This is a genomic window from Methylobacillus draconifructus (genome assembly GCF_045984355.1).
Lineage (GTDB): Bacteria > Pseudomonadota > Gammaproteobacteria > Burkholderiales > Methylophilaceae > Methylobacillus > Methylobacillus flagellatus_A.
The window spans coordinates 114402-170899 of sequence record NZ_JBJQII010000006.1 but is presented as its reverse complement, the minus strand read 5'-3'; the positions used below and the strand labels follow the sequence as shown (position 1 = coordinate 170899).

The window sequence follows — 56498 nt, the reverse complement described above, 5'->3', positions numbered from 1 at the left end:
TGACGGTGAAGCGTCCCGTGGTGATGGCATGGTCGATCTCCTGCAGGTTTTCCCCGAGCAGCACGATATCCCCGGAGGCCCTCGCCATTTGCGTGCCATTGCCCATGGCGAACGACACTTGCGCCCCTGTCAGCACCGGGGCGTCGTTGATGCCGTCGCCGACCATGGCAACCACCTCTCCTCGCTGCTGCATCTCGCGCAAGGCGGCAAGCTTGCCCTCAGGGGTCAGGCCCGCCCGCCAGTCGTCAATACCGGCTACCGAGGCGAAATGCTGCACGCTGGAGGCCGTATCGCCGCTCAATATCGATACGGCAATGTTGCGCCTCTTGAGATTGCCTACCAGCGCCGTGACTTCCGGGCGCATCGTATCCGCCAATACAAATGCCGCCATCGCCTGCCGCGAATTGCTGAGCCATACGATGCTGGCTCCTGGCTCCAAGCCGGACAATTCAGGGTATGCAACCTGAGGATTGAGCGCCATATTGCCGATAAAGTAGCGTTCGCCGTCCACTTCGCCGCTGATGCCCTTGCTTGGCTGGTTATTGACGCCAACCACGCCGGAACGCTCGCCCGCGGGCACCATGTCGGTGAAGCTGCGTGCCAGCGGATGCTCCGAGGCCTGTTCCAGGCTTGCGGCAATGCGCAGCGCCGTTTCAGCCTCGTACCCGTGATAGGGAACGGTCGCAATAATGTGCGGACGGCCGATGGTCAGCGTACCGGTCTTGTCGAATACCACGTGCGTGACCCTGGCGAGGGACTCCAAGGCATGGCCGCGCGTCAGCAACACGCCCCGGCCGACCAGGTGCGAGCCAGCCGCCGCAAATGCCGCTGGCGCTGCCAGCGATAATGCGCACGGGCAGCTCACCACCAGCACCGCGAGCACGATTTCAAAGCAGTGCTCCGGCGCGATCCACCACCAGGCCAGGCCGATCACCACGACGGCGACCAGCAGGATAGTGGTGAAATACATGGCGACATGATCGGCCACCCTCGCCAAGCGCGGCTTCTCCGCCTGGGCGCGATCCAGCAGGCGCGCGATCCCCGCAATCACGGTCTGCTCGCCAAGGCCGGTCACCCTGACTTGCAGCGGACTTTCGTAATTGACGCTGCCAGCGTAGACGTACTTCCCCGGCAGTTTGGCCACCGGGCGGCTTTCGCCGGTGAGCAGTGCCTCGTCAACCTGGCTTTCCCCTTCCGTCACGACGCCGTCGCCTGCAATGGCCTCGCCGGGTTTCACCAACAAGGTATCGCCTACTTGCAGCTCGTGTAACGGCACCATTTGCGGCTGCTGGTTGTCATCCAGCCTGGTAGCCATCGGGGGAATCAGCCGGTGCAGGTTCTCCGCCGCCTCTACGGACTTCTCGCGTGCGTGACGTTCCAGGTAGCGGGTGGCGAGCAGGAAGAAAATCAGCATGGTCAGGGTGTCGTAATAGACGATGCCTTGCCCCTGGAAGGTCACCCAGACGCTGCCGATGAAACCGGTGATCAGGCCCAGGCTGATAGGCATGTCCATGCCCACTCTGCGGTTGACGATGCTGCGCCAGGCGGCTTGGTAGAACGGCCAGGCCGAATAGATCATCGCCGGGACGGTGATCACCAGGCTGAACCAGCGCAGCAGTTGCTCGGTGGCAGGCTCCAGCCCCTGTTCAGGGCCGGCATAGAATGCCACGGCCACCATCATCACTTGCGCTGCGGAAAGCCCGGCGATTGCCAGCCGGCGGAAATCCTGCCGCCGCCGCTGCTCGCGCACGGCTTCCTGTTGTTGCGCGCTGAAGGGATGGGCGTGATAGCCCAGCTTTCGGATTTCTGCCAGGATCTGGCTCAAGCGGATTTTGCTGTCATCCCAGCGCACTCGCGCACGATGGGAGGAATAATTGATCGAGGCGGACGCGACGCCGTCCAACTGCTGCAGGTGGCGCTCATTGAGCCAGATGCAGGCTGCACACGTGATCCCCTCGAGAATCAGCGAGGCTTCCAGCAAGTTTCCCGATTCATCGTGCACAAAGCTTTTCTGCACTTCGGGATGGTCGTACAGCTCAAGTTGGCGCAGTTCGTCCGGCACCAGCTCCTCGGCTGTCTGGGGCAGCTCGGTACGGTGCCGGTAATAGTCTTCCAGCCCGTTCTCGACGATCGACTCGGCCACCGCCTGGCAGCCATGGCAGCACATGCGGCGGCGCTGCCCGAGGATGGCGGCGTGAAACTCGCTGCTGGCCGGTACCGGCAGGCCGCAATGGTAGCAAGACGCTCCCAGCGCCTGCGGACTATTCATCGCCGATGAATAGCGACTCCTGCTTGCGGTAGCGCTTGTCGCCCTGCTTGACCAATACTTCGGCAATCCATCGCCCCGAGTCGGGCAAGACGACATCGGCGCCATATTCCCCTTCGGCCTGTTCTTCCAGGACGTAAATCTTGTCGTCGCGGCTATTCGCCATGCGCCAGAAATTGAGCGTCACCTCGGCCTGGGTGACGGCATTGCCGTTCTCGTCGAGAATACGCGCCGCAATGCGCTTCGAAGTGCTTGGGTTCAAATCATCGACTCCTTGCAGCTTGAGCTGCCAACCCAGGGCTTGCTGTTGTTGCAGCTGCTCGAGGTGCGGCTGGTAGCTCTTGTTGCGGTCATGCGGCATCACGCCTGGAAAAGCGGTGTGCACCCGCTGGTTGTCAGGATTGGGCAAGAAAAAGGATGTCAGGCCTTGCGGCAGTCCCCGCCCTGCTATAGAAAGCAGGATCGCATTGGAAATCACCAGGAAAATGAAAAAGCCGATGATGATCTTCGGGGCCCAATGCATGGATTGCTGCTTCTGCTTCATGCTGCCAAACACGCCGAGCAGGCCCGCATTAGCAAGGAATACCGCAAAGTGGATCGCCAGCACATCGCCGCCCGCCCAATGCTGGGTGCTGTAGACAATATAAAGCAGGAACGGGATGGCGCCACTCAATACGGCTGCCCAGAAATTGGCTACCCGGGCGGCACGCAACAGGAAATAAAGCCCGATGGCGAAAATGAGGCCGCCGAACAAGGTTTCGGCGATGGATAAAACGGGAATCAGCTTAAGCATGTATCAATGACTGTTGAAATTGGTCTTCACCACCACAGGCTCGGCGTCTGCGATGGTGGGGATGATCACAAACGAGAATTCTTTGGTATTACGCGCGATATCGCTGGCGAGGTCAACCTTGGCATTCAGGCTCAGGCTTTTGCCGGCACGCACGCGGATTTCCGGAATGTTGCCGAGGTCCAGCGCGCCAGCGGGAATACCTTGTACTTTCAGCTCGTAGCGCTGCTCGTGCTCGGTCTTATTGGCGATGTTGATCTGGTAGCGGTTGCGCACGCTGCCGTCGGACAGCATGACGAACAACGGCTGCCTGACCTGCTGCACGTTGGCCTCGGTATCGTTACGGGTGCCGATGTTGTAGAACAACACCATCGTCGCCACCACCAGTGCCGAGGCGTATCCCAGGACCTTGGGGCGCTTCCACTCCAGGCGCGGCTTGTGCGGCGCCGGGCTGGCAATATTCTGCTCGGAGTCGTAGCGGATCAGGCCGCGCGGAGAGCCGATGGAATCCATGATGTTGTTGCATGCGTCGATGCACAGGCCGCAGGAAATACACTGGTATTGCAAGCCGTCGCGGATATCGATCCCGGTCGGGCAGACCTGGACGCAGAAGCCGCAATCGATACAATCGCCGTGGCCGGCCGCCTGGCGTTCCTCGCGGGTGCGCAACCCCTTGGCCGGTGCCTTGCGGCCGGCAGTACCTTCCCCGCGCTTCACATCGTAGGCGACAGCCAGTGTATCCGGCTCATACATGACGCCCTGGAACCTGGCATACGGGCAGGCAAGGGTGCAGATGTGCTCGCGCGACAAGCCGGCTGCGACATAGGTCGTGATGGTCAGCACCACTACGGTGATGTACCCGGCCTCCGCGGCCGTGCCGGCGAATAGCCGTGGCACGAAATCCGGCGCATAGGCGAAATAGCAGGCAAACGTCACCCCGGTCCAGAACGACACCAGCACCATCAGGCCATGCGAACTGCCCATCTTGATGATCTTTTCGGCGTTCCAGGGCTGCTTGAGCAATCTCAGGCGTGCGGGCCGCTCCCCCTGGATCATGCGTTCGATCATGATGAAAAGGTCGGTCCACAGGGTCTGGAAGCAGAAATAGCCGCACCATGCCCGGCCGATCAGGCCCGTGGTGAAGAACAGCAACGCGGCTGCGATGAACAGCAGCATTGCCAGCCAGAAGATATCCTGGGGGTAGACAACCAGGTTGAAGATAAAGAAGCGGCGCGATTCCAGGTCGAACAATACAGCCTGGCTCGCAGCGGTATTGCGCTCCCATGGCATCCACGGCAACAGGAAATAGACGGAGTAGGCGATCACCATCACCGCAGTCTTGAAGCTGCGGAACTTGCCTTTTACCGAACGCGTGACAATCGGGATTTGCCGGTTTAGAAGCGGGGATTTTTTAGTAGTGCTGGCCGAACTGGTTGCTTCCATAACGCTGGTGATACACCACCCCTCTAAAAATGCAACTGCTCTAGAAATAAAGGCCCACGCAACCGTGAGCCTTTATTCAACATTGATGCGGTTTAGCGACCGCCGCCCAGTGTGTCATGTACATAGACAGTCAGGAGCTTGATTTGTTCTGGCTTCAACCGCTCTTCCCAAGCAGGCATCACGCCGCTGTTCATCCCGCCGGCGATGATACGCTTCACTTCGGCAACCTTGGCCTCCTGCCCAGTCTTGCCGCCGACATCCGCCCAAAGCCATATCTTATCGGTCAGGTCGGCAGAACCCATTGCAGTATTGCCCTTGGCATCCGGGCCATGGCATGTAAAGCATATCCCGGCACCGCTGAACAATGTCTTGCCTTGCGTAGCCAGAGCCGCATCATGCGGTTCGCCGGACAAGCTTAGTACATAGTGTGCAAGCTGGGTGATTTGATCGTCTTCCAGGCTGTCCTTGAATGGAGGCATCACGCCATTGCGGCCGCCTTCGATCGTCGCGTGGATCTGCTCGTAGGTACCGCCGAACTGCCAATGGTCATCGGTCAAGTTAGGGGCCATGCCGATCTTGCCTTGACCGCCTGCCTGGTGGCACGCTGCGCAGTTGTCGGAAAACAGGGTCTTGCCCGCCGAGTTCACGAACTGCATTAGCTCGGCATCCTTGGAGACGTCCTCGAATGACATCGCAGCCACCTTGTCGAACCATTGCTTCTGGTCGGCCTGGTGCTCGTTCATTTCACGCATGTACTTGGCACGCATGTTCCAATGAGAGGTCTTTTCCACTTCCTTGCCGTCTGCAGTCGTCGCAGTGTAGGTAATGGTGTGCAGCCCAGGGACGCCCTTGGTGAACTTGTCGCCGATCGGCCAAGCCGGATACAGCAGCCAGTAGACCACGGTGAAGATGAATGTGATGTAAAAACCCCAGATCCACCAGGTAGGCAACGGGTTGGTATATTCCTCAATACCGTCCCAGCTATGGCCCGTGGTCTTTGGTGTTGTCGTCGTAGCCTTATCCTGACTCATAATGCTTTCCTAACTAGATTTCGTCATCTTGCAGCGGAATATTCTTGTGGCTTTCCAGCCTTTCGCCGCGCTTTTTGCTTCCGAAGACATAGAACAAGATGCCGCAGAACACGAGGAAGAAAATCAACAAAGACAAAGGCTTAGTATTTTCAAAGCGAGTGAACCAGAGCAGCCATTCCATCGTCTTTACTCCTTAGCGGAATTTGACGAAATAATCGTCATCATATTTCTTGAAATCAACCATGGTGCCCAGCACCTGCAAATAGGCCACCAGCGCGTCCATTTCGGTGATATTGCTCGGGTCAGTATCGTAGTTGCCCGACTGCGCCTGGGCGGCTAGGTTCTTGTCCGCATCAGGAATGTGCAGTTGCTTGGCAATATCCTCGCCGAACTCTTTCACATTGCGCTCGAACTCCGCCTGGCTGTTGGAATACGGCACTCCGACACGACGCAGGGCCAGCAAGCGGTCCTTGATGTCGTCGTACTTGAGCTCGGTGGTTGCCAGCCATGGGTAGTTGGGCATCACGGATTCCGGCACCAGGGAGCGCGGCGCGATCAAGTGCTGGGTATGCCAATTGTTGGAGTACTTGCCGCCCACGCGCGCCAAGTCAGGACCGGTACGCTTGGAGCCCCACTGGAACGGATGGTCGTACTTGGACTCGGCAGCCAGGGAATAGTGGCCGTAGCGCAATGCTTCGTCGCGGAACGGACGGATCATCTGCGAGTGGCAGAGATAGCAGCCTTCACGGGTGTAAATGTCGCGGCCGCGCTGCTCGAGCGGGGTGTATGGACGCACGCCTTCGACCTTTTCCACTGTTTCCTTGATGAAAAACAGTGGAATGATCTCAACCATGCCGCCGGCACTGATTGCCAGCATGGTGAACACCAGCAGTATGCCTAGGTTGCGCTCAATTTTGTCATGCTTCATGAATAACTCCAGTAACTCGTCTTTACAATCAAGCGCCGATTAGGCTGCCGCCACATTGAGGCCGGCATGGGCCTCGGTGCTGCCTTGACGGATGGTCTTGTACATGTTGTAGCACATGAGAATCATGCCCGCGAGGAAGAACGCCCCGCCCGCGGCACGCATGACGTAGAACGGATGCGCAGCGGCCACAGACTCGACGAAGGAATACTGCAGGTTGCCGAAGTCATCGAAAGCGCGCCACATCAGGCCCTGCATGATGCCCGAGATCCACATGGCGGTGATGTAGAGCAGAACCCCGATCGTCGCGAGCCAGAAGTGGACGTTGATCAGGCGCAGGCTGTACATCTGGGTGTTCCAGATGCGCGGCACCAGGTGGTACATACTGCCGAAGGTGATCATGGCAACCCAGCCCAGCGCGCCGGAGTGGACGTGGCCTACAGTCCAGTCGGTATAGTGGGACAGCGCATTCACATCCTTCAGGGACATCATCGGGCCCTCGAAGGTGGACATGCCGTAGAAGGACAATGCGACGATCAGGAATCGGATCACCGGGTCGGTGCGCAGCTTGTCCCAGGCGCCAGACAAGGTCATGATGCCGTTGATCATGCCGCCCCAGGATGGCAGCAACAGCATGATGGAGAAGGTGGCAGCCAGCGTGCCGGTCCAGTCGGGTAATGCAGTCCAGTGCAAGTGGTGCGCACCCGCCCACATGTAGAGGAAGATAATCGCCCAGAAGTGCAGGATGGACAGGCGGTAGGAGTATACAGGACGGCCGGCTTGCTTCGGAACGAAGTAGTACATCATGCCGAGGAAGGCCGCGGTCAGGAAGAAGCCCACCGCATTATGGCCGTACCACCATTGGGTCATTGCATCCTGGGTGCCGGAGAACAGGCTGTAGGACTCCAGGGAGAACAGCTTCACGGGCACTTGCAGGTTATTGAAGATATGCAGCAGGGCCGTTGCGAGGATAAAGGCAAGGTAGAACCAGTTGGCGACGTAGATGTGCGGCTGCTTGCGCTTGAGCAAGGTGCCGACATAGATGCCCAGGTAAGCCACCCATACGAAGAGGATCAGCAAGTCGACCGGCCAGGTCATCTCGGCATATTCGCGTGCCTGCGTATAGCCGAACATGTACCCGAGCGCAGAAAGCGCCACTGCTGCCTGCCAGCCCCAGAAGGTGAAATTGGCCAGCCCCTCGCCCCCGAACAGGCGAGCCTGACAGGTACGCTGTACAACATAGTATGAGGTTGCAAACAGGGCGCTGCCGCCGAAACCGAAGATCACGCCACTGGTATGCACAGGGCGCAAACGGCCGAATGTGATGTACGGGCTGTCGAAATTCAGGAACGGAAAGGCCAGTTCAGAGGCGATATACACGCCGACGAACATACCAATCGCGCCCCAGATCAAGGTCATGATGGCGAATTTGCGAATAATATCGTAGTTATATTGTTCGCTAGCACCAACACCAGCAGACGCAATGCTTGCCGTTGCCATGGTCGCACTCCTCATCTAAAAGTCTAATTTATAAAAATCGCAAAATTATATTCTTTATCCAAGCCCTTGGACAAGAAAAACCCTAAAAAAATTGGGTAATATCATGCGCCAGTTGTTCCGGCGTCTCGTCATGCCGCAAATAGGCACGCACTTTTCCTTCCCGGTCAACCACATACACGCCGGTACTGTGGTCGACGGTATAAGCATCCCCGTCTTCCGCCGGTCGCTTGGCGTATACCACCTTGTAATTTTTCGCGACCCGCTTCAACTGCTCCGGCGTTCCGTTCAAACCGATAAAACGCGCATCGAAGAATGGAACATATTGCGCCAGCACTTCCCGCGTATCCCGCTCCGGGTCTACGCTGACAAACAATACTTGCACGTCCTGCGCCTTGTCGCCCATGAGCTTCATGGCGTTCGCCAGGGACAGCATGGTGGTCGGGCACACATCCGGGCAATGCGTATAGCCGAAAAACAACACTACGACCTTGCCCTTGAAGTCTTCCAGGCGCCGCACCTGGCCTTGATGGTCAGTCAGGGTAAAAGCACCGTCCAACTCCCTGTCGCTGATATCAACGCCGTATAGTTCCAGCTCCTGCTTCCCCGGCCCGCATGCAACCAAGGAGAAAACTAGGAAAATCCACAACCATCTCAACATACATCCACCCGTGGCCGACAATCCAAACTAGGATTATCGGCCACTAGGCGGTTTATGCCAAACCGCAGCCCGTGGCTGCCAGGCAATTAGAAGCGCTTGCCGAAACCAAAACCGATGACCCATGGATTGATGTCCAGGCTATCGATCTTGGGGCCGTTCTTGAGCTTGACGTCGGTATCGATCCACAGGTATTTGACGTCAGCGTTGAGCAACCAGCCATCCTTGAGATTGATATCGAAGCCGGCTTGCAGCGCAGGGCCCCAGCTGTTGCGCTCGACGCGAATATCCTGACCACCCAGCTGACTGGTATGCAATCCATTATCCATGAAGCGCGTATAGTTGATACCGGCACCTACATAAGGGTCGAATGTCTGGTCGGGGCGGAAGTGCCATTGCGCTGTCAATGTTGGCGGCAACAAATTCACCGAACCCAGGTTTTCATTCGCCACACCGCTAGCGCCTTTGATGCTGACATCATGGCGGGTGCCCAAGGCAAGGATCAGCTCCAACGCAATGTTCTTGGTCACATAGTAGGAAATATCCAACTCGGGAATCACCTGATCGTTGACCTCCAGCTTGGAACCAGCGCCAGCGGCACCGCCAGTGATCCCATTCAAATATTTCCCCAAATCGCTACTTTCATTCGGGCTCACATTCACCGCGCGCGCGCGGATCACCCAATCGCCCGCTTCGGCCATCGCAGCGGCAGGAACCATCAACGCACAAGCCAGCAACACACTTTGCTTCAGTTTCATCATATCTCTCACCTTATTATTGACTACAAAACAGGACACCATGAAACCCATTCTACCCCTATTAACCATAATTTAAAAGTGGTTAATATCCGATCAAATTACTCAACTTATTTAGGCTCCAAATTATTTACTTCATCTCGCGCATAGCCGTCGCCAGGTACCGCCTTCTCGCCAACAATTTTGAGAAAACCAGCTATTCAAATACAAGGCCTTGCGCGTACAATGGAAGTTTTGACAGCACTTGGTAACGGAGAAGCAAAGATGTCGATGGCCGACCGCGATGGTCTGATTTGGTATGACGGAAAAATGGTACCTTGGCGTGATGCCACTACGCATGTACTGACCCATACATTGCATTACGGCATGGGCGTATTTGAAGGCGTGCGCGCCTACAAGACGGACAAGGGCACTGCGATTTTCCGCTTGCAGGAGCACACTGACCGCCTGTTCCGCTCCGCCCATATCCTGGGCATGAAAATGCCATTTGACAAGGCGACCCTGCTGGAAGCGCAAAAAGCCGCCATCCGCGAAAACAACCTCGAGTCGGGCTACATGCGCCCGATGGCGTTCTATGGCGCCGAGGCCATGGGCATCTCCGCCAAGACGCTTTCCACCCACGTGATCGTGGCGGCATGGAAATGGGGCGCCTACATGGGCGACGAGGCGATCAAGCACGGCATCCGCGTCAAGACTTCCTCGTTTGCTCGCCATCACGTCAATATCCACATGTGCAAGGCAAAAGCCAACGGCAACTACATGAACTCGATCCTGGCCCACCAGGAAGCCGCCCAGGACGGCTATGACGAAGCCTTATTGCTGGATGTCGACGGTTTCGTCGCCGAAGGCTCGGGCGAGAACATCTTCATCATCCGCAACAACAAGATCTACACGCCCGACCTCACCAGCGCACTGGAAGGCATTACTCGCGACACCGTAGTCCAGCTTGCCACGGAATTCGGTTACCAGATCATCGAAAAGCGCATCACCCGTGATGAAGTCTATTCGGCAGACGAGGCCTTCTTCACCGGCACCGCAGCCGAAGTCACCCCGATCCGCGAACTGGACAATCGCGCCATCGGCGCCGGTACACGCGGCCCGATCACCGAGAAGCTGCAATCCAAGTATTTCGACGTGGTGCACGGCCGTTCCCCTGAGCATATCGGCTGGCTGACACTGGTATAACACAGCGCAAGAGGACACGACATGGCAACCGACAGCAAGGAAATCGAAGTCACTGCGAAAGACCTTCCCCTGCATTGCCCCACCGACGAGGTAGCGCTGTGGTGCTCGCATCCTCGCGTTTTTCTTGATATCGCTGCCACGGGCCATGTCGCCTGCCCTTACTGCGGAACCAAGTACAGATTGAAAGCCGGCGAAACCGTCGCACACCATTAAACAATAAAGCCGGACTTGTCCGGCTTTATTGTTTAATGCCTTAAATTGATACAGCGGTGCTCACACTGAGCTGAGTGATTGCCCGCCTATCGCCTCTACTTCAATATCGCCGCCATGCAATAAACGGATCAGCTGTTTTGCATTACCTGCAGGACTGTTAGTCCACGCCCTGACAATACCTGGCGTCCCTGAGACGGCCAGCAACCCTGCCTCCTCCAGTCGATGACGCACTTGTCTCGCCACCGCCTCCCCCGTATCGATGAGCACGACACCTGGCCCGGCAATTTCGGCGATGAGGGGTTTAACAAAAGGATAATGCGTGCATCCCAATACAATCGTGTCGGCTCCCACATCTATTAATGGGGCGACATACTCCGCCACCAGCGCACGGGTGGCTTTACCATCCAAGTCTCCCCGCTCTATGCATTCGACCAGGCCCAAGCACGCCTGTGTCACCACCTTGATATTCTTCCCGTAATGCGCAAGCAAGGCGGCAAATTGCGCGCTCTTCAATGTTCCGGTAGTAGCCAGCACCCCCACAACCCCACTACGCGTTGCAGCCGCGGCAGGCTTGACTGCCGGCTCCATCCCGATGATGGGGATATCGAGCTCACTCCTGAGAGTCTGGATCGCAGCCGCTGTGGCCGTATTGCACGCGACGACGATCGCCTTGGCTCCATGTCCAATCAAAAACCGGGAAATCTCCCTGGATCGTTCAATGATGAAAGCCTGCGACTTGGGACCATATGGCGCGTTCAGGGAGTCCGCGAAATACAGCAGGCGCTCGCCAGGAAGCTGCTCACGGATATGCCGCAGCACGGACAGCCCGCCCACGCCGGAATCGAATACGCCAATGGCCGGAACGACACAAGGGCTTTCAGGCGGATAAATTGATGAATAGGCCACGATAGACAGAAGAAATAAGAACCTAGGCAGTTTACCCAAGCGCTGGCTTGCGAGCCAGCATGCGCATTGCTTTACAATGCGCCTTATGCACGCGACAAGGATAAGCAACCATGGGCAACCGCCTGAGCAAGATATATACACGTACTGGTGACGATGGCACCACCGGCCTCGGCGACGGCAGCCGGATAGAGAAGGACAGCTTGCGTGTAGAGGCCATGGGCTGCGTGGATGAGCTCAATGCGGCGCTGGGGGTATTGCTGGCCGAACCGCTGCCACTCCAAGTAAGCCAAGCCCTGACGCAGATTCAGCATGACCTGTTCGACCTGGGAGGCGAGATTTCCATTCCCGGCTACCGGCTTTTGCAAGCGAGCCGCGTGGAGGCGCTGGAACACACCTTGGACTCGCTCAACGTTCAACTTGCCCCGCTCAAGGAGTTTATCCTCCCCGGTGGCACGCGTGCTGCAGCGTTATGCCACCTCGCCCGCACCATATGTCGCCGTGCGGAACGGGTACTGCTTTCCCTGCACCGCCAGCAAGCCACCAGCGATGCCGCCTTGCCCTACCTGAACCGCCTGTCGGACCTATTGTTCGTCATGGCGCGCTACCTTAACCATGCGGCGGGCGAAGCGGATGTATTGTGGCAGCACCGGCGCACATAGCATGCATATTAATGATTCATATAAAAATAGATTAAAAAAGTATTTTTAACTATTAATAACTATTGCTAAAGTGCGGGCTATCAATTCATTGAGTTTTTAAAGAACCCCTACATCATGTCGATATTAGCCGTGGAATTTACATTAGGTCTTATCCGTGAGCAGGGGACCGCTTGCCTGGTTCACCAGGCGGCACAACGTAGTCATATCCCAGCGTCTCGTTGTCCTGTTTAAACACCCCTAACACCTACTGTATCACCAGCGGTTGAATATCAACACTTGTTAACAAACAAGGTTCGCTTGCCAGTCAACTGGAAGCAACAAACATCAGGGAGATTTATCTTGATCAAGAAAACTGGGCTTATCCAGCTATTGATTGCCAGCGGCATTGCACTCACGGCCGGACTCACTTATGCAGCCGAAGAAGCTGCGAACGCGCCTCTGTCAGCAGAGGAGCTAGACCAACAAGAACGCATCAAGGCGCGCAAAGCGGAAATTGCAGCCGAGGCGGCACTCGCGAAAAAAGCGGAAAAAGGCTACTGGGTTGCTCCGCGCGCCTATGGCACCCAGCGCGAAAGCGAGCCCCCTAGATTCACCAAGCCGATCAACCAGACCTGGCTCAAGGAATATACCGACATCGACTGGCTGGACGTCGGTGCCGACTACCGGTTCCGTTATGAAAACCGGGAAAATGATTTCCGACGTAACAGGAATGTCACTGATGAGCCATTCCTGCTTCGCTCTCGCATCTACCTTGCAGTGCGCAACAAATTTGATCCTTTGAGATTCACGCTCGAACTGGAAGACGATCGCCGCAACCATAGTCAATTCGCCCGCGACAACCGGGATGTCGACCTGGCCGAGCCGATCCAGCTATATGGCGAGCTGTTCTTCAAGGACGGACTGGGCAAGGATGACCTCGGGAACGACCGCCCCATCAGCATCAAGGCCGGCCGCATGGCGTTCGAGCAGCTTGACCGCCGCCTGATCGCCCGTAACGAATGGCGCAACACGACCAATACATTCCAGGGCGTGCGTGCCACTTTCGGCCAGCACAAGAACGACTGGGAGCTGGACCTGTTTGCGTTGCAGCCTATCGTGCGCTTCACCGAGCAGCTCAACCAGCGCGACAAGGCGCAATGGTTCTATGGCGCCGTTTTCGACTGGCGCAAATGGTCCGATATCGTGACGCTGTCCCCATCCTACTTTTACCTTAAGCAGGATGGCGATGAAGTCAAATACAATGCCTCCGGCGCCAGGGTCACTAATATCAACGACTTCAAGGACCGCGAAATCCACACTGCCGGGCTGCGCGGTTATGGCGTAGTCGGCAAGACCGGCTTTGACTACGACGTCAGCTACTACCGCCAGTGGGGCGAGGAAGACGTGACGCCGACCACCAAGCGCGACCACCGCGCCTACTCCTACATCGCTGAAGTCGGCTACACCGCAGACCATGCCTGGAAGCCGCGCTTCAGCGCCAATTATGGCGTAGCGAGCGGCAACAAGGCCTCCACCACCGGCACCCAGGAACGCTTCGACCGCCTGTTCGGCTTTGCGCGCCCATGGTCGAGCAATGATTACATCCAGATGGAAAACATCAATGCCACCAAGATCCGCGCCGAGTTCACCCCATATACCGGCGTCAATATCGACACCGGCTACAGCTGGTACAAGCTGGATAGCGCAACCGACCGCTGGGGTGCGGGCAACAACCTGGTCAACACCGGCACCAACCAAGACAGGGATCTTGGCGAGGAATGGGATATTCGCGTCAGATTCCCGATTGTGAAGCAGGTCACGGGCAATGTGGGTTATGCCTACTTCAAGGGCGGCGACTTCGTGAAGAACAATACGGGAGACCGCAAGGACACCTCCAACTTCTTCTATGTCGAGTTGACGGTCAGCGCTTTCTAGTTCGCCTTTTCCTGTATACCTCCATTTTCAACCGGGATCGCCATGGGCTGTCCCGGTTTTTTTACGCCTATCAATATTCAAAAAAACGATAAAATTATAAAAACAAATTATTTTTAACTATTTAATAACCTTGCTACAGTTCACCCATTCATTGAACACTGCCAAGGGCAAACGTATGTCACAAGAACCAAAATTGAAAACCAGCAACGAGGTGATTCAGGAAATCCTGCGTTCCATCGATTTGCTGCGTTTTGGCTCCATCGAGATCACCGTCCACGATGGCCGCGTCACCCAGATCGAGCGCCGGGAAAAAGTACGCTTCAACAACGACACGCCAAAAAACAAGCCAGCCTTGCAAAGCGCTGTTAACCACTAAGTAATTATAAAAAAGGATTTTGCATGAACCGTTTTATTCCCCGTCTTTCCGGCTTGATCGCCATCGCGGCATTGGGCAGCTCGCTCTCTGCATTGGCGGCCGATGTCACACTGCTGAACGTCTCCTATGACCCGACGCGCGAGCTCTACCAAGAGTACAACAATGTCTTTGCAAAATACTGGCAAGCCAAGACAGGCGACAAGGTCACCATCAAGACTTCCCATGGCGGCTCCGGCAAGCAGGCCCGCGCCGTCATCGACGGCCTGCAGGCCGACGTGGTGACGCTAGCGCTTGCCTACGATGTCGATGCGTTGCAGGAAAAGGCCAAGCTGATCCCCAAGGACTGGATCAAGCGTCTGCCGGACAACAGCTCCCCTTACACTTCCACCATCGTGTTCCTGGTGCGCAAGGGCAACCCCAAGAACATCAAGGATTGGGACGACCTCGCCAAGCCCGGCGTCAAGGTGATTACCCCCAACCCCAAGACTTCCGGCGGCGCACGCTGGAATTACCTGGCAGCCTGGGCTTACGGCCAGAAGAAATTCAATAACGATGAATCCAAGACCCGCGAATTCATCGGCAAGATTCTCAAGAACGTCCCGGTGCTCGATTCAGGCGCCCGCGGCTCGACAACGACCTTCGTGGAACGCGGGATCGGCGATGTCCTGCTGGCATGGGAAAACGAAGCCTTCCTGGCGCAAAAGGAATTGGGTCCAGATAAGTTCGAAATCGTCGCCCCATCCCTCTCGATCCTGGCCGAGCCGTCCGTCTCGGTAGTGGACAAGGTTGTCGATAAGCGCGGCACCCGCAAGGTAGCAGAAGCCTATCTTGAGCATCTGTACAGCGAGGAAGGCCAGGAAATTGCGGCGAAGAACTACTACCGGCCCCGCCTCGAGAGCGTCGCCAAGAAGTATGAAAAGTTCTTCCCCAAGCTGAGCCTGGTCACCATCGACTCGGCATTCGGCGGCTGGCAAAAGGCGCAGAAAACGCACTTTGCCGACGGCGGCACCTTCGACCAGATCTACCAGCAATAAATTGACGATTCATTGATTAACAGGCAGCGCCGAGCACAATTTGGCGCTGCCAGCAGCTAAAGGAGACTCTCATCATGAGTACTGCGTTAATTGTAGGCGGCGACCAGATTGAAGGCATCAAGCAAGAGCTGTCCAACTTCGGTGTCACACATATCAACCACTGGTCGGGCCGCAAGGTCGGCGACGGCAAGAAAGTCATTCCGCACGATACCGACTTGATCGTGTTGGTCACCGACTGGATCAGCCATACATTCACCCATAAGATCAAGCAAAGCGCGGCCAAGCGCGGCGTGCGAATTGTTTACACGCCGAATGGTCCAACAGCATTGCGCACCCGCTTGAAGCAACTGAACCCCGACTACGTCGCGGAGGGAGAGTGTAGCGAAGACACGCAAGCCAGTGCTCAATGGCAAGCCGTCTCTCACTGAATTAACCTGTACTCAAGCAGTTGATGTAGCAAAAGGAGTTTTATCATGGCAATTCATGCAATTAACGTCCGCAACCAGTTCCGTGGCCGGATCAAGGAAATCGTGCTGGGCCCAGTGGTATCCGAGGTCGATGTGGAAACCCCAGTGGGTATCGTCACCTCCGTCATCACCACACGTTCGGTCAACGAGCTGAACCTGCAGGTCGGCACGGAAGTGCTGGCGCTGATCAAGGCAACCGAGGTTTCCCTCGCCAAGGTATAAGCTGCCACAACATTGTCAATCAACAAAAAGGCCAGGAATATTCCTGGCCTTTTTACTTGCCGCAAGCTGGCTAGCAGATACGTTTAGCGTTTTGCGGAGGCCAACTTGAGCAGCACGCCCTGCAGGACATCCACTTCGGCATAGGTATTGTAGAAAGCCAGCGACGGCCTGACCGTGGTTTCCACGCCGAAGCGCCGCAGTATCGGTTGCGCGCAATGGTGGCCAGAGCGCACCGCAATCCCTTCCTGGTTCAACGCGGCTCCCACTTCTTCGCTCTTGTAGCCGTGTAGGTTGAACGACAGCACGCTGGCCTTGTTCTGGGCGGTGCCGATCAAGCGCAAACCCGGCACCTTCTCCAGCGCGGCGGTCGCATAGACCAGCAGCTCATGCTCGTAACGCGCAATGTTCTCTATGCCCAGTCGCTCCACGTACTCGAGCGCAGCCCCCATGCCTACCGCATCGGCGATATTGCCGGTACCGGCCTCGAACTTGGCGGGAGCGCCGTGATATACCGTCTTCTCGAAGGTGACGTCCTGGATCATGTTGCCGCCGCCTTGCCAGGCGGGCATCTCGTCCAGCACTTCAGCCTTGCCGTACAACGCGCCGATGCCCGTCGGACCAAAGATCTTGTGGCCGGAGAACACCAGGAAATCGCAATCCAGGGATTGCACGTCCGTGCGCATGTGCGAGACCGATTGCGCGCCGTCCAACAGCACCTTGGCGCCAACCGCATGCGCCATGGCGATCATCTCCCTTGCCGGCGTCACGGTGCCGAGGGCATTGGAAACCTGGGTGAAGGAAACCAGCTTGGTGCGCGAGGTCAGCAATTTCTGATATTCATCGAGCAGCACCTGTCCGCTATCGTCCACCGGCACCACTTTGAGCTTGGCCCCGGTTTCCTGGCACAATTGCTGCCAGGGCACGATATTGGCGTGGTGCTCCAGGTTGGTGACCACCACTTCGTCGCCCTCGCCCAAGTACTTCCTGCCCCAGGTCTTGGCCACCAGGTTGATCGCCTCGGTCGTGCCGCGCACAAACACGATATTTTCCACCGCAGGCGCATTGATGAAACGACGTACCGTTTCACGCGCGCCTTCATAGGCATCCGTCGCGCGGGCCGCCAGTTCATGGGCTGCGCGATGGATGTTGGAATTCTCGTGCTGGTAGAAATAGGACAGGCGGTCGATCACCGCTTGCGGCTTCTGTGTCGTCGCAGCATTATCCAGCCAGATCAACGGCCTGCCGTTCACCAGCTCGCGCAGGATAGGGAAATCCTTGCGCACCAGGTTGACGTCGAACGGCGGGTGGGCCGAAGCTGCCACCTCCGGTATGCCGGGGCGCTCCGCGACAAAATAGTAAGGCGACGCCTTGCTGGCGGCCGACTTTCCCGAACCGTGCGGGCTATTGGCGGGCGAAGCCAGCAGTCCTTGCAGGTCCACTGGGTACGGAATATCCACGCCGCCAAGCAGGCTGCTGATATCCAAGCCCGGGAAGACAGGCGCAGGCCCGACGGCCTCAACCCGCTCCTGGCTGAATTCCGGCGGCAGCTGGGACGGCGATACGCCGAGGCTGGGGGTCGCGATCTGCGCAAGCTCGATGCCGGGGACGACATTGGCCGCAGCGGGCGCGCCCGTCGGCAATGCAGACACCGCGGAAGGTGCCGGCGGCACTGGCGCCCCTATTCCCGGGCTTCCGGCGGCATACGGCGCAGCGGAATCCGTGAGCGATGCCGTGGAAGGAAGCTCTGGCGCACCATGCGGAAAACCCTCCGCATAGATTTCATTGGCAATGCGGGTCAGCTCGTCAATATCCAGGTGCCCGCTTGCCTGCGCCTCCCGCCCCACCGCAATGGCCGCGGCCATGCGCGGATGCTCGCCCGGCAATGCTGCCAGGATAGCTTCGGGTTCAAACGATGACAGGTCGTTAATGTTACTTGTAGTCATAGTAGTTGCCTACGTCGACATTCTCGAGCACGGCAATCGCATCTTCGGTCAGTACCGCCAGCGAGCAATAAAGGGAAACCAGGTAGGAAGCAATCGCCTTGTGATTGATGCCCATGAAGCGGACGGACAGCCCCATGCTTTGCTGGCCTGGCAGGTTGGGCTGGTACAGGCCCACTACGCCTTGGCGGCTTTCACCGGTACGCAGCAGCAGGATGTTGGTCTTGCCCTTGGTCACGCGCAGCTTGTCGCACGGGATGATGGGAATGCCGCGCCAGGTGATGAACTGGGAGCCGAACAGGCTGACAGTCGGCGGCGGCACGCCGCGGCGCGTGCACTCGCGGCCGAAGGCTGCAATCGCCTGCGGATGCGCGAGGAAGAACGCAGGCTCCTTCCACACGCGGGAAATCAGCTCGTCGAAATCGTCCGGCGTAGGGGAGCCGCTGCGGGACTTGACCTTCTGACCGGCTGCGATGTTGTGCAGCAAGCCGTATTCCTTGTTATTGATCAGCTCGCTTTCCTGACGCTCCTTGACCGTCTCGATGGTCAGGCGCAACTGCTCGCGGATCTGGTTGTGCGGGCTGCTGTAGAGATCGGAAATGCGGGTATGCACGTCCACCACGGTATTCACGGCATTCAGCACATACTCGCGGCCCCATTCTTCGTAATCCACGAAAGTGGCGGGCAGTTCGCGCTCGTCCTTGTTGGAGCAATCCACCTCGACATGGTGGTTGTCCTTGACCTTGTTGACGCGGTAGATGCCCGCCTCCACCGGCACCCATTGCAACAGGTGCACCAGCCAGCGCGGCGTGATGGCGCCCAGCATGGGCACGGTCTTGGTGGCATTCGCCAGCGTACGGGCAGCGACGTCTCCCAGGGCGGTATGCGCTTGATGAATGTCTGACATGAAAATCTCTCCTTTAAAATTACCGATCGATGCGGCGGACCAGATGCCGCCCTATTGCTTTACTGATGAGTCACAGTGCCGTTGCGCTGGCCTGCAGGCGCGCCTTCCCTCATCTGCGCCTGGGTGATATTGCTATTCGGTGGGACGCTGTACGTGAGCCAGACATTGCCCCCGATCACCGAGCCGCGACCGATGGTAATGCGGCCCAGGATCGTGGCCCCGGCGTAGATCACGACATCGTCCTCGACAATCGGGTGACGCGCATTCCCCTTCACCAGGCTGCCATCGGCATCCACAGGGAAGCGCTTGGCGCCCAGCGTGACTGCCTGGTAGAGCCGCACATGGCGGCCAATGATGCTGGTCTCCCCGATGACGACCCCTGTGCCGTGGTCAATGAAGAAGCCCTCGCTGATCTGGGCGCCGGGATGAATATCGATGCCCGTGGCGGAATGGGCAATTTCAGTGATCATGCGGGCAATCAACGGCACGCCCAGCTGGTGCAGCACATGGGCAATACGGTAATGGATGATGGCGTTGATTCCCGGGTAGCACACCAGCACTTCGTCCACGCTGCGCGCCGCCGGGTCGCCCTCATAAGCTGCGCGGATGTCGCTGTCGAGCAAATGCCGGACGGCTGGCAACTGGGCAGCGAATTCACGCACCAAGGCGGTCGCGCGCGCTTTCACATCCTCGGCCTGTCCGGCCTCTGCAACGAAGCTCAGTTCAAGCCTCACCTGGGCGACAAGTTCCCGCAATGCCACATCCAGCGTATGGCCCACGAAATAGTCGATGCCCTCTTCCCGCAGGTCCGGCAAACCGAGACGGTTGGGAAACAGGGCGGCGCCCAGCCCTTCCACCACCTCGGCAAGCACCTTGCGCGCAGGGAGCTTGGGAGGACGGTTCAGCCGGTTGCGGTGCTCCAGCGCAGTCAGCCTGACTTCGCGCAGTTGGGTGACGATCTGGCTGATCCCCAGTTCATCCCCGAACTCAGCATTTTTTTCATGTTGACTCATCAATTGCCGCCCAAAATTGACCTTGTAAAAACAAAAAAGCCAGCACCTCTCAAGAAGAAGTGCTGGCTTCCGGTTGTCCGGTCAGCTCACGCTAACGATATATTGTGACGATGCATCCAAAGTACATCCTCATCATAAATGGTCGCTGTCCATTGGTCATGTTGCAACAAACACTGCAATAATGGAAGATTACCACATATTCGAATTAATTCTATACATATAAGTAAAAAATATATGTGAAAGTTTGAGTACAAAATAACGAATCAATTTAATTATATTCCACTATATTCTTTTACATTATTTCCAAAGCCTCCTATAGTGCACTCCATCATCTCTCAATCCCTCTAGAGGTCTCAATGCTACAAAAAATATTGGCTATCAGCCTATTGGCCGCGGCGGGCCTGGCTCATGCAGACACTACCTTGCTGAACGTTTCCTACGACGTGACACGCGAGTTCTATAAAGACTTCAATCCTGCCTTCAGCAAGTACTGGAAGCAGAAAACCGGGGAATCCGTCACCATCAACCAATCCCATGGCGGTTCGAGCAAGCAGGCCAGGTCCGTTGCGGACGGCTTGCAGGCGGACGTCATCTCCATGAACCAGAGCAACGATATCGACATCCTCTTCGAGCGCGGCAAGCTGATCCCTGCTGATTGGCAGAAGCGCCTGCCCAATGCCAGCTCGCCCACCACGTCGACCACCGTCTTCCTCGTCCGCAAAGGCAACCCCAAGAACATCAAGGACTGGGACGACCTGGTCAAGCCCGGGATCGGGGTGGTCATCCCCAACCCCAAGACCTCCGGCAACGGTCGCTATAGCTATCTTGCCGCCTGGGGTGCCGTCATCAAGAAAGGCGGCGACGAAGCCAAGGCGCGCGATTTCGTCACCAAGCTGTTCAAGAACGTGCCGGTGCTGGACGCGGGCGGCCGCGGCGCAACCACGACTTTCGTGCAGCGCGGCATTGGCGACGTATTGCTGACATTCGAAAACGAAGTCTTCCTCATCAACAAGGAGCTGGGGAACAACAACTTCGACGTGGTCTACCCGTCCTCCAGCATTTTGGCGGAAAACCCGGTTTCCCTGGTCGACAAGGTGGTGGACAAGCGCAAGACGCGCCAAGTGGCACAAGCCTATCTGGAATTCCATTATTCGCCGGAAGGCCAGGAAATCGCCGCCCGCCATTACCTGCGCCCGCGCTCGGCCGAAGTCCTGGCGGCCCACAAGGCCGACTTCAAGCCGTTGCAATTGTTTACCGTGGATGACACCTTCGGCGGATGGCAGAAAGCCCAGAAAACGCATTTTGCCGACGGCGGAATATTCGACCAGATTTACGTGAACAAATAAGTAGCCAGCCATGACGACAAAGAACACAGTCTCCACCTCCGCTGCCATCGAGCAGCTCAAGTCCCAGTTGCGGGAATCCCTCTACCTGGATCTCGACGAGTACGGGCTGGAAGAGCAATCCTCGGGAGAGTTCAACAGCACCTTCCTGGGCTTGCAGCTCAACAGCGCCTTCCAGCCTATCTACGATAGCGAGGCCGGGGACTTGTTCGGCCACGAAGCCTTCATCCGCCCATCGCTCGGCGGCCAGCAGGGCATCAGCCCCGAATTCGCCTTCAGCTTTGCCGGGCAGGTAGGCAAACTGGTGAAGTTCGACCGCGTGGTGCGCACGCTGCACGTGCTCAACTTCCGCCAGATCTATGCGGAAAACGGCCTGCTGTTCCTCAACGTGCACCCCAACCTGCTGATCAGCGTCAATGCGCACGGCAAGGTGTTCGAGCGCATCCTGCACTCGAACTCCGTACCGACCAACCGCGTGGTCATCGAGATACAGGAAAGCGTCGTCGAGCATGAGAACCAACTGGCGGACGCCATCGAGAATTACACGGAACGCGGATACCGCATCGCCATCGGCAACTTCGGCAACAAGCACTCCCACCTGGAGCGGCTGTGGAAGCTCTCGCCCGAGTTCGTGAAGCTGGATACCAGCCTGATCAAGGAAGCCGAGCGCAACCCGCGCGTACGCAAGATCCTGCCCCGCTTAATCCAGCTGGTGCACGACATCGGCGCGCAACCGGTGATTACTGGCATAGAATCGCAGGCAGGACTGGAAATCGCCATAGAGTCGGGCAGCACGTTGCTGCAAGGCTATTTCCTCGGCAGGCCGGCCACCGCCAAGGAGTTACAGCCTGCCGAGGCCTTGAAGCCCGCGCTACGCTTGAACAAGCGGGCCGCAGCATAACGGCGCGGCCCATAGAAAAATAACATCGGGGCATATCATTATAAAAACATATTATTTTTGCCCGGCAGTCGCATCTGCTACATTGCACCAGCCCAATTCCAGCCAAACAAACTAAACTCACAATATGGCAAAAAAACACAAACCGCATAACGTGCTGCCCGGCTTCAACCTCTCTCTCGGCTATACGTTGCTATACCTGAGCCTGATCGTCTTGATTCCATTGTCGGCCGCCTTCTTCAAGACCACCGAACTAAGCTTCGGTGAATTCTGGCACACCGTTACCACGCCGAGGGTCATCGCCTCGTACAAGCTCACCTTCGGTGCATCCCTGTTCGCCGCCATCATCAATGCGGTTTTTGGCTTGCTGACCGCATGGGTGCTGACGCGCTACACCTTTCCCGGTAAGAAGCTGGTCGACGCGCTGGTCGACCTGCCGTTCGCCCTGCCTACCGCGGTGGCAGGCATTGCGCTCACGGCGGTCTACTCGGCCAACGGCTGGATCGGCAGCCTGCTCGAACCTTACGGCCTGAAAGTGGCATTTACCCCGCTAGGCGTCGTCGTGGCGCTCACATTCATCGGACTGCCGTTCGTCGTCCGCACCGTGCAGCCCGTGCTCGAGGACCTGGAGGCGGAAACCGAAGAGGCTGCCGCCAGTCTGGGGGCCAACCGCTGGCAAACCTTTCACCGCGTCATCCTGCCCGCGCTCTGGCCTGCCCTGCTCACAGGCTTCGCGCTCGCCTTTGCCCGCGCGATTGGCGAATATGGCTCCGTCATCTTTATTGCAGGCAACATGCCGATGATCTCCGAGATCACCCCGCTCATCATCATCACCAAGCTGGAACAGTATGACTACACCGGCGCTACCGCGGTCGCGGTGGTCATGCTCGTCATCTCCTTCCTGCTATTGCTCACCATCAACGGCCTGCAATGGTGGAGCAGCCGCCGCAACAGCGCATCGCGATAGGAACACAAGCATATGTCGACCACCGTTTCCCAACTCGCCCACTACAACGCCAAGGTAGCGCGCAGCCGCGCGACCTCCGAGCCCACGTGGGTTCGCTGGACCCTGATCATCTCGGCCCTGCTGTTCCTCAGCCTGTTCCTGTTCATTCCGCTGGCTGCCGTGTTCACCGAGGCATTGCGCAAGGGCTTTGAAACCTACATCGCCGCACTGGTGGAGCCAGATGCCGTCTCCGCGATCAAGCTCACCCTGATCGCCGCCGCCATCTCGCTGCCGCTCAACCTAGTATTCGGCATCGCAGCAGCCTGGGCGATCGCCAAGTTCGAGTTCAAGGGCAAAAGCATCCTCATCACGCTGATCGACCTGCCGTTTGCCGTTTCCCCGGTCATCGCGGGCCTGATCTATGTGCTGATCTTCGGCCTGCAAGGCTGGTTCGGCGAATGGCTGATCGACCATGACCTCAAGGTGATTTTCGCCATCCCGGGCATTGTGCTGGCCACGATCTTCGTCACCTTCCCATTCATCGCGCGCGAGCTGATCCCGCTCATGCAGGCGCAAGGCAAGGAAGAGGAAGAGGCAGGCCTGGTGCTGGGCGCGTCAGGCTGGCAGATCCTCTGGCACATTACCCTGCCCAATATCAAATGGGGCTTGCTGTACGGCGTGATTCTCACCAATGCGCGCGCCATGGGCGAGTTCGGCGCGGTCTCGGTGGTGTCGGGCCATATCCGCGGGCTCACCAACACCATGCCGCTGCATGTGGAAATCCTCTACAACGAATACAACTATGCAGCCGCGTTTGCCGTGGCCTCGCTGCTGGCTTTCCTTGCGCTCATCACGCTGGCGCTCAAGTCGTATATCGAGTGGCAAAGCAGCCGCAGCGCCAGCGCGCGTGAAAAAGCCTCTGACCAATAACGTATAAACAGCATACCTGTCACAAGGATGACATCATGAGTATTGAAATCCGCAACATCAAAAAAGAATTCGGCAGCTTTACCGCACTGGGGGACGTCAGCCTCGACGTGCCAAGCGGCGAACTGGTTGCCCTGCTCGGCCCTTCGGGATGCGGCAAGACCACGCTGCTGCGCATCATCGCCGGCCTGGAATCGCCCGATTCCGGCAGCATCCACTTCCATGGCGAGGAAGCAACCAACCGCGACGTACGCGAACGCCAGGTCGGCTTCGTGTTCCAGCATTACGCCCTGTTCCGCCACATGACCGTGTTCGAGAACGTCGCGTTCGGCTTGCGGGTCAGGCCGAAGAAAACGCGTCCCAGCGAAGCCGAAATCCACCGGCGAGTGCACCAGCTATTGAGCCTGGTGCAACTCGACTGGCTGGCTGACCGCTACCCGCCGCAGCTTTCCGGCGGCCAGCGCCAACGCATCGCACTCGCCCGCGCGCTCGCTGTCGAGCCCAAGGTATTGCTGCTGGACGAACCCTTCGGCGCATTGGACGCCAAGGTGCGCAAGGACTTGCGCCGCTGGTTGCGCCGCCTGCATGACGAGCTGCACATCACCAGCGTATTCGTCACGCACGACCAGGAAGAAGCCCTGGAAGTCGCGGACCGCATCGTCGTCATGAACCAGGGCAAGATCGAGCAAATCGGCTCCCCGCAGGAGGTGTACGACAACCCGTCATCGCCGTTCGTCTATAAATTCCTCGGCAACGTCAACCAGTTCCATAGCCGCGTCGACCAGGGCCAGGCCCATATCGGCAACATCACGCTCAGCCTGGATGAGCACCATGCCGTGCAAAACAGCAATGCGCTCGCCTACGTGCGCCCGCACGACATCGACATTTACACCGAACCGAATGGCAACCCGGCATTGCAAGCCGTCGTCAGCTACATCCACGCGGCCGGCCCGCTGGTGCGTCTGGAACTGCAACCCGTGAATGATGCCGACATCATCGAAGCGGAAATCACGCGCGAGCGCTTCCGCGAGCTTGCCATCGATCAAGGCAGCCACGTCTACCTCAAGCCGCGCAGCGTGCAAGTTTTCCTCGAGAGCAATACCAGCACGGGTTAGGAATACTCCAGCCGTCTGACCCAAAGGCCCGTGTGATGCAATATCGCACGGGCCTTTTGTTTGGCTTGAGGAAGAAACGACTTATTCAATCAGTAACCATTGTGATAGCTTAAGTTATAATGACCGCTATCAAGCTGCGCCCAAAACTAAAAACTTATCAAATGATCAAAAAACTGCTGCAACGCGTTTTTAAATCCCCCAAAAAACCTGCCTCCTCCAGTACGGTCCGTCCTCAGGGCAACACCAAGCGCATTCCTGCCAAGGTGCACCGCATAGACCGCAAGCTCATCAGCAATGCGGCGATCAAGACCACAGACGGCTTGCAAAAGGCGGGCTTCGAGGCATTTATCGTGGGCGGCGCGGTGCGCGACCTCCTGCTCAAGCAGCGGCCCAAGGATTTCGATGTCGCGACCAATGCCACGCCTGAACAGGTCAACCGCATTTTCCGCCGCTCGCGCATCATTGGGCGCCGCTTCCGTCTCGTGCACGTGATGTTCGGCGATGAGACCATCGAGGTTTCCACCTTCCGCGGCAGCCATCTGGCGGAACAAGGGGACGCCAAGGTGACGGACAGCGGCCGCATCCTGCGCGACAATGTGTTCGGCAGCCAGGAGGAGGATGCGGCGCGGCGCGACTTTACCGCCAACGCGCTTTATTACGACCCATCGACCGAAGAGGTGCTGGATTTCCATCACGGCGTAGCCGACATCCAGGCCGGCGTGTTGCGCATGATCGGCGACCCGGTCACGCGCTACCGCGAAGACCCGGTACGCATGCTGCGCGCTGTGCGCCTTTCGGCAAAACTCGGCCTGAAGCTGGATGCGGCAACCGAACGGCCGATTTCCGAATTGGCGGAGCTGCTGCATGACGTGCCGCCTTCGCGGCTGTTCGATGAAATGCTCAAGCTGTTCCTATCCGGCCATGCGATTGAGAGCGCCAACGCCTTGCGCCAGCACGGGCTGCACCATGGCTTGCTACCGTTACTGGACGTGGTGCTCGAACAGCCGATGGGCGAGCGTTTTGTCAGGCTGGCATTGAAGAACACAGATGAGCGCGTACTGGCGGACAAGCCGGTTTCGCCCGGCTTCCTGTTCGCCACCCTGTTGTGGCACGAAGTGCTGCTGGCCTGGAAGAAGTTCGAGCAGCAAGGCAACAAGCCCATCCCGGCATTACATATGGCGATGGACGAGGTTTGCGACATCCAGGCCGAGAAAATGGCCATCCACAAGCGCTACAGCGTGACGATGCGCGAGATCTGGGGCTTGCAGCCCCGCTTCGAGCAGCGCGCGGGCAAGCGTCCCTACAGCCTGCTGGAAAGCCCGCGCTACCGTGCCGGCTACGACTTCCTGCTGTTGCGCTGCGAATCAGGCGAACTGCCCGCCGACATCGGCCAATGGTGGACTGAGTTTGCCAACGCCGACGGCGAGAAACGCCAGGCCATGCTGCTGCCCGACACCGCCCCGCGCAAACGCAGGCGCCGCCGCACCAAAAAGCCAGCCTCGGCCGCAACAGAGGAGTGATCATGGCGCGCGCCTATATCGCCTTGGGCAGCAACCTGCGCGATCCCGCCCAAGAAGTCAGGCAAGCCATGGCAGAGCTTGCCACCCTGCCGGGAACCCGCCTGGTGCGGCCTTCTTCGCTCTACCGTACAGCGCCTGTCGGTTACGACAACCAGCCCGACTTCATCAATGCCGTCGCCGAAATAGAAACCAGCCTGGAGCCTATCGCGCTGTTGCACGCCATCCTCGCCCTGGAAAACCAGCATGGCAGGGAACGCCCTTTCCCCAACGCGCCCCGCGTGCTGGACCTGGACCTGTTGCTGTATGATCAGGTGACCATGAATAGCGCCGAACTGACACTGCCGCATCCACGCATGCACCAGCGCGGCTTTGTGTTGCTGCCGCTGGCGGAAATTGCGCCGGAACTGCATATTGCCGGCCAGGGCAAAGTGGCAGACCTAGCAGCGCAATGCGCGGACCAGGGAGTGGCATTGTGGCAGGAGGACAATGCATGAGCATTTTCGACCGCTTCCACTACATCGTCGTCGAAGGCCCCATCGGTAGCGGCAAGACCACGCTCGCGCACAAGCTGGCCGATATGTTCCCGGTCAACCTGCTGCTGGAGAATGCGGGCGCCAACCCTTTCCTGCCCAAGTTCTACCAGGACGCGCCGCGCTACGCCCTGCCGACGCAGATGTTCTTCCTGTTTCAGCGCGTGGAACAGATTCGCGACCTCAGCCAGCGCGACATGTTCAACCAGGCGACGATTGCGGATTTCTTCCTGGAAAAAGACCCGTTGTTCGCGCGCTTGAACCTCAACGACGAGGAATATGCGCTCTATCGCCAGATGTACAAGCACCTGCATGTGCAGGTGCCCACGCCCGACCTCGTGATCTACCTGCAATCCCCGGTGGAAACGCTGCACGAGCGCGTGAACCAGCGCGGCACCGCCTACGAGCAGGAGATTCCGCGCGAATACCTCGCCCGCCTGTCGGATGCGTACAGCAACTTCTTCCACCAATACGACGGCGCCCCCGTGCTCATCGTCAACAACGAAAAACTCGACATCACCGAAAAAGAAGGCGCCATCCAGATGCTGCTGGACCGCATCATGCAGATGCGCGGCCGCCGCGAGTTTTTCAATCCCAACCTGGAATAAGGAGCCTGTTCGGCATGAACCTCCTGGCATTGCAACAGATGAAAGCGCGCGGCGAGAAAATCGCCGTGCTGACCAGCTATGACGCCAGCTTCGCGGCGCTCAGCGACAAGGCCGGCGTTGAGGTGCTGCTGGTCGGCGACTCGCTGGGCATGACCATGCAAGGCCACGCCAGCACCCTGCCCGTCTCGCTGCGCGATATGGAATATCACACGCGATGTGTCGCCAACGGCGTGCAGAACGCCTTCGTCGTCACCGACATGCCGTTCGGCAGCTATCAGAAAAACCCTGAACAGGCCTTTGAGAACGCCGCCCTGCTGATGGCGGCGGGCGCGCAAATGGTCAAGGTCGAGGGCGGCGCCATCATGCTGGAGACCGTGCGCTTCCTGGTGGAGCGCGGCATCCCTGTCTGCGGCCATCTCGGCCTGACGCCGCAATCCGTGCACCAGCTTGGCGGCTATCGCGTACAGGCCAAGGATGAGGCCGCAGCTCGCCGTTTGCTTGAGGACGCGAAAGCCCTGGCACAGGCAGGCGCTGGCATGCTGGTGCTGGAAATGGTGCCTGCAGCGCTTGCGGCCGCGGTGAGCCAGGCCGTGCAGATTCCCGTGATCGGCATTGGCGCGGGCAAATACTGCGACGGCCAGGTGCTGGTGTTGCAGGACATGCTGGGGATTTATGCGGGCAAGTCGCCGCGCTTCGTGCGCAACTTCATGCAAGGCGCCGGCAGCATCGAGCAAGCGATCAGCGACTATGTCGCCGCCGTGAAGGCGCAAACCTTCCCCGACACGGAACACAGCTTCGAGTAACCCATGGCGCTACAGGTAATTCCCCAGATTGCGAACTTGCGCGCGCGCCTTGCGCAGGAAGACAGCATCGCCTTCGTCCCGACCATGGGCAACCTGCATGCCGGGCATATCCACCTGGTGGAGCTTGCGCGGCAGCGTGCCGAATGCGTGGTGGCGAGCATTTTCGTCAATCCATTGCAGTTCGGCGCTAACGAGGACCTGGCGAATTACCCGCGTACATTGGCGGAAGATTGCGAAAAACTGCAGGCGGCAGGCGCGGACATCGTGTTCACGCCATCCGTCGAGGAAATGTACCCCACCGAGCAAACCATGCGCATTACCCCGCCGCCGATTGCGAACGAACTATGCGGCGCCGCGCGGCCCGGCCACTTCGACGGCGTCGCCACCGTGGTGATGAAACTGTTCAGCATCGTGCAGCCGCAGATTGCCGTGTTCGGTAAAAAGGATTTCCAGCAACTGTTCATCATTCGCGAGCTGGTGCGCCAGTTCAACCTGCCGATCGAGATCGTCGCGGGAGAGACCCAGCGGGAGCAAAGTGGCCTGGCCCTGAGCTCGCGCAACGGCTACCTGAACGACGGGCAGAAGCTGGAAGCGCAACGGCTCTACCGCACCTTGAAGCTGATCGTCGACAATGTGCAAAAAGGCAACCGCGACTATGCCGCGATCGAGGCGCAAAGCAGCCAATACCTCACCCAGCTGGGCTGGATTGTCGATTACGTCTCCATCCGCTCCGCCGCCACGCTCATGCCCGCCAGCGCGGACGACCGCGACCTAGTGGTGCTTGCCGCGGCACGGCAGGGCAACACCCGGCTGATCGACAACATCGAATTCAACATCTCCTGAAAGAGCATTTGTAAATAGCAACTATTCTCGACTAGAATCTTGCTATTTATTCCTTTTGCCTAAGAGCCGCTAACAAAATTCAGCGCAGCGATTCCGGCTAGTGTTCTGCGGCGTGCCGTACACCTAATGTAGTACGGTCGGCAGGACAACGACGCCAGAAGGATTTTTAGCGATTCTTAATCGGCAAAGGCAGCCTACCAGCACAGGATCATGTCAGACTCATCCAGCACATCGCCGTCGCTCGTTTCCTCATTGACGCGCCATTACGAGGATTTGGTGGATTACGTCCGCTACCGCTTTGGATGCAAATTGTTTGCGCGCGAGATCGTGCACAACGTCTGCGTGCACCTGCTGGAAAAACCGGCCATAGAGGCCAGGCAGCCGATTGCCCTGCTCAAGCGCATCTCGCATAACATGGCAGTCAACGAATGCCGCGCCGAGAGCGTGCGCAACCGCCTGATCGAATCCATGGCGGAATTGCCGGAAAACGTTGCCTCAGGCACGCCGGACCACGCCGCCAGGCTGGATGCCCAGCGCCAGGTGGACCTATTGGCTCGCGCGATCGAAGCGCTGCCGCCGCGCTGCAAGCAAGTGTTCATCATGCACAAAATTCATGACATCCCCCAGAGCGAGGTCGCCCTCCGGCTCGGCATTTCGGTCAAGATGGTCGAACGCCACACCCGCCTGGGACTGGCTGCCTGCAAGCAATATCTTGGACGCGATTGAAGCCATGCAGCAGCGCACGCCGCCTCCCAATAAGGAGAAAACCAACACGGAAGAGGCCATCGCCCAGCACCGCGACACCCTGAAAGAGCTTTTCCCGCTGCCGGAAATCAAGAAGCCGCGCAAGAAGAAAACCGCCGCGAACGCAACACTGCTGCTCGCCATGATCGCCGCAGGCTTGCTCTGGCTGGACCCGGCCTACAGGAGCGAACAGCATGCTACCGTCATCGGGCAGCGTGCCGACATTGCGCTGGCGGACGGCAGCAAGCTCACGCTCAATACCGATACGCAACTTGAGGTTTCCTGGCACCTGCGCTCGCGCCGCGTGGCATTGCACCAGGGCCAGGCACTGTTCTCCGTCGCCAAGGCCACCTACCGGTCATTCACCGTGGCGGCGGGCAAGGCCGACATCAAGGTGGTCGGCACCGTGTTCGACGTCTACCGTCAGCAAGACCATGTGACGGTGACAGTGGAAGAAGGCAAGGTGCAGGTCACCAGCAAGGCGGCCAGCGGCTATATGCGTACCATGCTCACCGCCAACCAGCAGGCCACCATATCTGCGGATGGCGCATTGCAGCCGGCGCGCGACGTCAACCCCGCCAGCAGCCTCGCCTGGCGCGACGGCAAACTGGTATTCGAGCAAACACCGCTCAGCCAGGCCATCGCCGAAATCCAGCGCTACCGTCGTGGACCCATCCATCTGCAAGCGCCGGCGCTAGGCACTTTGAGATTCTCCGGCGTGTTCGCCATCGACAATACAGACAAGCTGCTGCAATTGCTGCCGGATATCCTGCCGGTCAACGTAGAAGAACAGGAAGACGGCAGCCTGCTGATTAGCAAAAAATAAGCAGTCAAACCACTCAAAGAAAAAATAATCAAAAAAATTCTCATTCCCAGGTTGGGGCAAACCTCCTGCCAAACGGCTAACTCCCTGTAGGTCATCAGAATCGTTTATAGAAGGGGAGTTTTACCGTGTCACATCACTACGCACTCAGGCAGGCCGCCATTGCCATCAGCCTGTTATTTGCCGCATCCATCCAGGCCGACACCGGCAAGCTGGCGTTCGATATCCCGGCAGAGCCGCTGGAACAGGCCGTCAACCGCATCGCCAAGCAAGCCGACGTGCAGGTGCTGCTCGCCAGCAGCCTCGCCAGCGGCAAGAGCAGCCCGACCCTCAAGGGCCAATACACAGCGCGCGAAGCGCTGGAAAAACTGCTGGCCGGCTCCGGCCTGACCATCCAGGACAAGGGCGGCAACAGCTTCATCATCACGGCGGCGCCGCAAAAAGAATCCGTGCTGCCGGAGGTCGCCGTCAAAACGGCGGCAGAACGCAACCTGACCACGGAAGGCACCGGCTCTTACGCAGCCAAGGGCGCCAGCCTCATGAAGGGCACGCAGTCGCTCAAGGATATCCCGCAGTCCGTCACTGTCATGACGCGCCAGCAAATGGACGACCAGCGACTGGATACGTTGACTACTGCGCTGGCCAACACGCCGGGCATTACGCTGGTCACCCGCCCCAACGGCGGCAGCGACATCTACTCGCGCGGATTCCTGACAGACACGCTGCAATACGACGGCGTACCGCTATCGCGCTATCACAGCTTTGGAAATGATTTGTCCGCCAGTGCAGTACACCTTGACCGCATCGAAGTGATGCGTGGCGCGCAAGGACTGTTGGAGGGAGCGGGCAGCCCAGCGGGCGCCGTCAACTTGGTGCGCAAGCGCGGCCTTGCAGAAACCGCTGTTATGCTCGAAGGGCGCGCCGGTTCTTGGGACAATTACGGCGCACGCCTGGATATGGGCGGCGCGCTGAACGCAGAAGGCACACTCCGAGGCCGCGCCGTCATCGACTACGAAGACAAGAATTCCTTCCTCGATACGGTGTGGGACCGCAACCTGAATGCCTATGCCGCCATCGATTTCGACCTGTCGCCTGATACCACTATCGGCCTTGGCATCGCGCACTCCCGCCTGGACGGCAACAGCGCGCTCTATAACGGCGTACCCCGCTATGCGGACGGACACTCTCTCGGACTTTCCCGCTCCGCCAATATCGGTGCAAGCTGGCAGGAGGCCAACCGCCGTGAAACGCAGGTATTCCTGGACTTGGAGCACCGTATTAACGATAACTGGAAAATCAAGGCTGCAACCGCTTTCGCCCAGGACGATTGGGAGGCCATCACATCGAAAGGCAATGGCATCGTGGCACTGGGCGGCAGCATGGTTCCCGGCCCTGGGTTTACTTATGACAATGCATCCAACAGCAAAGGCCTGGATATCCACGCGGATGGCAAGTTCCAAGCACTGGGGATGGCGCATGAAGTGGTGTTGGGCGCCAACTACTCGCGGCAAAAGCGGGATGACAGTTATTCCCAATATTGGAATTACACCGCCTACGACGTGTTCAACCCTAACCACAACGCCCCGCGCTTCAACACGCCCAGCGATATCTGGGACCAGACATCGACCACGACCCAAAAAGGCATTTATGCCTTGCTACGCAGCCATTTGACCGAGCACACCACTTTGGTATTGGGAGGCAGGACCAACTGGTACGACTTCCATTCGCATGGCTCGAGCAGAATCGATGGCTACGAAGAGACCACCGAACGCAAGGAAACCGGGGAATTCATTCCATATGGCGGCCTGGTGTATGCGTTGACGCCGCAATGGTCGGCCTATGCCAGCTACGCAGAGATTTTCAACCCGCAAAGCGCCACCGACACCCTGCGGAAAGTGCTGCCGCCGATGACGGGCAAATCCTACGAGGCCGGAATCAAGGGAGAACTGTTCGACGGCGCGTTGAATGCCTCGCTGGCGGTGTTCCGCGTCGACCAGAAAAATCGCGCAGTGCTGGATTACAGTTCACCGATGACATGCAACGGGTGGTATTGCTCCCGTGCCGCAGGCGAAGTACGTAGCGAGGGTTTCGAGGCTGAAGCGCACGGGCAATTGGCACCAGGCCTGCAAGTCAGCGGCGGCTATACCTACACCAAGAACAAATACCTGGAAGATACCGACGAAAGCCTGGTCGGCAAGCCGTTCAACTACCTGATTCCCAAGCATATGCTGCGCCTGTGGTCGAACTACCAGCTGCCTGGCGAGTTGAACAAGTGGCGCGTCGGCCTTGGCGTCAATTACCGTAGCGAGCAGAAAACCAGCAGCGACACCATGCTCAACCCGGTACAAGGCGGCTATGCGATATGGAATGCACGCATCGGCTATGACATTGACAAGCACTGGTCGGCGGCATTGAACGTCGACAACCTCTTAGACAAACGCTACTACTCCTTCATTTCGGACAATTACTTCTACAGCTACGCAGGCGAGCCGCGCAAAGTGCTGCTGACGCTGCGCTGGCAATATTAATACCCTTCATGACAGGCGCATCTCAAGGGATGCGCCGCCCAAGCCCCTTCCTCAAGATTTACCTGGATTAACAACCAAGCCACACCTGAGCATCTACAATTTGGAGTACCGCAATCGCATTAAAGGAACGAGCATGTTACGCAAAAGCTTTCTGTTGATCGTCATTTCCGCCTTGCTGCTGGGCGGCTGCTGCGGCTTCGGCCCGCATGGCGGCCATGGCGGAGGCCCAGGCAACTCCGAGCGAGGACAGGGCGGCGACAGGCCCGCGCCTGGACGTTGAGCGACTTGTCACAAAGAGAAAGCCAGCAATTGCCGGCTTTCTTAACAACCAGCGAAAACGTATCAAGCCAGTTGCACGATCTGGTTCAGCAAGGCCAACGCTTCGGCAAAGCGGGCATCATCGACCCGTTTCATCGGATGGGGCGTGCCGCCGCGTAACCGCCAGTCGAAGGATTTAGGCTGGTGACACAGTACATAGCTGGGTTGCCCGGCTTTGCGTCCACTGGCTACACCGACTTGCACAGCGAAAGGATTGTCGGCGTTGTAGTCCGCTGTCGTCATGGGCAGGCCGATGACCAATGAGGTGCGCTGGTTGAAGGCCTTGGGCGACAATACGAGAAAAGGATGCACATCGCGCATTTCCTGCCCGCGCTGCGGGTTGCAGTCGATCCAGATCACATCCTGGCGATCAGGCGCCCAGCTTTTTTCCGGCTTCACCATCGCTCGGCGCCAAGCCTGTCATCAGCGGACATGGTTTCGCCGCCATGGCGTTCGGGGTCGAAGCGGGCCAGCCGTTGCTCCAGGGTCAAGGCTTCGCCGCGCAACGGCGTGATGATGATGCGTTCTCCCTCCACCGCAATATGCACACGCTGGTCAGCATGCAGATGCGCAGCACGGGCCACTGCTGCGGGTAGGCGCACGCCGAGATTGTTGCCCCAGTGCTTGATGTCAAGAACTGTTTCGCTCATGTCGATCTCCGAATATACGTTTAAACAAAGTATAGACATTATCGCTTGTGTCGACAAGCATATTCTGGTGATGGAGGCACAGATCATTACGCGTGACTAGAAGTTAGGCATGCGCCATGAAAAGGTTGGTCACTGCCGGCTTTTCTACATCATCCCTTGCTGAAAGTATCGCAGGCTTCCACCTTGCCGTTCTTGTAGCCGGTATTGAACCATTGCATGCGCTGAGCGCTGCTGCCGTGGGTGAAGCTTTCCGGCACCACGTAGCCCTGCCCGCGCTTTTGCAGGTTGTCGTCGCCGATCTGCGCGGCCGCATTCAACGCAGATTCGATATCCCCGGCTTCCACGAGGCGGTACTGCGCATCGGCATGGTGCGCCCATACCCCTGCCAGGCAATCGGCCTGCAGTTCCTGCAGCACGGAAAGCTGGTTGGCTTCCGCCTTGCTCGCACGGGAGCGCAGTTGATCCACCTTGGGCAGCACGCCGAGCAGGTTCTGTACATGGTGCCCGACCTCGTGGGCGATCACGTAGGCCCGCGCGAACTCGCCCGGCGCGCCCAGCTGCCTTTCCAGCGTGTCATAGAAGCCGAGGTCGATATAGACGGTGCGGTCGAGGGAGCAATAGAACGGCCCCATGGCGCTCTGCCCCACGCCGCAACCGGTCTGCGTGGTATTGGTGCTGCCGCCGAACAGCACCAGCCTGGGTTCCTGGTAGGTGCGGCCCGCCTCGCTGAACAGCTTGCCCCATACGTCCTCGGTGTTCGCCAGCACCGCGGAAACGAACATGGCCTGCTTGTCGTCCGCGGGCGGCGCCGCGCCTTGTTGTTGCGTTGCCGGCGCATTGGCGCCATCGAGCAGGCCGAGGATGGTCAGCGGGTTCACGCCGAATATCCAGCCCGCCACCAACGCCACGACTACGGCGCCCAGGCCGAGGCCACCTTTGCCGCCACGCCCGCGCCTGTCTTCCACATTGCCTGAACGCCTTAATCCATCCCACTTCATGTTCGATCTCCCGTTGAACGCCTGCGACTGGCATTGCCGCAATCTAGCATTTTTACAACGATAGGGTAGCACTTGGCCGGCCTGTCGGCAGCAAATCATATTGCCATTGTGGAATACCACCGAATCCTACTAAAATGAGAATCGTTATCATAACATTCCGGCCTGACGTTCATGTCCGCTCCTCCTGAGTCATCCATCATCACCGATTTGTATTCCGCCCATCACGGCTGGTTGTCCAACTGGCTGAACAAGAAACTCGGTTGCCCGCACAATGCTGCGGATATCGCCCAGGATGCATTCGTACGGCTGCTGTTGAAGCATGAAGCGCTGCAAGGACTGGCTACGCCGCGCGCCTACCTGGTGCGCATCGCCAAGGGGCTGCTGGTCGACCAATGGCGCCGCCAGGAACTGGAGAGGCACTACCTGCAAGCCCTGCAACAGCATGAAACGCACACATCAGGTTCGCAGGAGCTGCAACACATGATCGTCGAGACCCTGCTGGAAATCGACGCCATGCTGAACCGCCTCAATCCCAAGGCCAGGCAGGCGTTCCTGCTTGCCCAGATCGACGGGCTGACATACCGTGAAATCGCGACGCAGCTCGATGTCTCGGAACGCATGGTGAAAAAATACATGGCCGCCGCGATGATGCATTGCCTGCTGCTGCGGCGCGAACTCAACGAGGCGCGCGCATGAGCAATGCGAGCAAGAGCGAAGGCGACCTTCTCGCCCTGCAGCAGGCGGCGGAATGGTTCGCCGTATTGCGCGACGAGCATGCGCACGCGCAAGACCGCACCGCGTGGCAGGCATGGCTGGATGCGAGCCCCTTGCACCGGCAGGCCTGGCAGGAAGTCGAGGCGATCCATACGCCTTTCGAGCAATTGTCCAATATTGCGGACAAGCAGGCTTCGCACAACGCGCTGAACCAGCCGCGGACCAGGCGGCAGGCGCTCAAGCTGCTCGGCATCGGCGGCATGGCGTTTGTCGGCGGCATGCTGATCAAGCGTTACAGCCCATGGCAGGATTGGGCCACCACCCTGACAGCGCATGCCGAAACCCACAGCACGATCGCAGGCAAGACCGGCATGGTGGCGCTTGCCGATGGCGGCAAGCTCTGGCTCAATACCCGCACCCAGGCCAAGGTGGAATACGGCTTCAGCCTGCGCCGCATCACCCTGCTCGCGGGAGAAGTCCTCGTGCAATCCGCGCCGGACAGCCAGGAACCGGCTCGCCCGCTCGTCGTGGACAGCCGGCACGGCCGCCTCACCGCGCTGGGCACCCGCTTCACTGTACAGCAACAGGCGGACCATACCTTGCTCGCCGTCTACCAGGGCGCCGTGGCGATCACCCGCCAGCACGGCAAGCCCGTCGTCATCGAGGCTGGCTGGCAGACACGCTTCGACGCACGGCGTATCGCCCATCCCGAACCGGCCTCGCCTGCGCGCGAAGCCTGGACACGCGGCATCCTCATCGCCGACAACCGCAGGCTGGACGACTTCATCGCCGAACTCGGCGACTATTACCCGGGCAAGCTCAGCGTCGCAGCCGAAGTGGCGCACCTGCGGCTGATGGGCGCCTATCCATTCAATGACGTGCCGCAAGTGCTCAACGCGATCACCGACACCCTGCCGGTGAGGCTTGAGCGCACCGCTCCTGGCGAGATGGCGCTGGTGTCCGCACGCTAGGAAAAAATTTCATCCCCGAGGTTCCCTTTTCCACGTTTGCTTCGGTTTAGGGATGAAGCGTTTTATTTTCAACTTCTTCATCAGGGAACCTCAATGCATCATCAGATTTCAATCAAGCCGCTCAGGCAACACCTGCGCGCAGCCATCCTCGCCGTTTCCATCGGCAGCGTTGCAGCCATGCCCGCCTTCGCGGCAGAGCCCAATGCGGCGCTACATGAATACCATATCCCGGCCGGTCCGTTGAGCCAGGTACTAAGTCGCTTTGCAGCGGAGGCTGGCATCCTGCTTTCAGCGGACGCCGCTCTGGCCGACGGCAAGGCCAGTCCAGGACTGAACGGACAATACAGCATAGAAAATGGCTTTGAAATATTGTTAAAAGATTCCGGCCTAGTTGTGCATAGGCATGGACAGAAACGCTATTCCATCACGGCAAAACCTGAGCAAGGTAACGCGCTACCTGAAGTTGAAGTAAAAACACGTACCGATAGCCTTGCCTTCTCGGAGGAATACTCAGGCGGACAAGTGGCACGTGTTGGGAATGTCGGACTGCTAGGAAACAAAGACTTCATGGAAACGCCTTTTTCCACTATCAGCTATACAGAAGAGGCAATTGCAAACCGACAGTCCGGTAATGTCATGAACATCATTTCCCAGACCGATCCATCGGTCAACATCATAGGTAGTGCTGAAAATTCAGGATATTATTTGCGCACCTCATTGCGTGGGTTCAGTACAACCAGCGCCTCTTATGGGTTCAACGGCTTATATGGTTTGGGCTCTTATCAAAGTTCGTTCACATCGGCTTTTGCGGAGCGTGTGGAGGTGTTAAAAGGGCCATCAGCACTACTCAACGGCATGTTGACTGACGGTTCCGTGGGCGGTGCCATCAACATAGTGACAAAAAGAGCCGCAGATGCACCTCTAACACGCCTGACTGCCGGCTATGAGTCAGACTCTATCTGGAAAACCCATCTAGACGTTGGACGTCGTTTCGGTGAAAACAATGAATGGGGCGTACGATTCAATGCCATCAAAGAACAAGGCGACGCGACGACTAAGTACAAGGAACGAAACAACGATGCTTATGCGTTAGCGCTGGATTATCGCGGAGATCGTCTGCGTCTGTCGGCAGATATCTTTCAATATAAAACGCATATTACTGGGGACAATGGCTCCATCACTCTAGCAAACACCACCACTAAAGTTCCCTCTGCCCCACAGCATGGCAGGCTTATTGGCGGTGAACCTTGGGCATCCATGGACGACAAAAATACGGGCGGTATGTTCAAAGCAGAGTTTGATCTGACCAAAAAAACCAGCGCCTGGATCAGCGCCGGATACAACCGCTCTAATCCCGATCAAATCGGGGTTGCGGGGTGGATGATATTGACCCCGCGGGAAACTATACAATCACACGCGCAGTAAGGTTCAATTTTAAGTACAAATCACAAGCCGCCGATGCCGGACTACGCCATGCGTTCCAAACTGGCAGCATCAAACATGAAATCGTCCTGAATGCGAATACGTCTACAAGAAAACGATACGACCCGGCAGGAGGCTGGCGTCAATACATCTCTCTTAGCGGTACAGGCAATATTTACGATCCGTCTTATACCGCACGACCACAAAACATTCCGAGCGCAGATGGATATGTCAAGGCGGAAGAAAACAAACTCCAAAGTTTCGGCATTGCCGATACATTACATTTTCTAGATGACTCAGTGCTACTTACACTGGGGCTACGACGCCAAAGCGTAGAGCAGGTATTCAGTGATTATCATAAAACCGTCACTACGCCAGCCGTGGGTCTGCTATTCAAGGTTAATGAGCGGGTCTCGCTGTATGGTAACTACATTGAGGGCCTAAGTGCCGGCTCCACTGCGCCAACGACAGCCGCCAATGCTGGCGAGGTGTTTGAGCCATACCAGACAAAGCAGGTGGAAGCGGGCGTCAAGCTGGATTTGAACGGATTTGCCACCACCATCGCCGCCTTTCAGATCAAGCAGCCCAGCGCCTACACCGATCCCACCACGAACATTTATAGCGTGGATGGCGAGCAGCGCAACCAAGGGCTGGAGTTAAACTTCTTTGGCGAACAACAACGCAACCTGCGCGTTCTGGGAGGTATGACCTGGATGCAAGGCAAGCTAATGGAGACCAGCGGCGGTATTAACGAGGGCAAAACAGCAGTAGAAGTACCCAAGCTCGTTGCCAAGCTAGGCGTAGAATATGACATCACTTCAGTGCCCGGACTGACATTGACTGCCAACGCCATCCACACTGGTAAACAATACATCAATCAAGCCAATACCCTATCTGTGCCAAGCTGGCGGCGCTACGACTTGGGTGCACGATACGTAACCCGGATCGGCGACAAGCCAGTCACGCTTCGTGCCAGCGTGTTTAACATTACCGACAAAGTGTACTGGATGGGGCAACTTTATCGCGGGGTCAGCGATCCGCGCACTGTGCAACTATCGGCCACAATCGATTTCTAATGCATCAGCTTTTCGCTTCAATTATTTATCGGTAGCAATGAAGGTTCCGAATGTAGCAATTCGGGACCTTCATTTAATTACAACCATCACTATCGGGGCAAAGCAGCAGTGCCTGAACTCATACTGTCCTGCCTGCCTATTGCTCCTCCACCTGGTATTTCATGTTCCCTATCCACAACTCGCGCCAGGCATTGGGCTTGGCGGAGAAATCCAGCGCGTCCAGTTCGCGCTGCATCTTGGCGGAGCCCAGCACGCCCATGTCCTTGCCTGCCAGCCGGCCGGCCACTTTCCATACGCCCTGCTCCTGGGAAAAGATGCGGCTGCCGTAGCCGTCCAGCAGCACCAGCTCCCGCCCGCCGTCGCCGTTCAGGTCCAGCGTCAATACCGGGCAAGGCTTGTCGGCACGGCAATTGAGGTAAATATCGCCGGTATTGTATCGCCCGAGCAGGAAATCCAGGAATGCCGGATCAAGCCCGGTATCGTGCGGATAAGGCGTCAAGCGCTCGCGCAATTGCTCGCGCGTCAGCGGTTCCGGGCCCTTGGGCTTGAACGTGCGATGCGTCACCTTCAGCGCAGCCGCGGCCTTCTGCCGGATCAATTCCGCATGCTCGTGCGCGGTATTGCGGACGAGATCCTGCAAGCGCTGGTTGCCGTAGCGCCCGCCTTGCAGCCGCAGATACTCGAAATCAAAGTCATTGACCGGCGTGCGGCCGTCCAGCAACCTGGCAACCTGGCTGCTCACCGCCACCCTGGCCGGGTCGAGCACCGGCGTCATGGTCAGTATCAGCAATGCCACCGTGAACAGCGCCGCGGCAATATTGACCTGCCTTGCTTCCAGCATCCAGACGGCGTTGCGCATGAGCACCGCGAACGCATAGCCCAGGGCGTAGATCGCCATGGTGACGATGGCCAGTACCGCCCATATCCTGTCCACGCTCCAGCCATATTGCGCGACGCGCAGGCCGAGCGAATAGGCGCAGAGGGCGATGTAAACCGGCATCGCCAGCAGGCCAAGGCTGATGAAGCGCAGCAGCCAGCGGGGGAAACGCTGCTCGCCCGAGGCGTCCTGCCAGGCGGCGTTGAACAGGAACACGGTCCATGCCAGCAGGCACAGCATCAGGCTGGTGGCGTAGCCTGTCTTCCAGAGCAGGGCCAGGCCCTGGAACGGCAAGGCCAGCAGGAACAGGATGAGGATGAGGCTCACCACGGGCAGCAGCCAGCCCAGGATGTTCAGGCTGGCGCGGTAGATGCCCACCAGCGCCTCCTCTTTCGCGGCATAGAGGGAAATGCCGATGCCGAAGGCGATCGCCGTGATGGGATAGGCGAATATGCGGCTGGTGAAGAGGTCCATGAGAAAACCGATGTTGAGGACCTTGAACAACCCGGCCAGCAGGAACAGCAATATCCACAGCAGCCCGGTGAACAAGGACGCCAGCACCAGCTTAACCAGGTTGCGCCAGGCGGCGGAAAACAGCAGCGAATAATCGCTGAACCAGCGATGAGTGACCAGCTTGTGCTCGGCGAACGGCAACAGGACAAACCAACTGCCCAGCGTAATGAAGCCAAGCAAGAAGCCGCGCCGCTCGACGCTGCCAACCGGCAGGCCGTCCACCCATGCCTGGCAGCCCATGTAGGCAGCGGCAGCGGACACCACAAGGGAGAAGCCCGCGGACATCCACCACAATGCCGGTTTATTGCGGTGCGCGGAAAGCATCATCTGGCTTAACGGCAGCGTCAAGATGAATGCATACAAGGGCCAGATCACGCTCAAATGCTGGCCCTTGTCGGCCAGCCTGATCAGCCACTCGTGCAGCAGCCACAGGCCTATCCCCTGCAAGGTCGCCCAGGCGATGATCCAGCTACGTTCCTGTCTATTCATGACAACTATCTCTCCCTCAGCAATAAATCTTCATTTATTCAGCGTGTTGTTTACACTATAATAGCCGGTCTTGTTTTTTCACATTGGTTGGCCATGCAAAGAACTATGCTCAAATCCAAGCTGCACCGCGTGCGCGTGACGCACTCGGAGCTGGACTATGAGGGCTCCTGCGCCATCGATGAAACGTTGCTCGAAGCAGCCGACATCAGGGAATATCAGCAGATCGACATCTACAATGTCAACAACGGCGAGCGCTTCACCACCTACGCGATCCGTGCCGAGCGCAACTCCGGCATCATCTCGGTGAACGGCGCAGCCGCACGCAAGGCCAGCCCTGGCGACCTGCTGATCATTGCCACCTACGCCAGCTATACTGAAGCAGAACTGGCCCAATTCAAACCCCAGCTGGTGTATGTCGATGCCGAGAACCGCATCAAGAACCAACGCCAGCACATCCCGGTACAAGCCGCCTAATGCTAGATTTAGAAGAAATGAAACTGGCCGTCGTCGACGCGCTGGAAGACATCAAAGCCTTTGACATCACCGTGATGGACGTGAGCAAGCTCACCTCCCTGACAAGCTACATGATCGTCGCCAGCGCGAACTCCACGCGCCAGGCCAAGGCGATTGCCGACAACGTCCGCGAGAAGCTCAAGGAAAAAGGCGCCAACATCCAGGGCACCGAGGGCGAGAAGGAAGGCGAATGGGTGCTGGTCGACCTGGGCGACATCGTTGTGCATGTCATGGTGCCGGCCACCCGCGCCTACTACAACCTCGAGCAACTCTGGGGCGAGGCCGAAAATCGCCGCGGCCACATCAAAGCCGCGGAGTAATCAGGGCCTGTCAATACTAATCAAGGAGTCGCGAAGACATGAAACATTTGTCCAATCAAGGCGCACGTTGCAGTACGTATGTCGATACGCACAAAACGGGCAACGCCGAGTGGACGAATGTTTCATGTCTTCCCGTAGGGTTGAAGCGAGAAAAGGCCGTCCACGGCGTTACCAATGCTCGCAAGGCACTCAGCCTTGCTGTGCTTGGCGTCTTGCGCCCAGCCTTTTCTCGCTCCAACGCGATCCCCTTGATTAGTATTGACAGGCCCTAATCCTCCTTGAAGCTGCGGATCATTTCTGTCGGCCATAAAATGCCTGACTGGGTGCAATCCGCATGCACCGAATACACCAAGCGCATGCCGCGCGAGATGAGCGTGGAAATCGTCGAAATCAAGCCCGATAAGCGCGCCTCGGGCAAGAACTCCGAAACCGTGCAGGAAGCCGAGGCCAAACGCATCCTCGAAGCCGCGGGCCGCGATTACCTCGTCGCGCTGGACGAACGCGGCCAGGAAGTCACCACCCTGCAATTAGCCGACAAGATGCGCCTATGGATGGAAAGCGGCCGCGATGTGAGCCTGGTGATCGGCGGGGCCGACGGCTTGCATGAGGGCCTGAAGCGAAAGGCCGACTGGCTGTGGAGCCTGTCCAGGCTCACCATGCCGCATGGCATGGTGCGCGTAATGCTGAGCGAGCAACTCTATCGCGGATTAAGTGTCATCAACAATCATCCTTACCACCGCGAATAACCCATGACCAAATCCCTGGTGTGGTTCCGCCGCGACCTGCGCGACTACGACCATGCCGCGCTCTACCATGCCCTGAAGGATTCCGAACAGATCGTGTGCGCCTTCGTCTTCGACACCGATATCCTCGATGGCCTGTCCAAGGAAGACCGCCAAGACCGCCGGGTTGAATTCATCTGGGAAAGCGTGCATGAACTCAAGCTTGCCCTGCAGGAACGCGGCGGCGACCTGCTGGTGCGCCATGGCAAGGCGATTGACGAAATCCCCGCGCTCGCAAGCGCATTGGGCGCGGAGTGCGTCTACTGCAACCGAGATTACGAACCGGCAGCAGTGAAAAGGGACGACACCGTCAGGCAGCGGCTGGAGGCGCAAGGCATCGCGTTCAAGCGCTTCAAGGACCAGGTGGTCTTCGAGCGCGACGAAATCATGACCAAGTCGGGCACCCCGTTCAGCGTCTTCACGCCTTACAAGAACGCCTGCTTGAAAAAATTGAACGACTTCTACTTCAAGGCCTACCCGGTGGACCGCTACATGCACAATCTGGCGCGATCCTCACCGCAGCCGATGCCTCCCCTGGAGTCGCTAGGCTTTGCGCGCAGCAACCTCAAGCAACTCAAGCTGCCTACCGGCATGTCGGGCGGCATGGGCCTGTTCGAGAATTTCAGCGAGCGCATGCCGCGCTACCGCGATGCGCGCGACTTCCCCGCATTGAAAGGCCCTTCCTACCTTTCGGTGCATCTGCGTTTCGGCACCGTCTCCATCCGCCATTTGGCGAGGACGGCCTGGCAGCAAGGCGGCGCGGGCGCGGAAACCTGGCTCAACGAACTCCTGTGGCGCGACTTCTATTTCCAGGTGCTGCACCATCATCCGCAGGTAGCCGAGGGGCATAGCTTCAAGCCGGAATTCGAGCATATCCCGTTTCCCAATGATGAACGCCTGTTCCAGGCTTGGTGCAAAGGGCGCACCGGCTATCCGCTGGTCGACGCCGCCATGCGCCAGATCAACCAGACCGGCTATATGCACAACCGGCTACGCATGGTAGCCGCCAGCTTTTTGGTAAAAGATTTATTGATCGACTGGCGCTGGGGCGAACGCTACTTCGCGGAGAAGCTGATCGACTTCGACCTCGCCGCGAACAATGGCGGCTGGCAATGGGCGGCATCGACCGGCTGCGACGCGCAGCCGTGGTTCCGCATCTTCAACCCGGTGACGCAATCGGAAAAATTCGACCCGGAGGGCAAGTTCATCCGCAAATACGTGCCCGAGCTCCAGCCATGCGACAACAAGGAGATCCACGCGCCGTGGCTGATCCCGCCATTGCGGCAGCAGGCGCTAGGACTGGTGATCGGCAAGGACTACCCCGCCCCCGTGGTAGACCACGCCATGCGCAGGGAGCAGGCGCTGGCGCTATACAAACGGGCTGACAGCAAAGAGGAAACTCAGGAGTAACCGGCCATGAAGCTCCGATAGCGGCAGGCTACGCCGTCGGGTCGGTGAAAGAATGGTACTCCTGCAAGCGCTCGACCTCTTCCCGCGCTCCGAGGATGACCGCCACGCGCTGATGCAGGCTGCCCGGCTCCACCTCCAGGATACGCCTGTGCCCGGTGCTGGCAAGGCCGCCTGCCTGCTCCACCAGCCATCCCATGGGGCTGGCTTCGTACAACAGCCTCAGGCGCCCGCCGCGCCCCACGCTGCGGCTATCCAAGGGGTAGAGGAACACGCCGCCCCTCACCAGCAAGCGGTGCACTTCCGCCACCATGGTGGCAACCCAGCGCATGTTGAAATCCTTGCCGCGCGGACCGCTGCTGCCGGCAATGCACTCCTCGACATAGCGCTGCACCGGCGGTTGCCAGAAGCGCTGGTTGGACATGTTGATCGCGAATTCCTGGGTGCCCGCGGCAATGGTCAGGTCAGGATGCGTCAGGTAGAACTCGCCCTGCTCGGGATCCAGGGTGAAACCATGCACGCCATGCCCCAAGGTCAGCACCAGCATGGTGGAGGTGCCGTACAGCGCATAGCCCGCCGCTAGCTGCCGGGTCCCGGCCTGTATGAACGAAGACTCGTCTATTTGCCCCTGCGGCGCGGGCAATACGGAAAAAATGCTGCCGACGGACAGGTTGAGGTTGACGTTGGAAGAGCCGTCCAAGGGGTCGAACACCAGCAGGTACTCGCCCTGTTTCCCGGCAAACGCCTGTGCATGCTCCATTTCCTCGGAGGCGATGGCGGCCACCTGCGGCAGCCGGGCCGCCATTTCGACAAAAATATCGTTGCTGATCAGGTCCAGCGTCTTTTGCTGTTCACCCTGCACGTTCTCGCGGCCGGCATTCCCCATGTTGCCGCGCAACGCGCCATGGCTGATTTCGCGCGCAACCGCCTGGCAGGCGCCGGCAATCTCTTGCACAAGCGATAAGAGACTATCCGCATGGGCATATTGCCTTCCCTGCCCGGCCAGAAAATCTGAAAGTTTCAGCATGATGATTCACGTCCTTTCCGTGATGCTAGAGCAATATAGCCAGCGGCGGCACAAAGCGCCACCTGGATAACGAATTGTTTCATTTTTACAACTAGTGTGCCTCCACGGGTTCGAGTTGTATTAAATTTGATAGACAACTAAAAACCGCTCGGTTAAAGTGGGTTCCGTTTGTGTCAAATTAGAGACACTCAATAATAATTAGGACAGATGTATGCGCGTTAAAATTTCAGGGATTGCGATCAGCGTCGCACTTGCGCTCAGCATGACAGGCTGTGCGACCCAAGCCAATAAAGACCCGCTGGAAAGCATGAACCGGGGAATTTATAAGTTCAATGATACTGCCGACAAGGCCGTCATCAAACCGATTGCGGGCGCATACAAGGCAGTAGTGCCAAGCCCGGTCCGCACAGGCGTCAACAACTTCTTCACCAACCTGGGCACCTTCACCTCGCTGATCAACAATATCCTGCAACTGGAACTGGGCAAGGCCATGGACAATGCCGGCCGCCTGGTGATCAACTCCACCATCGGGATCGGCGGCCTGATCGACGTCGCCTCCATGGATGACGTGCCCAGGCATAAAGCCGACTTCGGCCAGACCTTGGGCAAGTGGGGCGTAGGCAGCGGCGCCTACCTGGTATTGCCGTTTATCGGCCCGAGCACATTCCGCGATACCGCTGGGCTGACCGTCGACACGCTCTACTTCGACCCGATCCAGTACACCAATCACGTCCGCGTGCGCAACCAGTTGCGCCTGCTGAGCTTCATTGACCTGCGCTCGCAGTATTTGCCCGCAAGCGACCTGATTGACGATGCTGCATTGGACCCTTACATCTTCATGCGCGAGGCTTACTTGCAGCGCCGTGAGCAATTCGTCACCGGCCAGGCATCCTCGGAGTACGATGACTTCGACGATGACGACGAAGAAGAAACGCCGCCAGCACCAGCAGCACAATAAATAATAGCCATCCAGCAAAAAAGCCACGCAATGCGTGGCTTTTTCATTGGGTGCAAATCAACAAGTTAAAGGCACAGGCTATTCGCCGCTTGCCACCGTCATGCGCTCGATCAAGATGGAGCCGGTCTGCTTCGAGCCCTGCACCAGCACATCATTGCCCACCGCCACGATATTCATGAACATCTCGGCCAGGTTGCCCGCGATCGTGATCTCCTCGACCGGATAGGCAATCACGCCGTTCTCCACCCAGAAGCCCGCCGCGCCGCGGGAGTAGTCGCCAGTGACCATATTGACGCCGTGGCCCAGCAATTCCGTCACCAGCAGCCCCGTGCCCATCGCCTTGAGCAAGCCGGCGAGGTCAAGGTCGCCGTGCCGGATGATCAGGTTATGGTTGCCGCCCGCATTGCCCGTGCTCTGCATGCCGAGCTTGCGGGCGGAATAACTGCCGAGCATATAGCCTTCCAGCACGCCGTTGTTGATCAACGTCCTGCCGCGGGTGGCGACGCCTTCATTGTCAAAGGGCGAGCTGGCGAGGCCGCGCGGGATATGCGGCAGCTCTTCTATGTTCACGAGGGAGGACATCACCTGTTTGCCCAGGCTGTCCAGCAGGAACGACGACTTGCGGTACAGGCTGCCGCCGGAAATGGCTGAAACCAGGTGCGAAATCAATCCCGAGGCCAGCGGCGCTTCGAACAACACCGGCACCTGGCAAGTCTTGACCCTGCCGGGGCCGAGCCTACGCGCCGCGCGCTCTCCGGCGCGCAAACCGACGGCACGCGCCGAATCCAGGTCGCCGGGATGACGTGCGCTGGTAAACCAGTAGTCGCGCTGCATGCTATCGCCCGCCTCGGCGATCACCGAGCAGCTCAAGCCATGGCGTGAGCTGGGATAGCCGGCATTGAAGCCGTTGCTGTTCGCATACGAGAACAGGCCTTCGTAAGTGGAGACCGAAGCGCCCTCCGAATTGCTGATGCGGGCGTCTGCGGCACGGGCCGCCTGCTCGCACTCCACAGCCAAGGCCAATGCCTCGTCCACGCTGATGTCCCACGGATGGTGCAAATCCAGGTCGGGAATATCCCGTGCAAGCAGGGCGGGATCGGCCAGGCCGCAGAATTCATCCTGAGCCGTGTAGCGCGCGATATTGCATGCCGCGGCGACAGTGTCCTTGAGCGCGTCGGCGCTGAGGTCGGAAGTGCTGGCATGGCCCTTCTGCTGGCCGAAATAGACGGTCACCGACATGCCCTTGTCGCGGTTGTATTCGATGGTCTCGGTCTCGCCCATGCGCACCGAGACGTTCTGGCCTATTCCTAAACTGACTTCAGCCTCGGCCGAGCTTGCGCCCGCCGCCTTTGCCAGGCGCAGGACTTCATCGCTCAAGCCCCTCAGCTCATCCAGCGTGTATGAAAAGCGCGAACCACGCTCTGTCTGGTCGTTCACAGAAGTCTCTTTGCAAAAAACTGTTATCATACATCAGCATGAAACCTAACAAGACAGAAAACACCGAACACAGCATTGAGCCTGTCAGCAAGACCAAGCGCAAGGCCGAGGCGGATGCCCTGCAAGCCATAGGCGTGACCCTGGTCGAGCTGCCGAAGGAGAAGCTGGCCAAGCTGGACCTGCCGGAAGCCCTGCTGGACGCCGTCAACGAAGCCAAGCGCATAACCTCGAACGGCGCGTTGCGCCGCCAAATGCAATACATCGGCCGCCTGATGCGCGATATCGACACCGCGCCCATCGTTGAGCAACTGCAGCGCTGGGAAGGCTCGCACAATGAAGAAAACGCGCGCTTTCACCGGCTCGAGCAATGGCGTAGCCGTTTGCTTGAGGACGAGTCCGCGCTGGCGGAGTTCATCAACGAATATCCCAACACGGAAGCACAACAAGTACGCAATCTGATACGCAATGCGCGGCGCGAGCAATCGGCAGGCAAGCCGCCCAAGAGCAGCCGCGAGCTGTTCAAGATATTGCGCAGCATTACGGAAAATTTAACGACCGGCACTGAACTCAACGATGATTGATCCAATCAGTGCCATAGCAGGCAGGTAAAGCCCTTCCGGGAGTTTCCGGCTGTGCCGGCGCAAGCCGAGCGCAGATTGATGCCGCACATAAGACTGGCAAGGTTACCGCAAACTTTAACGACGCATTTTTAAACCTCATGGGCTTAGCTTATTTAACACTGGTACCTTTTTTCGGGGCGATCCTCACCAAACTCAGCACCAGGCTGGGACGCTACTCGTCCGCCTGGGTCGCCATCCTTTCTGCAACGCTGTCGCTATTCCTGCTATGGCCACTGGCGGTACAGGTCTGGCAAGGCGAAACCGTCATCCAGCGCATCGGCCCCTGGCTGCCCGAGCTGGGCATCGACCTTGCATTCCGGCTGGACGGTCTATCGCTGTTGTTCAGCCTAATGATCCTGCTGGTCGGCCTGATCGTGGTGATCTATGCCCGCTACTACCTCTCCCCGCGCGACAGCATGGGGCGCTTCTACGCCTACCTGCTGCTGTTCATGGGCTCGATGCTTGGCGTCGTGCTCTCGGAGAACATCATCCAGCTGCTGATGTTCTGGGAGCTCACCAGCCTGTCCTCGTTCCTGCTGATCAGTTATTGGCAGCAACGCGAGGAAGCCAGCCGCGGCGCGCGCATGGCGCTCACGATCACGGGCGGCGGCGGGCTCGCCATGCTCGGCGGATTCCTGCTGCTGGGCAATATGGCCGGCAGCTACGACCTCAGCGACATCCTGCTGGCAGGCGACGCGATCCGCAGCCACGAGCATTACTCATCCATGCTGCTGTTGATCCTGCTTGGCGTGTTCACCAAGTCGGCGCAGTTCCCGTTCCACTTCTGGCTGCCCAATGCCATGGCCGCGCCCACCCCGGTGTCCGCCTACCTGCATTCCGCCACCATGGTCAAGGCCGGGATATTCCTGCTGGCGCGCCTGTTTCCAGCGCTCGCCGGCACGCCGGAGTGGACCTGGATCGTCTCCGGCATCGGCATTGTCACCTTCCTCACAGGCAGCTATATCGCCCTGTTCAAGCACGACATGAAGGCGCTGCTGGCCTATTCCACCATCAGCCATCTCGGCCTGATCGTCGCGCTGTTCGGCATCGGCACGCCGCTGGCGGTGGTCGCCGGCGTATTCCACATCATCAACCACGCAACCTTCAAGGCCTCGCTGTTCATGCTGGCCGGGATCGTCGACCACGAAACCGGCACCCGCGACATGCGCCAGCTGCGCGGCCTCAGGCGCTACATGCCTTACACTGCGGCGCTGATGGTCATCGCCGCAGCCGCCATGGCCGGCATCCCCGGCCTCAACGGCTTCGTTTCCAAGGAAATGTTCCTCGAGCAAGTCGTCGTGTATGGCGATACCTTCGCCCATCCTTGGCTGCTGCCAGCGATCGTGACGGCTGGCGCGGTGTTCTCCGCCGCCTATTCCATCCGCATCGCCCATAACGTATTCTTTGGCGGCGAGCCTGCCGACCTGCCCAAGGCGCCTCACGACCCGTCAAGCGGCATGCAGATTCCAGTCGCCATCCTGGTGGCCGCCTGCGTCGTGGTCGGCTTGTTCCCGGCAATTGCGCAGCCCCTGGTCACACTGGTGGCAGGCAGCGCCCTGCAGAGCGCGCCGCCTGCCTTCCACCTTGCGATTTGGCACGGCTTGACACCCGCCTTGTGGATGAGCGCAATCGCATTGGCGGGAGGCATCCTGGTATACCGCCAGCGCGAGGCATTCTTCTCGCTGCAAAGCCTCGTCGACGGCAGGATAGACGCCAAGATCATCTACAACGGCGTCATGCGCAGGTTGTTCGCCTGGTCGAGCGCCATCACCATGAATGCCGACAACCTTTCGCAAAAACGCATGTTGTGGATATTGTTCGTCACGGCGATCGTGCTGGGCGGATACGGCTTCCTCAGCGGCGGCGGCCCGCTGGCGGGCAACCGCGCCATGCTGCCGGTAGATCCCATGAGCGCCATGGTCGCCATCATCATGATGGCGGCGGCCGTCGCCACCGTCCTCATGCACCAGCAGCGCTTCACCTCGCTCGTCCTCGTCAGCGCGGTGGGCCTGGGCGTGGCGCTAACCTTCGTCAAGTTCTCCGCGCCCGATCTGGCGCTGACCCAGCTCGCCGTGGAGTTCATCACGGCCGTGCTGCTGTTGTTGGCCTTGTTCTTCCTGCCGCAGGCAACGCCGGATGAACAGGACCGCCTGCGCCAGGCCCGCGATATCGTGATCGCGGTTTTTTCCGGCTTAGGGATAGCCGCGCTGAGCTATGCGGTGCTGACCCGCGAATATGAAACCATCGCGGACTACTTCATTGCGAACAGCGTCACCGGCGGCGGGGGAGCCAATGTCGTCAACGTATTGCTCGTGGACTTCCGCGGCTTCGACACCATGGGCGAGATCACGGTGCTGGCATTGGCCGGCCTGGGCATTTACGCCATGCTCGACCAGCTCAAGCTGCTCAGCCCCAAGCAGGATGCCGAAGGCCGCCCGTGGAATCCCGATACCCACCCATTGATCCTCGCCACCTTCAGCCGCATCCTGCTGCCGCTTGCCATGCTGGTGGCGGTATTCATCCTGCTGCGCGGGCACAACCTGCCCGGCGGCGGCTTCATTGCGGGCCTCATCACCTCGGCGGCGCTGATCGTGCAATACCTTGCCAACGGGGTGGAGTGGACGCGCAGCAAGCTGCCGGCCAACACCCATCCGCTCATCGGCTACGGCCTGCTGACCGCGGCAAGCACCGGCGTCGCCAGCTGGTATTTCGGCTATCCGTTCCTCACCTCGACCTTCGAGCACGTGCATCTGCCCCTGCTCGGCGAGTTCGAGCTGGCCTCGGCCATGGCGTTCGACATCGGCGTGTTCCTGGTGGTGGTCGGCACCTCGCTGCTGATCCTGATCAACCTGGGCATGATCCACCAGGTCAGCTACCTGCCCCGCATCGGCAAGAACCCGGGCGGCAAAGAGCCCAAACCGGCGCGAGCCGCAGCCATCGAAAAGGCTGAAAAGACTACAACGAAAAAACAGGAAGACATGCCATGGAAGCGTTGATCTCCATCCTGATCGGCATACTCACCGCAGGAGGCGTCTATCTCTGCCTGCGCAGCCACACCTTTCCCGTCGTGCTCGGCCTGACCTTGCTGTCCTATGCCGTCAACCTGTTCCTGTTCATGATGGGACGGCTGGTCATCGGCAAGCCGCCCATCATCAGCGAGCAGGCCGGCAATTACGCCGACCCCTTGCCGCAAGCGCTGGTGTTGACTGCTATCGTCATCAGCTTCGCGATGACCGCCTACATCATCGTGCTGGCGCTCAAGGCGCGTACCGAAATGGGGAACGACCACGTTGACGGAAAGGAAGTCCGTTGAGCCACCTTGCCATCGTTCCCTTGCTGCTGCCGCTGTTTACCGGCATTTTCCTGCTATTGCTGCGCGAGCAGCGCATCTACGTCAAGCGCGCCATTTCCGGCATCAGCAGCATCGCGTTGATTGCTGTCGCAGCCAAACTGCTATGCACGGTCAGCGATGGCAGCATCCTGGTCTATTCGTTGAGCAACTGGCCAGCCCCGTTCGGCATCGTCCTCATGGCCGACAGGCTCGCCGCACTGCTGGTGCTTACCACCTCCCTGCTCTCGCTGTTCGCGCTGGTGTATGGCATGCGCGGCACCGACAGGCAGGGCCGCCAGTTCCATATCCTGTTCCAGTTGCAATTGTTCGGGCTCAACGGCGCGTTCCTCACGGCCGACCTGTTCAACCTGTTCGTGTTCTTCGAAGTGCTGCTGCTGGCCTCATACAGCCTGTTGCTGCACGGCGGCGGTCGCAAGCGCATCCGCTCCGGCCTGCACTTCGTCGTCATCAATGTGGTCGGCTCCTCGCTGTTCCTGTTTGCCGTCGGCGTCCTCTACGGCATTCTCGGCACGCTCAATATGGCCGACATGGCGGTCAAGGTCACCCATGTCAGCACGGACAATGTCGGCCTGGTCAAGGCTGCGGCCCTGCTCCTGTTCGTGGTGTTCGCCCTCAAGGCGGCATTGTTGCCGCTCTATCTCTGGCTGCCTTCGGCCTACTCTCAGACCAGCGCTCCCGCTGCCGCCCTGTTCGCCATCATGACCAAGGTGGGCGCCTACAGCATCCTGCGCGTCTACACCCTGGTATTCGGCAATGAAGCCGGCCCGCTCGCCAACCTGCTGGACGGCTGGCTGCTGGGCATGGCGCTCGCCACCATCGTCATCGGCAGCTTCGGCCTGCTCGGCAGCAAGCGCCTGCGCCAGCAAGTCGCCTATCTGGTCGTGATTTCCGCAGGCACCCTGCTGACTGGCTTCAGCCTCGAATCCCAAGCCGGGATCGCAGCCGGACTGTACTACCTGCCGCATACCACGTTTGCCGCCGCCGCGCTGTTCCTGCTGGCAGATCTGATCGTGCAGCGCCGCGACCAGATGGAAGACCGGCTGGAAGCCGGGCTGGTGATCACCAGGCAAAAATTCCTCGGCGCCACCTTCTTCATCCTGGCCATCATTGCCTCGGGCCTGCCGCCGCTCTCGGGCTTCATCGGCAAGTTCATGCTGCTGCGCGCGGCGCTGGAACATCCCGCCTTGCCCTATATCATGGCGATCATACTGGCCAATGGCCTGTTGACCGTGATCGCCATGGCGCGCACCGGCACCCTGTTCTTCTTCGAAGCCCATGCGGTCGACACCTCGACCAATTCCTACATCAAACAGGGCGAGCCCGAGCCGCTGCGCGTGCGCGAGCTGCTCCCCATCCTGTCGCTGTTGTCGCTATGCGTACTCATGACCTTCTGGGCCGGCCCAATCAACAGCTACTGCCTGGACACGGCCAGCCAACTGCTGGATACGCCGTCCTATATCCACGCCGTCCTCGGAAAGGGAGAACAGTAATGCAACGCTTCCTGCCCCACCCGCTGCTGACCGTCATCCTGGGCGTCATCTGGCTGCTGCTCACCAACAGCATAGACCCCGGGCAGATCGCCTTGGGATTGCTGCTGGGCTGGGCCATCCCGTTCTTTGCCCTGCAGTTCTGGCCCGACAAGCTCAAGGTGCACAAGCCGCTCACGCTGCTGAAATTCAGCGGCATCCTGCTATACGACATCATCGAGGCCAACTTCATCGTCGCCATGCGCATCCTGGGCAAGCCCGAGAAACTGCGGCCGGCGTTCATCGTCGTGCCGATCGACCTCGATTCCGATTTCGCGATGAGCATCCTGGCGAACACCACCTGCCTCACTCCGGGCTCGCTCTCGGCACTGCTTGCGCCCGACCGCAAAAGCATCCTGGTGCACACGATAGACGTCGATGACATCGACGCCTTCATCCACACCATCAAAACACGTTACGAACTGCCACTGAAGGAGATTTTCGAGGAATGATAGAAATCGCCATCCACATCGCATTCGTGCTGGTCTCGGCCGCGCTGGCGCTGAACGCCTGGCGCCTGCTCAAGGGGCCCAGCGCGCCCGACCGCATCCTGGCGCTGGACACGCTCTATATCAACACCATTGCCCTGCTGGTGGTGTTCGGCATCCACATCAAGAGCATGGTGTACTTCGAGGCGGCATTGCTCATCGCACTCATGGGCTTCATCGGCACCATCGCCATGTGCAAATACCTGCTGCGGGGGGACATCATCGAATGAACATCGTGCTGGAAATCCTGCTTTCGCTGCTGATCGTCACCGGCGCATTGCTCACCTTCATCGGCTCGCTCGGGCTCGCGCGCCTGCGCGACTTCTACACGCGCCTGCATGGGCCGACCAAGGGCACGACGCTGGGCGTCGGCAGCCTGTTGATCGCTTCGTCCATTTTCTTCAGCGTGCAGGGCGACGGCGTCAGCCTGCACGAAGTGCTGATCACCCTGTTCCTGTTCATCACTGCGCCGATCAGCGCGCACTTGCTGGCAAAATCGGCGCTGCACCTCAAGGTGGAATCGCTGGTGCCCTTGCCGGACGAGGCCATTGCGCGCAAGAACAGCCAGCACAAGCCCTACCAGACGCTGGATTAGCCCGACTTCAATGCGCTGGCGGCTTGTCGCCAGCATGGGCTTGAACATGAGCATGCTCGTCCGCAGCACGCTCAAGATCTTCCACCTCCACCCCGGTGTCGCGCTTGGGGGGCAACAGGAACAAGGCCGGGTTCTGGATGAAGCGCTTGGCCAGAGTCTTCAGCAGCAAGCGCCACTGGGCAAACGTCACCTTGCGCGACTTCATTGCCACATACAGCGCCAGACTGAAACTCACCACCAGGTTGGTGGTGCCGATCAGCCAGATGCCCAGGATGGCCGTCACCAATACCTGCCAGGAAAACAGAAAATCCAGCGCAACGAAGGAATAGCCGGTAAACGCCGACGCAAACGCAATATGGCGGATATCGATGGGCAGGCCAAGCAGCACGCCCAGGCCCGACATCCCGCCCAGCAGGCAGCCGAAATAGAAATTCCCGGCCAGCGCCCCGAGATTATTCTCGACATAGCGCGCCACGCGGTCCAGGCGCGACGGGCCCAGCAGCCACTCCAGCCAGCCCAGCGCCCGCAGGCGCTGCGGAATCTTGTTATAGACCGCCAGGTTATCGTGGTAGCCCGCAATCAGGCCTGACAGGAACAGGCACACCCCGGCAATCGCGGCATAGAACACCGCGCCGCTGTGGAACGGGTCGTTGGCATCCAATAACGCATGGGCTTTTTCCGGCGTGATGAAATGCTGCCCCGTCACGCTCAGGATCAGCCAGCCAACCAGCATCGCCACGGGCACCGCCATCATGACGTTGCCGAGAATGGCGATGGTCTGGCTGCGGAAAGTCTGCGCGATGATGGTGACCAGCTTGTCGAGGTTCTTGTTCTTGCGGTCGCTCGCGTCGATGCTCGCGGCGATCGCGGCCGCCGTCATCGCCGGCTGCTTGGTCGCCACCGTGAAATGCAGGATATGGATCAGCGCGAAACCCAGGCCGTAATTGAGGCTGAACAGGATCGCCTCGGTCAGCGGCGCGTAATGGTGCTTGGCCGCGATGATCTTGAGCATGGTCATGAGCGCAATGATCACGCCTGCGCCCATGGCTGACCGCATCAAGCCGAAATACTCGCTGCGCGTTTCAGTGATGTAATGCTCGCCGGTGCGGCTGGCATTCTCCGTGACGCGCAAGGCCATCAGCTCGACGTTCTCGCGGAAATGCTGCCGCACGTCGTTCTTGTGCCGTTCTGCGGAAACCAACGTCTTGAACAATTGCACCATCGCCGTCCCGGCATCCGCATCGCTGCGCACCAGCTTGATGATGCCCAGCAGGCTCTCGAGGCGCCGAACCTGCTGGCTCATGCGCTGCAGCAGGAAGGTGAGGTGCACGCTGGTCCCGGTTTGCGAGCTGTTGCGCCGGATTTTGGCGATCACCTCCCGGCACTGGTCCAGCATCACGAGGATATGCCCGACATCGTGCTGCTGTTCCAGGGGCATGGCGAGCAAGGCCTGCAACTCGACGCTCTGGGTGATGAAGGGCGAATCGTGGTATTCGATCTCGGGATGGTTGCGGATCAGCTCCGGTTCCAGGCCGGAAGCCGCCAGGCGGTAGGACAATACCTGCGCCGCATCCAGCAGGCTCTTCTGGCATTCCGCCACCTTGTCCGCGGGCACC

58 protein-coding genes (2 of these 58 cut by a window edge) are annotated in these 56498 nt (G+C 58.8%); 38 read left to right on the top strand and 20 right to left on the bottom strand.

All coding sequences use genetic code 11. From position 1 onward, the window contains the following. The 9 genes from ACJSDX_RS13540 to ACJSDX_RS13500 all read right to left on the bottom strand — a co-directional run. Positions 1 to 2269 carry the 5' portion of a heavy metal translocating P-type ATPase gene (locus ACJSDX_RS13540; protein WP_407995141.1) on the bottom strand. 152 nt of this gene lie to the left of the window's left edge, so 2269 of the gene's 2421 nt are visible here — the first part of the coding sequence; the start codon lies at positions 2267 to 2269; the stop codon falls past the left edge of the window. After that, complete coding sequence (locus tag ACJSDX_RS13535; protein ID WP_407995140.1) at positions 2262 to 3059, bottom strand: FixH family protein; 798 nt, start codon at positions 3057 to 3059, stop codon at positions 2262 to 2264. The genes ACJSDX_RS13540 and ACJSDX_RS13535 overlap by 8 nt, the downstream gene beginning before the upstream one ends. Positions 3060 to 3062: 3 nt before the next feature. Continuing rightward, on the bottom strand, positions 3063 to 4499 hold the full coding sequence (gene ccoG / locus ACJSDX_RS13530; protein ID WP_407995139.1) for a cytochrome c oxidase accessory protein CcoG: 1437 nt from the start codon (positions 4497 to 4499) through the stop codon (positions 3063 to 3065). A gap of 92 nt (positions 4500 to 4591) precedes the next feature. Then, complete coding sequence (gene ccoP / locus ACJSDX_RS13525; protein ID WP_309564521.1) at positions 4592 to 5530, bottom strand: cytochrome-c oxidase, cbb3-type subunit III; 939 nt, start codon at positions 5528 to 5530, stop codon at positions 4592 to 4594. A gap of 13 nt (positions 5531 to 5543) precedes the next feature. After that, a complete protein-coding gene (locus ACJSDX_RS13520) occupies positions 5544 to 5711 on the bottom strand; it encodes a cbb3-type cytochrome c oxidase subunit 3 (protein WP_309564520.1) in 168 nt (55 codons plus the stop codon). A gap of 12 nt (positions 5712 to 5723) precedes the next feature. After that, positions 5724 to 6458, bottom strand: coding sequence for a cytochrome-c oxidase, cbb3-type subunit II (gene ccoO, locus ACJSDX_RS13515; protein ID WP_407995138.1), 735 nt, complete (start codon positions 6456 to 6458; stop codon positions 5724 to 5726). Positions 6459 to 6497: 39 nt separating this feature from the next. After that, a complete protein-coding gene (gene ccoN / locus ACJSDX_RS13510; protein ID WP_309564518.1) occupies positions 6498 to 7955 on the bottom strand; it encodes a cytochrome-c oxidase, cbb3-type subunit I in 1458 nt (485 codons plus the stop codon). 82 nt (positions 7956 to 8037) lie between these two features. Further along, positions 8038 to 8613: an SCO family protein gene (locus ACJSDX_RS13505; RefSeq protein WP_407995137.1), complete on the bottom strand. Its 576-nt coding sequence runs from the start codon at positions 8611 to 8613 to the stop codon at positions 8038 to 8040. Between the two features lie 86 nt (positions 8614 to 8699). Then, positions 8700 to 9368: an OmpW/AlkL family protein gene (locus tag ACJSDX_RS13500; protein ID WP_407995180.1), complete on the bottom strand. Its 669-nt coding sequence runs from the start codon at positions 9366 to 9368 to the stop codon at positions 8700 to 8702. Positions 9369 to 9629: 261 nt separating this feature from the next. Here ACJSDX_RS13500 and ACJSDX_RS13495 point away from each other — a divergent pair, with 261 nt between their 5' ends. Together ACJSDX_RS13495 and ACJSDX_RS13490 are read left to right on the top strand one after the other, a co-directional pair. Further along, positions 9630 to 10550: a branched-chain amino acid transaminase gene (locus ACJSDX_RS13495; RefSeq protein ID WP_309564515.1), complete on the top strand. Its 921-nt coding sequence runs from the start codon at positions 9630 to 9632 to the stop codon at positions 10548 to 10550. A gap of 21 nt (positions 10551 to 10571) precedes the next feature. Further along, positions 10572 to 10763: a zinc-finger domain-containing protein gene (locus tag ACJSDX_RS13490; RefSeq protein ID WP_407995136.1), complete on the top strand. Its 192-nt coding sequence runs from the start codon at positions 10572 to 10574 to the stop codon at positions 10761 to 10763. A gap of 60 nt (positions 10764 to 10823) precedes the next feature. Here ACJSDX_RS13490 and murI read toward each other — a convergent pair whose 3' ends face one another. Beyond that, a complete protein-coding gene (murI, locus tag ACJSDX_RS13485) occupies positions 10824 to 11672 on the bottom strand; it encodes a glutamate racemase (protein WP_407995179.1) in 849 nt (282 codons plus the stop codon). Between the two features lie 107 nt (positions 11673 to 11779). On the opposite strand from murI, the gene ACJSDX_RS13480 reads away from it, so the two are divergent. The 6 genes from ACJSDX_RS13480 (at position 11780) to ACJSDX_RS13455 (ending at position 16341) form a co-directional block, all read left to right on the top strand. After that, positions 11780 to 12328, top strand: a complete 549-nt coding sequence (locus ACJSDX_RS13480; RefSeq protein WP_407995135.1) for a cob(I)yrinic acid a,c-diamide adenosyltransferase — start codon at positions 11780 to 11782, stop codon at positions 12326 to 12328. Positions 12329 to 12667: 339 nt separating this feature from the next. Beyond that, a complete protein-coding gene (locus ACJSDX_RS13475) occupies positions 12668 to 14242 on the top strand; it encodes an alginate export family protein (protein WP_407995134.1) in 1575 nt (524 codons plus the stop codon). Positions 14243 to 14417: 175 nt separating this feature from the next. Continuing rightward, positions 14418 to 14618, top strand: coding sequence for a YezD family protein (locus tag ACJSDX_RS13470; protein WP_309564510.1), 201 nt, complete (start codon positions 14418 to 14420; stop codon positions 14616 to 14618). 23 nt (positions 14619 to 14641) lie between these two features. Further along, positions 14642 to 15652, top strand: a complete 1011-nt coding sequence (locus tag ACJSDX_RS13465) for a sulfate ABC transporter substrate-binding protein (RefSeq protein ID WP_407995133.1) — start codon at positions 14642 to 14644, stop codon at positions 15650 to 15652. Between the two features lie 74 nt (positions 15653 to 15726). After that, positions 15727 to 16080: a DUF2325 domain-containing protein gene (locus ACJSDX_RS13460; RefSeq protein WP_407995132.1), complete on the top strand. Its 354-nt coding sequence runs from the start codon at positions 15727 to 15729 to the stop codon at positions 16078 to 16080. Positions 16081 to 16125: 45 nt separating this feature from the next. Beyond that, positions 16126 to 16341 (top strand): TOBE domain-containing protein, encoded by a 216-nt coding sequence (locus ACJSDX_RS13455; RefSeq protein WP_309564507.1) that lies wholly within the window; start codon positions 16126 to 16128, stop codon positions 16339 to 16341. An 83-nt stretch (positions 16342 to 16424) separates the two neighbouring features. Here the strand turns inward: ACJSDX_RS13455 and ACJSDX_RS13450 are convergent, their stop codons facing one another. From ACJSDX_RS13450 to epsC, 3 genes are read right to left on the bottom strand one after another with little or no spacing between them, the layout of a single operon-like run. Continuing rightward, on the bottom strand, positions 16425 to 18284 hold the full coding sequence (locus ACJSDX_RS13450; protein ID WP_407995131.1) for a family 2A encapsulin nanocompartment cargo protein cysteine desulfurase: 1860 nt from the start codon (positions 18282 to 18284) through the stop codon (positions 16425 to 16427). Continuing rightward, on the bottom strand, positions 18271 to 19188 hold the full coding sequence (locus tag ACJSDX_RS13445) for a family 2A encapsulin nanocompartment shell protein (RefSeq protein WP_407995130.1): 918 nt from the start codon (positions 19186 to 19188) through the stop codon (positions 18271 to 18273). Before ACJSDX_RS13445 ends, ACJSDX_RS13450 begins: the two co-directional genes overlap by 14 nt. 59 nt (positions 19189 to 19247) lie before the next feature. Continuing rightward, entirely contained in the window at positions 19248 to 20201 is a 954-nt protein-coding gene (gene epsC, locus ACJSDX_RS13440; RefSeq protein ID WP_407995129.1) for a serine O-acetyltransferase EpsC, read from the bottom strand. 356 nt (positions 20202 to 20557) lie between these two features. On the opposite strand from epsC, the gene ACJSDX_RS13435 reads away from it, so the two are divergent. The 14 genes from ACJSDX_RS13435 to ACJSDX_RS13370 all read left to right on the top strand — a co-directional run bounded on the left by ACJSDX_RS13435 (position 20558) and on the right by ACJSDX_RS13370 (position 34109). Next, positions 20558 to 21547, top strand: a complete 990-nt coding sequence (locus ACJSDX_RS13435) for a sulfate ABC transporter substrate-binding protein (protein ID WP_407995128.1) — start codon at positions 20558 to 20560, stop codon at positions 21545 to 21547. A 10-nt stretch (positions 21548 to 21557) separates the two neighbouring features. Continuing rightward, positions 21558 to 22445, top strand: a complete 888-nt coding sequence (locus ACJSDX_RS13430) for an EAL domain-containing protein (protein ID WP_407995127.1) — start codon at positions 21558 to 21560, stop codon at positions 22443 to 22445. Between the two features lie 124 nt (positions 22446 to 22569). Then, positions 22570 to 23409, top strand: coding sequence for a sulfate ABC transporter permease subunit CysT (gene cysT / locus ACJSDX_RS13425; protein WP_407995126.1), 840 nt, complete (start codon positions 22570 to 22572; stop codon positions 23407 to 23409). Between the two features lie 12 nt (positions 23410 to 23421). Then, positions 23422 to 24318 (top strand): sulfate ABC transporter permease subunit CysW, encoded by an 897-nt coding sequence (gene cysW / locus ACJSDX_RS13420; protein ID WP_407995125.1) that lies wholly within the window; start codon positions 23422 to 23424, stop codon positions 24316 to 24318. 35 nt (positions 24319 to 24353) lie between these two features. Then, a complete protein-coding gene (locus ACJSDX_RS13415; RefSeq protein ID WP_407995124.1) occupies positions 24354 to 25430 on the top strand; it encodes a sulfate/molybdate ABC transporter ATP-binding protein in 1077 nt (358 codons plus the stop codon). A 161-nt stretch (positions 25431 to 25591) separates the two neighbouring features. Further along, positions 25592 to 26950 (top strand): polynucleotide adenylyltransferase PcnB, encoded by a 1359-nt coding sequence (pcnB, locus tag ACJSDX_RS13410; protein WP_407995123.1) that lies wholly within the window; start codon positions 25592 to 25594, stop codon positions 26948 to 26950. Between the two features lie 2 nt (positions 26951 to 26952). Then, positions 26953 to 27444 carry a 2-amino-4-hydroxy-6-hydroxymethyldihydropteridine diphosphokinase gene (gene folK, locus ACJSDX_RS13405; protein ID WP_407995122.1) on the top strand — a complete coding sequence of 164 codons (492 nt, stop codon included), beginning with the start codon at positions 26953 to 26955 and terminating at the stop codon, positions 27442 to 27444. Continuing rightward, a complete protein-coding gene (locus tag ACJSDX_RS13400) occupies positions 27441 to 28088 on the top strand; it encodes a deoxynucleoside kinase (protein ID WP_309564493.1) in 648 nt (215 codons plus the stop codon). The genes folK and ACJSDX_RS13400 overlap by 4 nt, the downstream gene beginning before the upstream one ends. A gap of 14 nt (positions 28089 to 28102) precedes the next feature. Then, positions 28103 to 28891 (top strand): 3-methyl-2-oxobutanoate hydroxymethyltransferase, encoded by a 789-nt coding sequence (gene panB / locus ACJSDX_RS13395; protein ID WP_407995121.1) that lies wholly within the window; start codon positions 28103 to 28105, stop codon positions 28889 to 28891. A 3-nt stretch (positions 28892 to 28894) separates the two neighbouring features. Then, positions 28895 to 29734 (top strand): pantoate--beta-alanine ligase, encoded by an 840-nt coding sequence (gene panC / locus ACJSDX_RS13390; protein ID WP_407995120.1) that lies wholly within the window; start codon positions 28895 to 28897, stop codon positions 29732 to 29734. 210 nt (positions 29735 to 29944) lie between these two features. Next, a complete protein-coding gene (locus ACJSDX_RS13385) occupies positions 29945 to 30460 on the top strand; it encodes an RNA polymerase sigma factor (protein ID WP_407995119.1) in 516 nt (171 codons plus the stop codon). After that, positions 30447 to 31304 carry a FecR family protein gene (locus ACJSDX_RS13380; RefSeq protein WP_407995118.1) on the top strand — a complete coding sequence of 286 codons (858 nt, stop codon included), beginning with the start codon at positions 30447 to 30449 and terminating at the stop codon, positions 31302 to 31304. The genes ACJSDX_RS13385 and ACJSDX_RS13380 overlap by 14 nt, the downstream gene beginning before the upstream one ends. A 125-nt stretch (positions 31305 to 31429) precedes the next feature. Next, complete coding sequence (locus ACJSDX_RS13375) at positions 31430 to 33829, top strand: TonB-dependent siderophore receptor (protein WP_407995117.1); 2400 nt, start codon at positions 31430 to 31432, stop codon at positions 33827 to 33829. 133 nt (positions 33830 to 33962) lie between these two features. Continuing rightward, positions 33963 to 34109 carry a hypothetical protein gene (locus ACJSDX_RS13370; RefSeq protein ID WP_407995116.1) on the top strand — a complete coding sequence of 49 codons (147 nt, stop codon included), beginning with the start codon at positions 33963 to 33965 and terminating at the stop codon, positions 34107 to 34109. Between the two features lie 62 nt (positions 34110 to 34171). On the opposite strand, the gene ACJSDX_RS13365 is transcribed toward ACJSDX_RS13370, so the two are convergent. The 3 genes from ACJSDX_RS13365 to ypfJ form a co-directional block, all read right to left on the bottom strand. Continuing rightward, the gene (locus tag ACJSDX_RS13365; RefSeq protein ID WP_407995115.1) at positions 34172 to 34549 is read right to left on the bottom strand and encodes a type II toxin-antitoxin system PemK/MazF family toxin; all 378 of its coding nucleotides are present in this window, start codon (positions 34547 to 34549) and stop codon (positions 34172 to 34174) included. After that, positions 34543 to 34797, bottom strand: coding sequence for an AbrB/MazE/SpoVT family DNA-binding domain-containing protein (locus ACJSDX_RS13360; protein ID WP_407995114.1), 255 nt, complete (start codon positions 34795 to 34797; stop codon positions 34543 to 34545). Before ACJSDX_RS13360 ends, ACJSDX_RS13365 begins: the two co-directional genes overlap by 7 nt. A gap of 149 nt (positions 34798 to 34946) precedes the next feature. Then, on the bottom strand, positions 34947 to 35795 hold the full coding sequence (gene ypfJ, locus ACJSDX_RS13355; protein ID WP_407995113.1) for a KPN_02809 family neutral zinc metallopeptidase: 849 nt from the start codon (positions 35793 to 35795) through the stop codon (positions 34947 to 34949). Between the two features lie 171 nt (positions 35796 to 35966). Here ypfJ and ACJSDX_RS13350 point away from each other — a divergent pair, with 171 nt between their 5' ends. The 4 genes from ACJSDX_RS13350 (at position 35967) to ACJSDX_RS13335 (ending at position 39978) form a co-directional block, all read left to right on the top strand. Continuing rightward, on the top strand, positions 35967 to 36491 hold the full coding sequence (locus tag ACJSDX_RS13350) for a sigma-70 family RNA polymerase sigma factor (protein ID WP_407995112.1): 525 nt from the start codon (positions 35967 to 35969) through the stop codon (positions 36489 to 36491). Further along, a complete protein-coding gene (locus tag ACJSDX_RS13345; RefSeq protein WP_407995111.1) occupies positions 36488 to 37480 on the top strand; it encodes a FecR domain-containing protein in 993 nt (330 codons plus the stop codon). Before ACJSDX_RS13350 ends, ACJSDX_RS13345 begins: the two co-directional genes overlap by 4 nt. A gap of 93 nt (positions 37481 to 37573) precedes the next feature. Continuing rightward, on the top strand, positions 37574 to 38905 hold the full coding sequence (locus ACJSDX_RS13340; RefSeq protein ID WP_407995110.1) for a TonB-dependent siderophore receptor: 1332 nt from the start codon (positions 37574 to 37576) through the stop codon (positions 38903 to 38905). Beyond that, complete coding sequence (locus tag ACJSDX_RS13335; RefSeq protein WP_407995109.1) at positions 38857 to 39978, top strand: TonB-dependent receptor; 1122 nt, start codon at positions 38857 to 38859, stop codon at positions 39976 to 39978. The genes ACJSDX_RS13340 and ACJSDX_RS13335 overlap by 49 nt, the downstream gene beginning before the upstream one ends. Before the next feature lie 136 nt (positions 39979 to 40114). On the opposite strand, the gene ACJSDX_RS13330 is transcribed toward ACJSDX_RS13335, so the two are convergent. Continuing rightward, on the bottom strand, positions 40115 to 41857 hold the full coding sequence (locus ACJSDX_RS13330; protein ID WP_407995108.1) for a DUF4153 domain-containing protein: 1743 nt from the start codon (positions 41855 to 41857) through the stop codon (positions 40115 to 40117). Between the two features lie 93 nt (positions 41858 to 41950). On the opposite strand from ACJSDX_RS13330, the gene panD reads away from it, so the two are divergent. The 4 genes from panD (at position 41951) to ACJSDX_RS13310 (ending at position 44882) form a co-directional block, all read left to right on the top strand. Continuing rightward, a complete protein-coding gene (gene panD / locus ACJSDX_RS13325) occupies positions 41951 to 42331 on the top strand; it encodes an aspartate 1-decarboxylase (RefSeq protein ID WP_309564478.1) in 381 nt (126 codons plus the stop codon). Further along, positions 42331 to 42690, top strand: coding sequence for a ribosome silencing factor (rsfS, locus tag ACJSDX_RS13320; RefSeq protein ID WP_407995107.1), 360 nt, complete (start codon positions 42331 to 42333; stop codon positions 42688 to 42690). The genes panD and rsfS overlap by 1 nt, the downstream gene beginning before the upstream one ends. 278 nt (positions 42691 to 42968) lie before the next feature. Beyond that, complete coding sequence (gene rlmH / locus ACJSDX_RS13315) at positions 42969 to 43436, top strand: 23S rRNA (pseudouridine(1915)-N(3))-methyltransferase RlmH (protein ID WP_407995106.1); 468 nt, start codon at positions 42969 to 42971, stop codon at positions 43434 to 43436. 3 nt (positions 43437 to 43439) lie between these two features. Next, on the top strand, positions 43440 to 44882 hold the full coding sequence (locus ACJSDX_RS13310) for a cryptochrome/photolyase family protein (protein ID WP_407995105.1): 1443 nt from the start codon (positions 43440 to 43442) through the stop codon (positions 44880 to 44882). Between the two features lie 28 nt (positions 44883 to 44910). Here ACJSDX_RS13310 and ACJSDX_RS13305 read toward each other — a convergent pair whose 3' ends face one another. Further along, positions 44911 to 45906: a class 1 fructose-bisphosphatase gene (locus tag ACJSDX_RS13305; protein WP_407995104.1), complete on the bottom strand. Its 996-nt coding sequence runs from the start codon at positions 45904 to 45906 to the stop codon at positions 44911 to 44913. Positions 45907 to 46117: 211 nt separating this feature from the next. Between ACJSDX_RS13305 and ACJSDX_RS13300 the strand changes: the two genes are divergently transcribed. Next, entirely contained in the window at positions 46118 to 46864 is a 747-nt protein-coding gene (locus ACJSDX_RS13300; RefSeq protein WP_407995103.1) for an MlaA family lipoprotein, read from the top strand. A gap of 78 nt (positions 46865 to 46942) precedes the next feature. Here ACJSDX_RS13300 and pmbA read toward each other — a convergent pair whose 3' ends face one another. Further along, the gene (gene pmbA, locus ACJSDX_RS13295; RefSeq protein ID WP_407995102.1) at positions 46943 to 48301 is read right to left on the bottom strand and encodes a metalloprotease PmbA; all 1359 of its coding nucleotides are present in this window, start codon (positions 48299 to 48301) and stop codon (positions 46943 to 46945) included. 38 nt (positions 48302 to 48339) lie between these two features. Here pmbA and yjgA point away from each other — a divergent pair, with 38 nt between their 5' ends. From yjgA to ACJSDX_RS13260, 7 genes are all read left to right on the top strand, one after another. Continuing rightward, entirely contained in the window at positions 48340 to 48882 is a 543-nt protein-coding gene (yjgA, locus tag ACJSDX_RS13290) for a ribosome biogenesis factor YjgA (protein WP_309564470.1), read from the top strand. Positions 48883 to 49019: 137 nt separating this feature from the next. Further along, positions 49020 to 51917, top strand: a complete 2898-nt coding sequence (locus ACJSDX_RS13285; RefSeq protein WP_407995101.1) for a monovalent cation/H+ antiporter subunit A — start codon at positions 49020 to 49022, stop codon at positions 51915 to 51917. Beyond that, positions 51905 to 52234: a Na+/H+ antiporter subunit C gene (locus ACJSDX_RS13280; protein ID WP_407995100.1), complete on the top strand. Its 330-nt coding sequence runs from the start codon at positions 51905 to 51907 to the stop codon at positions 52232 to 52234. Before ACJSDX_RS13285 ends, ACJSDX_RS13280 begins: the two co-directional genes overlap by 13 nt. Further along, positions 52231 to 53763 (top strand): monovalent cation/H+ antiporter subunit D, encoded by a 1533-nt coding sequence (locus ACJSDX_RS13275; RefSeq protein ID WP_407995099.1) that lies wholly within the window; start codon positions 52231 to 52233, stop codon positions 53761 to 53763. Before ACJSDX_RS13280 ends, ACJSDX_RS13275 begins: the two co-directional genes overlap by 4 nt. Then, positions 53763 to 54251, top strand: a complete 489-nt coding sequence (locus ACJSDX_RS13270; RefSeq protein WP_407995098.1) for a Na+/H+ antiporter subunit E — start codon at positions 53763 to 53765, stop codon at positions 54249 to 54251. Before ACJSDX_RS13275 ends, ACJSDX_RS13270 begins: the two co-directional genes overlap by 1 nt. After that, positions 54248 to 54517, top strand: coding sequence for a K+/H+ antiporter subunit F (locus ACJSDX_RS13265; RefSeq protein WP_230347967.1), 270 nt, complete (start codon positions 54248 to 54250; stop codon positions 54515 to 54517). Before ACJSDX_RS13270 ends, ACJSDX_RS13265 begins: the two co-directional genes overlap by 4 nt. Then, positions 54514 to 54882, top strand: a complete 369-nt coding sequence (locus ACJSDX_RS13260; RefSeq protein ID WP_309564465.1) for a Na+/H+ antiporter subunit G — start codon at positions 54514 to 54516, stop codon at positions 54880 to 54882. The genes ACJSDX_RS13265 and ACJSDX_RS13260 overlap by 4 nt, the downstream gene beginning before the upstream one ends. Before the next feature lie 7 nt (positions 54883 to 54889). Here ACJSDX_RS13260 and ACJSDX_RS13255 read toward each other — a convergent pair whose 3' ends face one another. Beyond that, a protein-coding gene (locus ACJSDX_RS13255; protein ID WP_407995097.1) for a site-specific recombinase crosses the window boundary here: on the bottom strand, positions 54890 to 56498 show its 3' portion. It continues 437 nt past the right edge of the window; the window shows 1609 of its 2046 coding nt (coding positions 438-2046); its start codon lies off the right edge, out of view — the gene reads right to left on this strand; the stop codon is at positions 54890 to 54892.

Coding starts and splice junctions, on each gene's coding strand:
- ACJSDX_RS13260 (WP_309564465.1), top strand. CDS start 54,514: ATGAACATCGTGCTGGAAATCCTGCTTTCGCTGCTGATCGTCACCGGC.
- rsfS (WP_407995107.1), top strand. CDS start 42,331: ATGCTAGATTTAGAAGAAATGAAACTGGCCGTCGTCGACGCGCTGGAA.
- ACJSDX_RS13340 (WP_407995110.1), top strand. CDS start 37,574: ATGCATCATCAGATTTCAATCAAGCCGCTCAGGCAACACCTGCGCGCA.
- ACJSDX_RS13280 (WP_407995100.1), top strand. CDS start 51,905: ATGGAAGCGTTGATCTCCATCCTGATCGGCATACTCACCGCAGGAGGC.
- ACJSDX_RS13285 (WP_407995101.1), top strand. CDS start 49,020: ATGGGCTTAGCTTATTTAACACTGGTACCTTTTTTCGGGGCGATCCTC.
- epsC (WP_407995129.1), bottom strand. CDS start 20,201: ATGAGTCAACATGAAAAAAATGCTGAGTTCGGGGATGAACTGGGGATC.
- cysT (WP_407995126.1), top strand. CDS start 22,570: ATGGCAAAAAAACACAAACCGCATAACGTGCTGCCCGGCTTCAACCTC.
- cysW (WP_407995125.1), top strand. CDS start 23,422: ATGTCGACCACCGTTTCCCAACTCGCCCACTACAACGCCAAGGTAGCG.
- folK (WP_407995122.1), top strand. CDS start 26,953: ATGGCGCGCGCCTATATCGCCTTGGGCAGCAACCTGCGCGATCCCGCC.
- ACJSDX_RS13480 (WP_407995135.1), top strand. CDS start 11,780: ATGGGCAACCGCCTGAGCAAGATATATACACGTACTGGTGACGATGGC.
- ACJSDX_RS13455 (WP_309564507.1), top strand. CDS start 16,126: ATGGCAATTCATGCAATTAACGTCCGCAACCAGTTCCGTGGCCGGATC.
- ACJSDX_RS13520 (WP_309564520.1), bottom strand. CDS start 5,711: ATGGAATGGCTGCTCTGGTTCACTCGCTTTGAAAATACTAAGCCTTTG.
- ACJSDX_RS13430 (WP_407995127.1), top strand. CDS start 21,558: ATGACGACAAAGAACACAGTCTCCACCTCCGCTGCCATCGAGCAGCTC.
- panC (WP_407995120.1), top strand. CDS start 28,895: ATGGCGCTACAGGTAATTCCCCAGATTGCGAACTTGCGCGCGCGCCTT.
- ypfJ (WP_407995113.1), bottom strand. CDS start 35,795: ATGAAGTGGGATGGATTAAGGCGTTCAGGCAATGTGGAAGACAGGCGC.
- yjgA (WP_309564470.1), top strand. CDS start 48,340: ATGAAACCTAACAAGACAGAAAACACCGAACACAGCATTGAGCCTGTC.
- ACJSDX_RS13385 (WP_407995119.1), top strand. CDS start 29,945: ATGTCAGACTCATCCAGCACATCGCCGTCGCTCGTTTCCTCATTGACG.
- ACJSDX_RS13505 (WP_407995137.1), bottom strand. CDS start 8,613: ATGTTGAGATGGTTGTGGATTTTCCTAGTTTTCTCCTTGGTTGCATGC.
- ACJSDX_RS13445 (WP_407995130.1), bottom strand. CDS start 19,188: ATGTCAGACATTCATCAAGCGCATACCGCCCTGGGAGACGTCGCTGCC.
- ACJSDX_RS13465 (WP_407995133.1), top strand. CDS start 14,642: ATGAACCGTTTTATTCCCCGTCTTTCCGGCTTGATCGCCATCGCGGCA.
- ACJSDX_RS13495 (WP_309564515.1), top strand. CDS start 9,630: ATGTCGATGGCCGACCGCGATGGTCTGATTTGGTATGACGGAAAAATG.
- ccoG (WP_407995139.1), bottom strand. CDS start 4,499: ATGGAAGCAACCAGTTCGGCCAGCACTACTAAAAAATCCCCGCTTCTA.
- ccoN (WP_309564518.1), bottom strand. CDS start 7,955: ATGGCAACGGCAAGCATTGCGTCTGCTGGTGTTGGTGCTAGCGAACAA.
- ACJSDX_RS13435 (WP_407995128.1), top strand. CDS start 20,558: ATGCTACAAAAAATATTGGCTATCAGCCTATTGGCCGCGGCGGGCCTG.
- ACJSDX_RS13415 (WP_407995124.1), top strand. CDS start 24,354: ATGAGTATTGAAATCCGCAACATCAAAAAAGAATTCGGCAGCTTTACC.
- ACJSDX_RS13360 (WP_407995114.1), bottom strand. CDS start 34,797: ATGAGCGAAACAGTTCTTGACATCAAGCACTGGGGCAACAATCTCGGC.
- ccoO (WP_407995138.1), bottom strand. CDS start 6,458: ATGAAGCATGACAAAATTGAGCGCAACCTAGGCATACTGCTGGTGTTC.
- ACJSDX_RS13460 (WP_407995132.1), top strand. CDS start 15,727: ATGAGTACTGCGTTAATTGTAGGCGGCGACCAGATTGAAGGCATCAAG.
- ACJSDX_RS13330 (WP_407995108.1), bottom strand. CDS start 41,857: ATGAATAGACAGGAACGTAGCTGGATCATCGCCTGGGCGACCTTGCAG.
- panB (WP_407995121.1), top strand. CDS start 28,103: ATGAACCTCCTGGCATTGCAACAGATGAAAGCGCGCGGCGAGAAAATC.
- ACJSDX_RS13450 (WP_407995131.1), bottom strand. CDS start 18,284: ATGACTACAAGTAACATTAACGACCTGTCATCGTTTGAACCCGAAGCT.
- ACJSDX_RS13490 (WP_407995136.1), top strand. CDS start 10,572: ATGGCAACCGACAGCAAGGAAATCGAAGTCACTGCGAAAGACCTTCCC.
- ACJSDX_RS13305 (WP_407995104.1), bottom strand. CDS start 45,906: ATGCTGAAACTTTCAGATTTTCTGGCCGGGCAGGGAAGGCAATATGCC.
- ACJSDX_RS13470 (WP_309564510.1), top strand. CDS start 14,418: ATGTCACAAGAACCAAAATTGAAAACCAGCAACGAGGTGATTCAGGAA.
- ccoP (WP_309564521.1), bottom strand. CDS start 5,530: ATGAGTCAGGATAAGGCTACGACGACAACACCAAAGACCACGGGCCAT.
- ACJSDX_RS13365 (WP_407995115.1), bottom strand. CDS start 34,549: ATGGTGAAGCCGGAAAAAAGCTGGGCGCCTGATCGCCAGGATGTGATC.
- ACJSDX_RS13535 (WP_407995140.1), bottom strand. CDS start 3,059: ATGCTTAAGCTGATTCCCGTTTTATCCATCGCCGAAACCTTGTTCGGC.
- panD (WP_309564478.1), top strand. CDS start 41,951: ATGCAAAGAACTATGCTCAAATCCAAGCTGCACCGCGTGCGCGTGACG.
- ACJSDX_RS13370 (WP_407995116.1), top strand. CDS start 33,963: ATGTTACGCAAAAGCTTTCTGTTGATCGTCATTTCCGCCTTGCTGCTG.
- ACJSDX_RS13400 (WP_309564493.1), top strand. CDS start 27,441: ATGAGCATTTTCGACCGCTTCCACTACATCGTCGTCGAAGGCCCCATC.
- ACJSDX_RS13350 (WP_407995112.1), top strand. CDS start 35,967: ATGTCCGCTCCTCCTGAGTCATCCATCATCACCGATTTGTATTCCGCC.
- ACJSDX_RS13500 (WP_407995180.1), bottom strand. CDS start 9,368: ATGAAACTGAAGCAAAGTGTGTTGCTGGCTTGTGCGTTGATGGTTCCT.
- ACJSDX_RS13300 (WP_407995103.1), top strand. CDS start 46,118: ATGCGCGTTAAAATTTCAGGGATTGCGATCAGCGTCGCACTTGCGCTC.
- ACJSDX_RS13265 (WP_230347967.1), top strand. CDS start 54,248: ATGATAGAAATCGCCATCCACATCGCATTCGTGCTGGTCTCGGCCGCG.
- ACJSDX_RS13270 (WP_407995098.1), top strand. CDS start 53,763: ATGCAACGCTTCCTGCCCCACCCGCTGCTGACCGTCATCCTGGGCGTC.
- pcnB (WP_407995123.1), top strand. CDS start 25,592: ATGATCAAAAAACTGCTGCAACGCGTTTTTAAATCCCCCAAAAAACCT.
- ACJSDX_RS13345 (WP_407995111.1), top strand. CDS start 36,488: ATGAGCAATGCGAGCAAGAGCGAAGGCGACCTTCTCGCCCTGCAGCAG.
- ACJSDX_RS13310 (WP_407995105.1), top strand. CDS start 43,440: ATGACCAAATCCCTGGTGTGGTTCCGCCGCGACCTGCGCGACTACGAC.